Source organism: Amycolatopsis acidiphila (genome assembly GCF_021391495.1).
GTDB classification, from domain to species: Bacteria; Actinomycetota; Actinomycetes; order Mycobacteriales; family Pseudonocardiaceae; genus Amycolatopsis_E; species Amycolatopsis_E acidiphila.
On record NZ_CP090063.1, the window covers coordinates 3,278,072 to 3,334,667 of the forward strand.

The window sequence follows — 56,596 nt, forward strand, 5'->3', positions numbered from 1 at the left end:
TCCGCGGGCGGGCTGGTCGTCGGCCCTGGGGAGTGCCCGCACCTCGGGGCGCCGCTCGCACAGGGCCGCGTCGTCTGCGACGCGCTGGTGTGCCGGTGGCACGGGATGCCGGTCGGCGCGGGCGGCCGGTTCGGCTGGGAACCGTTGCCGGGTCACGACGACGGCGTGCTGGTGTGGGTGCGGCTCGACGGGCACGGCGGCGAGGAGCCGCTGCCGGAACCGGTTCTCGCGCCGCGCCCGGCGCCCTCGGCCGGCGTGGCCGCGGTGACCAGGCTCGTCGGGGTGTGCGAACCCGGGGACGTGCTCGCCAACCGGCTCGATCCCTGGCACGGCTCGTGGTTCCACCCGTACTCGTTCGCGCGGCTGAAGGTGCTCACCGCGCCCGCGGTGGACGCCGCCGACGAGGACGACAAGTTCGTGGTGGACGTGACTTTCCGGGTCGGCCCCGGGCTCGGCGTGCCGGTGCGCGCGGAGTTCGCCTGTCCCGAGCCGCGCACGGTGACCATGACGATCGTGGCGGGTGAAGGGCGCGGCAGCGTGGTGGAGACGCACGCGACCCCGCTGGGCCCGGGCCCGGACGGCAAGCCACGGACGGCCGTCCTGGAGGCGACGGTCGCGACCTCGGAGCGCACCGGGTTCGCCTTCGCCCGCAAGGCCGCGCCCGCGCTGCGCCCGCTGATGCGGCACGCGGCGGCCCGCCTGTGGCGCGACGACCTGGCGTACGCCGAGCGGCGTTACGCGCTGCGAGACTCGCGGTCGGAGGTCGGCCAGACGTAGGGAAGGTCGTCGGGCACGCCGGGGAACCACTTCTCGTAGTACTCGGGGTCCTTGCGCAGCAGCGAGGACTGGTGGCTGCGGTGGAAGTCCTGGTCGCCGTACCACTTCGGCATCTCGCCTGCCTCCAGCAGCGACACCTCGGTCCGCACGAGCGCGCGCCCCGTCGCCCGCCGCAGGTCCCCGGTCAGCTGCGCCGCGCAGGTGTCCGGCCGCCCCGCGGCCGTCCACGCCTCGCACATCTGCAGCCCGTAGCGGGTCAGCGCCTCCTCGTACCCGTGCCACATCTTCACCGCCGGATGGTGGCGCCAGCCGTAGCCGGGGACGGTCAGCGCGCGCAGCACCTGCAGTGCCTCGACCCGCTGCTTGCCCAGCCGGCGCGGGTCGAGCACGTGCGCGCTCGCGGCGAAGTCGGGATACGGCAGGAAGGTCTGCACGGGCGTCTCACTCCTCTCGGAACTGCCGGGCCAGCGCGCGGAAGACGCCGAGCCGGCCCCGGGTGGGCACGGTGGTGACGGGGTGCCCGGCGGTGTGCCACGCCCCGAGCAGGTGGTTGGCGGCCAGCCACCCGGTCGTCGCCGCCCGCTCCATCAGCGCGACCGGCAGGTCGACGCGGATGCCGTCGCCGGCCAGTACCAGGCCCGGCACCGGCGTCGCGACCGGCGGCCGCCGGAAGTAGCCGCCCGGCGCGAGCAGCGGGCAGTCGGCACGCCACTCCTCGCGGTCGCCCACGATCCGCGCCCGCCGGGTTTCCGGATAGACGGCGTGCAAACGCGACAGCAGCTGCTTTCCGGTCGTCTCCCGGTCCGTGGCCGCGTAGGCGTGCAGCTCGACGACGGAACCCCCGGTGTGGTGGGCCCACGCCGCGGCTTCCGCGTCGTAGCGTTCGAGCACGCTGACGTTGTCCAGCGGCGGCATCCCGCCTGTCGCGAGGAAGGCCGAACGCTCCGCCCGCACGGGCTCGTCCAGCCACAGCCTGCGCACCAGGAACGGCGGCGCGGACTGCTGTTCGGCGATCTGTTCCCGCCACGGCGGCGGTCCCAGCTCCGAGGAGGCGACCAGTTCGCGCAGCGCGGGAAGCTCCAGCGCCAGCACGACGGCGTCGACCTCGTACGAGCGGTCCGCGGTGTGCACGGCGAACCCCGGTTCGACCGCGGTGACCGGAGTGCCGGGATGGGTCGATACGCCCAGGCTCGTCAGCCGGTCGACGACCGGGGACCAGAGCGTGTGGAACGGTTCGCGTGGCACGTCGAACAGCAGGCCCTCGGCCGAGCCCAGGAAGTACAGGTGGAACATCACGGCCAGCTCGGCGGCGGAAAGCCGGTCGGGCGAGGCGAAGAAGCTCCGTGAGAACACGTCGAACGCCAGGTGCCGGGCCGCTTCGGGAAACCGGACCCTGGCGAGGAAGCCGGCCGCGGTCTCCTCGTCCAGCCGCGCGTAGGAATCCGGCACCGATACGTCCACAAGGGACAGTGCGGCCCGCAGGTTCACCTTGCGCAGCTCAGAAAGCGTGAACGTCGGGCTGCGCAGGGCGAAGCCGACGGCGTTCCACGGCGGGGTCCGCGGGATGCCGCGGAAGGTGTCGGTGCGCCCGTGCTCGTCCAGCAGCGGGTAGTCGGTCACCGCCACGAGCTCGACGCCGGCGCGGGCGAGCAGCGTGCGCAGGTTGTAGTACTGGCGGAAGAACGCGTGGAACCCGCGGCTCATGCCGACCGTGCTGCCGTCGGGCAGCTCGGTGGTCCAGCCGCCGACCCGGCCGCCCCAGTAGGTCTCGCGTTCGAACAGCTCGACCGCGACCCCGCGCTCGGCCAGGGCGGTGGCGGCCGTCAGCCCGGCGATCCCGCCGCCGACCACGGCGACGCGCGTCGGCTCCGGGACCCGCTCGTGCCCGCCGGGCGCGGCGAACCGGACGCGCCTGCGGTCGCGGCTCACGGCTTCTCCGCTCGGAAGGTGTGCACGATGCCGCGCTGCCAGCCGGTCATCGTGCTCGTCCGGACGTCGGCGAACCCGGTGCGCCGCAGCCGCGCGGCGAACTCGGTCGCGCCGTCGAAGTCCAGCACGCTGCGCCACAGGTACCGGTAGAGCCCGGCGTCGCCGGAGACCACACGGCCCATCGGGATGATCACCGACCAGCAGACCGCGTGCCAGGTCAGCCGCGCCCGGAGACTGTCGGCGACGCTGTAGTCGTGCACCACGAGCACCCCGCCGGGGCGCAGCAGGCCTAGCATCGCGGTGAGCGTCGCGGCGGGGTCGGGCAGGTTCCGGATCAGGTAGCCGGCGAAGATCGCGTCGAACGGGCCCGTCACGCCGGCCTCGGCGAGGTGCTCGACCCGGCTGTGCACGAAGCTCACCTTGTCCGGCCACTGCTTCCGCCGTGCCTCGGCCAGCATCCCGGCGGACGCGTCCACGCCGACGATCTCGGCGTCCGGCACGACGCCGAGCAACGCCGCTGTCGAGGCGCCGGTCCCGCAGCCGCCGTCGAGGACCCGCCGCGCGCCGGCCGGAACCGCCGCGGCGGAGCGGCGCAGGTGGTCGTGATAGCCCGGGTTGAGGCCCACGAGCCGGTCGTAGGCGCGGGCTCCGCGGTCGAACGCGGCCGAGAGGGTCATCCGGTGGTTTCCTTCCGGGTACGCAGCCAGCAGAGCAGGGTCAGGGTCACCAGGCTGAAGCCGAACAGGTAGTCCTCGATGGGGATGTCGAACGGGAACCGCAGGCCGGTCAGCTGGCCCGGGTCGTAGCGGACGATCGGGGCGGACAGCTTCGTCAGCCAGCCGTCCACCAGGATCTGGAAGGCCACCACGATGACCATCGAGATCCAGTAGCCGGGGCGGCGGAACAGGCCGGTGCGCAGCCACAGCAGCTCGACGGCGACCACCGCGGGCACCGACAGCACCGCGGGCAGCGTGTAGCCGATCACCGCTTCGCCTTCGGCAGCATCCGCTCGACGGTCTCGAAGGTCAGCAGCCCGCACAGCGGGACCACGACGAAGAACAGTGCCTCCTCCAGGGGGACGCCGAAGGGCAGCGTGACGCCGACGAGGTAGCGGGGGTTGTAGTTCCACACCCCGCCGGCGATCGCCAGCACGTCCCAGGCCAGGAACACCACCGCCGCCGGGAGGATCGCCTTCGCCAGCCGCGCGGGCCGGCGGTACACCCGCGAGCCGGTCAGCTCCAGTGGCAACGTCACGAGCAGGCACGCGGCCAGCAACAGCAGGTACTGCAGGTGGTCCATTCCCTCCGCCCTTCCGGTTTCAGTGGTGCGCCCGGGCCCACAGCGCGCGCGTGGCGGCGCTGCCGGCGAGGGCGAGCCGCTGGGGGTTGCCGACCCTCGCCCTGGCGCCGAACACGTTGTGCCCCTGGTCCTCGATGCGGTCGAGGATGCGAGCGTAGAGGCTGAACGCCGTGGCCACACACGGGCGCGAGACGGGGTCGAGCATCGCGATCCCCGGCCGGGCGCGCCGGTACACCGCCCGGGTGAACGCGATCTGGTCCGCGAGCGCGCGCCGCACCAGGGCGTCGGGCCGCCCCGCGCGGCGGCACCAGGCCAGCCGCCCGCGGTCCACGCCGTACGCCCGCAGCTCGTCCGCCGGCAGGTAGACGCGGCCCCGGTCGAGGTCCTCGGCGACGTCGCGCAGGAAGTTGGTCAGCTGGAACGCCTCGCCGAGCGCCGCCGCGTGGGGCGCGGCCTCGGCGCGCCCGACGACGGTGCCGAGCACCGGCAGCAGCTGCAGGCCGATCACCTCGGCCGAGCCGTGCACGTAGCGGCGCAGGCTGGTGCGGTCCGGGTAGCCGGTCACCGTGAGGTCCATCCGCATCGAGTCGAGGAACGCCCAGTACAGCTGCGGATCGATGCCGAACCGCCCGGTCGTGTCCACGACCGCGGCCAGCACCGGGTGCGCGGAGCGGCCCGTGCGCAGGCCCTCGGCCAGCTCGGTCCGGACCTGGTCGAGCCGGGCGGCGACGTCCGCGCCGGGCTCGGGGTCGTCGACGATGTCGTCGGTGTAGCGCGCGAAGCCGTAGAGCGCGTGGATCGCGGGGCGCTGGCGGGGGTGCAGCAGGCGGGTGGCCAGGAAGTACGTGCGCCCGTGCCGCGCGTTGAGCGTGCGGCACCGTGTGTACGCCTCGTGCAGGCGCGGGTCGGTGATCCGCGCCGCCGCGAGCTCTCGCCGGGTCAATGGCCGCTCCAGGAGTCCGATGTGTGCCCCATGGTCCTCCGGGTACCCCTGCTGACACGAAGTGACGCACAACCGTTGCAACCATAGCGAGGAGGAGCGCGATGAGCACGATCACCGAGTCCGTCGAGGTCCACGTCCCGGTGTCCACTGTGTACAACCAGCGGACCCAGCTCGAGTCGTTTCCCGAGTTCATGGAGGGTGTGCAGGAGATCCGCCAGCTCGACGACACGCACACGCACTGGCGGACGAGCATCGGCGGGGTGACCCGCGAGTTCGGCGCCACGATCACCGAGCAGCACCCCGAGGAGCGGGTGGCGTGGACCTCGGACTCCGGGCCCCGGCACGCCGGCGTGATCACCTTCCACCGGATCGACGACGGGGTCACGCGGGTGACCTCGCAGATGGACATCGACCCGGAGGGCTTCGCCGAGAACGTGGCGGACAAGGCGGGGCTCATCGCCCGCCGGGTGAAGGGCGACCTGCAGCGGTTCAAGGAGTTCATCGAACGGCGCGGCCAGGAGACCGGCGGCTGGCGAGGGGACGTCCAGCGCCCGGGCCGGTGACCCCGGCGGCGACTGGGTGACTCCGGCGGCCCGGGCGGTCGGCGCGCCCGGCTCGGGGCCGCGGGGTGGTGACTGGGTGGCTCGGGCAGCTTGCACGCGCGGCGCGGCGCGGCGCGGGACGGGCCGGTGGGTGGCTGGATGACTCGGGCGGTTGGCAGGCGTCGCGCTGGGCCGCGGGGTGGGGCTGGATGACTCGGGCGGTGGGCGCGGGACCGCCCGGTGGTGTCTGGATGACTCGGGCGGGCGGCACGCACGGCACCGGACCGCACGGTGGCGGGGATGCCGTGACACCGGCGGTCGCCACGCACGCCGCCGGACCGTACGGGGGCGAGAGGGCGTGGTCCGCGCCACGTCCTCCCGGCCGCACGGGAGCCCCACCCGCTCGGGTTTCGCCGCTCAATATTGCGCTCTATATTGCAAGTGAACCGTCGCAGCACCGAGGACGGGAAGGCGGACCGGATGACCGAGCAGGACGTGACCACGGCCCTCGAGGTTGCCAGGACCGCCGACGAGTGCACCCTCGCCGCCCGCGCCGCCGAATTCACCCAGCTGAGAGCCCTGATCGAGGGCAGTGCGCACCGCGAGGAGCTGGTCGCCATGTGGGGGCGGCTGCTGGTCACGGCCGTGCCCGAGGACATGGCGGCCGAGCTGATCGACCAGCTGTGGCGCCACGACGACAGCCGCTGGCTCATCGCGGTCGAGTACTTCCTCGACTACGCCCAGCGGCGCGACCCGGCCAGCCTGGGCCGGTTCGCGGCCGAGGTGACGTCCTGGCCGGGGGCAGGGCAGGCGGCGTTCGCGAGGGTGGTGCTCACGACGATCGCCTGCGCGCTGCCCGACGGGATCGTGCCCTCGACCTACCTGGTCGCCCGCGGGCTGCTCATCGAGGCCGCGCAGCTGTTCGGCAGCCCCGAGCTGGTCGATCCGCTGGCCGGCCTGGTGGCGCTCGGCTGGCGCCAGGGCGGCTTCCCGGCGGCGCGGCTGGCGTTCGACCTGGCCCGGCACGTCGAGCGGGAGCTGCCCGGGGCCGAGCCCCGCCGGCAGGCGATCATGGTGCTGGCGCTGGTGGCGGGCACCTACCGGGAGCCGGACGAGCCGGTGTTCGTCAGCCTGCGCGAGGGCATCCGCCGGCTCGGCGACGGCGACGATCCCGTGCTCCAGGCGAACGAGGCCGACAAGGCGACGGTCGTCGCCGCCCGGGTGGTGCGGCTCGCCGGGTACGGCGACCTGCGGGGGATCGAGGCCGAGCTGGACGCCCACGCGCCGGGTGCGCAAGAGCTGGTGCCGGTGCTGCTGGCGCTCGCGTTGGCCGTCGCGTCGCAGGTCCGCGACGAGGCGGCCGCCCGCAACTGATCGGCCGACGACCCCGCGGAGCACGGCCGCGAACGCTCCGCCGGATGCCCCCGCGCTGCGGCGAGCGGCTTGAACACCCCGACATGTCCCTGACGACTGATGCACTTCCGCTGTTCATGTCCGGTTCGCTCGCGACAGCGACGCTTCGGTGGTGACCTCCGAGAATCACCACCACGAGACCGCACCGGCCGCCGGCCCGACGCGGGTCCTGCCGTCGTGACCTGCTTCGGCATCGACACCGGCACCCCTTCGCTGGGCGAGGCGGATCAGCTGGCTCACGACCTCGGCGACCGGCTCCGGCTACCGCCGCAGGCCGTCGTCTGCACGCACCTGGTCCGGAACGACGACGCGCACGTCGCGCTCTCGGTGTGGGTGCCGCCGGGGTTCGACGGGCTGTGGAACGAGCTCACCCGGTTCGCGGAGAGCGGGACGGCCGGCGTCGCCTCGGGCACCGGGCGTTCCGGCCGCCCCGGCCTCGCCGCGGCGGCGGCCGACGCGGCGGTCGAGCACCTCTCGCGCACTGGCGGGCGTGCCGTGCTCTATCCCGGTTCGGCCGGGCTGACCGGCACGGTCCGAATCGGTGAGTTGCTCGCGCGCTCGGCGATCGCCCGGGTGAACGCGGTCGGCGGCGAACCGCCCTCGGCCGACGACCTGCTCGACACGCACGACCGCCTCCGGCCGGAATGGCGTGCCGGGGAACTGGTTCTCGCCGTCACATCCATCCACAGTGGACTGTTCGCGCCCGTCGAGACGCCCGCCCCGACGCCCTGCCGCGCCGATCACGCGTAGATCGCGCGCAGCCAGACCTCCAGCAGCACGTCCACCACACCGGACTCCTCGACCGTGGGCGCCTCCCCGGCGAACGTGGCGTGCAGCATCCGCTCGTTCATCAGGTTGAGGGCGGTCGCGACGTCCCGCGCCGGACGGCCCGGCGGCGCCGCGCCACGCTCGCGCTCGGCCTCGATGGCCGTCGCGGTGCGCTCCACCCAGTTGTCCATCACCTTCGACCACAGCTCGCGCACCTCGGCGTTGGTGGTGCGGGCGTCGGCACACGCGACGGTGACGGCGCGATGCTCACGGAAGGTCTCGTAGAAGGCGTTGATGCAGCCGCGCCACGCCTGCGCCGCGTCCCCCGCAGGGCGGGCGAGGACGTTCAGCGACGCGCGGTCGGCCTCCTCCACCACGCGGTCGAGCAGGGCGAGCAGCACCGCGTCCTTGGAGCGGAAGTAGAAGTAGAAGGTCGGCCGGGAGATGCCCGCGCCGCGCGCGAGGTCGTCGATCGAGACCTCCCGCCACGGCCGGCGCGTCAGCAGCCGCTCGGCGGTGGCGAGGATGGCCAGTTCCCGGTCGTCACCGGTGGGCCGGGCCGTGCGACGCCCACGGCTGGGCCTGTTCCCGGCTTCGGTCGTCATGCCGCCACCTTAGTCGCGTCGCTCACCTGCATCAACACTGTGTCGAGACTGTCGACGCACTGTTGACCACTGGACTTACCGCCGGTAAGTTACTGGCTCGGGCACCGTAGTCCTGGAGACGGGAGTGACATGACACGCGAGCACGTCGACGTCCTGATCGTCGGAGCCGGGCTGTCCGGCATCGGCGCCGCCTGCCACCTCCGTGACGAGGCGCCGGGCAAGACGTTCACGATCCTCGAGTCGCGGGCGGCGATCGGGGGCACCTGGGACCTGTTCCGCTACCCGGGCATCCGGTCCGACTCGGACATGTTCACCCTCGGCTACGACTTCCGGCCGTGGACCGACGCGAAGGCCATCGCCGACGGCGAGTCGATCCGCGCCTACATCCGCGAGACGGCGCGCGAGTACGCGATCGAGGACGAGATCCGCTTCCACCACAAGGTCGTGCGCGCCGAGTGGTCCAGCGAGGATGCACAGTGGACGGTCCACGCGCGACGGTCGGACACGGGGGAGACCGTCGAGATCACCTGCGGCTTCCTGTTCACCAACGCCGGTTACTACAACTACGAGGAGGGTTACACGCCGGAGTTCGAGGGCGTGGCGGCCTTCCGGGGCACGGTGATCCATCCGCAGCACTGGCCCGAGGACCTGGACCACACCGGCAAGCGGATCGTCGTCATCGGCAGCGGCGCCACGGCGGTGACGCTCGTGCCGGCGCTGGCGGAGCGGGCCGGGCACGTGACGATGCTGCAGCGCTCGCCCAGCTACGTGATCTCGCTGCCGGGCACCGACGCGCTCGCCGACAAGCTGCACAAGCTGCTGCCGACGAAGCTCGCCAACTCGATCGTGCGCTGGCAGCACGTGCTGATGTCCTCCCTGATGTTCCAGCTGAGCCGCAGCCGGCCGGCGCTGGTGAAGAAGCTGCTGCGCAAGGGCGTGCAGCGGCAGCTGCCGCCGGGCTACGACGTGGACAGGCACTTCAGCCCCGAGTACGACCCGTGGGACCAGCGGCTGTGCGTGGTGCCGGACGGGGATCTGTTCACCGCCGTGCGCAAGGGCAAGGCGTCGATCGTGACCGACCGGATCGCGACGTTCACCGAGCGGGGGATCCGGCTGGAGTCGGGCGAGGAGCTCGAGGCGGACATCGTCGTGACCGCGACCGGGCTGAACCTGCTGCCCGTCGGCGGGATCACGATCGACATCGACGGGCAGCAGGCCGATCTGAGCAAGACGGTGTCGTACAAGGGGATGATGCTCTCGGGGGTGCCGAACTTCGCGATGACGATCGGCTACACCAACGCGTCGTGGACCCTGAAGGCGGATCTGGTGGCGCGGTACGTGATCCGGGTGCTGCAGCACATGGACGCGCGGGGGTACGAGGTGTGCACGCCGACCGCGCCGCCGGGACCGCTGCCGAGCGTGCCGTTCATCGACCTCAAGTCGGGGTACGTGCTGCGCAGCATCGACAAGCTCCCGAAGCAGGGCGACGCCGCCCCGTGGCGGCTGTACCAGAACTACCCGCGTGACGTGCTCCTGCTCCGTCGCGGCCCGCTCGAGGACGAGGGCATCGTGTTCTCCCACGCGGCGGCGGTGAAGGCAGAAGTCTGACGGGCGGCCGGGTGTCGGGGAGTGGCGCGGGCGGTTCGCTGCTGTTTGACGGCCGAACCACCGAAGACATCAACCACGCCGCGGCACCCGCGGCCAACCACGCCGCCGCGTCCACCGCCTGACCGGTTCGCCGGTTTCCCCTGTCGCCACTGGTAACGATCGCGTTGCGGTTGCCCGATCGCGTCTCTGGAAATCCACAAAGGACGCTCGCGCTTTGCCCGGTTCACCCGGATCCGGCAGGAGGGTGTTCTCAGCCCGTCTGCCAGGGGCGCCCGGCCAGGAGGGCCAGGTGCAGGGCCACCAGCGCGTCCTCCAGGTCGAGCAGCCGCGTCCGTCCCGCGTGGACCGCCGAGCGGACCAGTTCGGTCGTGGCGCCGACCGCGGCGGCGAAGGCCTCGGGCGGGACGTCGGGCAGCGAGGGGTCCTGCACACGGGCGCGCCGGTGCCACAGCTCGTTCAGGTGTGCGTACTGCCGCTGCGCCTCGATCGCCCTGGTGATCGCCTGTGGCCCGGCGCTGGGCAACTCCAGGTAGAACACGCGCGCGAACTCCGGCTCGTCGGTGAGAAAGCGCAGGAACGCGCGGCACGCCACCCGCAGCGACTCCTCGGCAGACGTTTCCGCCGGCAGCGCACGGGTTTCCGCGGTGATGTGGCCGATCAGCAGGCGCCGCCCGAAGAGGGTCGCCTCCAGGAGGCAGTCGTCCTTGTCGGAGAAGTGCGCGTAGAAGGCCGCGCGGGACACCTTGGCCCGCTGGACGACATCGGCGATCGTCACCCGGAGGTAGCCGTTTTCCGCTGATGCCGCGATGATCGCGCGGATGAGCCGCTCGCGCTGCGCCGCGCGCACGGCGTCGGCGGGCAGGCTCGCCCGGCCCCGCGGCAGGCCCGGTTCCTGCTCGTGGGTCCGCGCCAGCGACCCCTCTTGCCTCATGGTCCCCTCGCTTCTAAAGTACCCGTTCGTACCTCTGAACACCGAAGAGTGACAGCAGTCCGGACTGAGCGTAACCGCTGCCGGCGACGGCACCAGCCCGGTTTTGCACGCCACACAGGTTCCCGAAGAAGCGAGCCACAGGAGGCGGCATGAAGGCAAGCAGCGAGGCTTTGCCACTGGCGAACCGGCCGGCGGAAAGATCCCCAGGTCACGGTGGCGCGAGTAGGCGCATTCGGGTGCAAGAGGGGGCGGTCGCATGACCGCCGGCGTGACCGACACGACGTACGCCCCCGGCGGCGGCAGCCCGCTGGGCCGGCTGCTGTGGCACCGCCAGCTCGAGCACTACCCCCGCGGCGCCCGGCGGTTCAGCTGTCTGGCGATCGCGGTGCTGGCGACCATCGTCCTGTACTACGAGCTCTACGTCGCCGGCGCGGTCTCGCCCGCGATCATGGCGCAGTACCACCTGAGCTTCTCCACCTACGTCTGGATCACCGCGATCGGCAACGTGTTCGGCGCGTTCGCCTCGCTCGTCGCGGGCCTTGCCGACCGGTGGGGCCGCGCGAACCTCGTCGTCTACGGTCTCGGCGTGACCGGCGTGCTGGTGCTGTTCGCACTGCCGAACTCGCCCAACGGCGGCGTCTTCGCGGTCGTGTTCACGCTCATCGCGTTCGTCGAGGGCATCATCCTCGTCGCCACCCCGGCCCTCGTCCGCGACTTCTCACCGCAGCTGGGCCGCGCCTCCGCCATGGGGTTCTGGACGCTCGGCCCGGTCGCGGGCAGCCTGGTGGTCGCCGAGGTCTCCAGCCACACGATCGACTCGCTGCCCAGGTGGCAGAGCCAGTTCACCATCTGCGGCATCGTCGGGCTGGTCATGTTCGTGATCGCGCTGTTCGGGCTGCGCGAGCTCTCGCCCAGCATCCGCGACCAGCTGATGGTGAGCATGAAGGACCGCGCGCTGATCGAGTCCCGGGCCCGCGGGATCGACGTCGAAGAAGGCCTGAAGCATCCGTGGCGGCAGATGCTGCACCTGGACATCATCGGCTCGGCGTTCGCCATCGCGGTGTTCCTCATCATCTACTACACCGCGGTCGGCTTCTTCACGATCTACTTCACGACGCTGTTCGGCTACTCCCTCGCCGACGCGAACGGGCTGGGCAACTGGTTCTGGGCGTTCGACGCCGTGGCGCTGATCCTCGTCGGGCTGCTGTCGGACCGGGTGCGGGTGCGCAAGCCGTTCATGGTGGTGGGCGCGATCGGCACCGTCGCGATGACCGCGGTCTTCGCCTCCCGCACCGGGCATCCGGACACCGGCTACTACACGTTCGTCTGGATCATCAGCCTGCTCGCGGTGTTCATGGCGATCGCATACGCGCCCTGGATGGCGAGCTTCACCGAGACCGTCGAGCGGCGCAACCCGGCGCTGACCGCGACCGGCCTCGCGGTGTGGGGCTGGATCACCCGGGTCGTGGTGGCCCTGTCGATCACCGTGCTGCCGTTCGTGATCAACTCGATGACCCCGCTCGTCGAGAACGGCGCGCAGGTCTCGGAGCTGAGCACGAAGTACGCGGCGCAGCTGCAGACCTTGCAGGCCATCGACCCGGCGACGCAGGCCGCGCTCGGTGCCAACCCGAACGACGCGGCCGCCGGTGCCAAGGCCGTCGGCGAGATCGCCGCCGCGCAGAGCGTGAGCCCGGCCGAAGCCGTCACCAAGCTGCGTGCCGTCGCCACCATCCCGCTCGCCGACCTGGCGTTCCTGTCCGCGCACGGGACCGAGGTCGCGCAGGCCGCGGAAGAGGCGCCCGGCCAGTGGCAGAACTGGTGGTGGGTCTGCATCGGCGGTGAGATCGTGTTCCTGCCCCTCATCCTGGTGATGGCGGGACGCTGGAGCCCGCGGCGGGCGCGGGAGGACATGATCGCGCACGAGGCGAAGGTCCAGCAGGAACTGGCCGCGATGCAGGAAGGAAAAGGATGAGCTTCACTCTCGCCACGATGCTCAGGGAGTCACGCCTGAGCGACCCGGACAAGGCGCTCTGCCATTTCGGCGACCTGTCGTTCAGCTACGCACAGGTCGACGAGCTGTCCGGGAGAGTCGCGGCGAGCCTGCTCGACGTCGGTCTGGTGCGCGGCGACAAGGTCGCCGTGCACCTGCCGAACCTGCCCCAGTTCCTGTTCGCCTACTTCGGCATCCTCAAGGCCGGGCTGGTGATGGTGCCGCTCAACCCGCTGCTGCGGGCGGCGGAGATCGCCTACCACCTCGCCGACTCCGACGCCAGGCTGCTGATCACCTTCGAGTCCTTCGCGACCGAGGCGGTCAAGGCGGCGTCCGAAGTGGACGGTGTCACGACGTACGTGGTGACCACCCCGGGTGCCGCGCAGCCCGCCGGCACCCGGCACTTCGACGAGCTCTACCGGTGCGCCGACACCGGGGACCTCGTGCCCACCAACGCGGACGACACGGCCGTGCTGCTCTACACGAGCGGCACGACCGGTCGTCCGAAGGGCGCCGAGCTGACGCATTTCCAGCTGTACATGAACTGCACGGTCAGCGGCGAGCTGTTCGGCTTCCGGGACGACGACATCGGCGTCGGCGTGCTGCCGCTGTTCCACGTCTTCGGGTTGTCCAGCGTGCTCAACGTCTGCGTGCGCTACGGCGGGACGATCGTGCTGCTGCCGCGGTTCGAGGCCGGGGCGGTGCTCGACGCGATCGAGCGCTACCGGTGCACGGTCTTCTCCGGCGTGCCGACGATGTACTTCGCACTGACGCAGGAGGACCACAAGGGCCGGGACCTCTCGTTGCTGCGGGTGGGCACGTCCGGCGGGGCGGCGATCCCGGGGGAGACGATCCGCGGCTTCGAGGAGAAGTTCGACGGCGTCGTGATCCTGGAGGGGTACGGGCTGTCGGAGACCGCGAGCACGGCGACGTTCAACATCAGCGCCGAAAAGCGCAAGGTGCTCTCGATCGGCAAGGCGATCTGGGGTGTGCAGGTGCGGGTCGTCGACGACGCGGATCGTCCGCTGCCGCCGGGCCCGGAGCACGTCGGGGAGATCGTGATCCGCGGACACAACGTGATGAAGGGCTACTACAAGCGCCCGGAGGCGACCGCGGAGGCGTTCCGCGGCGGCTGGTTCCACACCGGCGACCTCGGCTACGCCGACCCGGACGGTTATCTGTACATTGTGGACCGGAAGAAGGACCTGATCATCCGTGGCGGGTACAACGTGTACCCGCGGGAGATCGAGGAAATCCTCTACGCCCATCCCGCGATCGGTGAGGCCGCCGTGATCGGCAGGCCCGACGAGAAGCTGGGGGAGGAGGTCGTCGCCGTCGTCAGCACCACCACCGAGATCGCGGCCGAGGAGATCGTCGAGTACTGCCGCGAGCGGTTGGCGGCGTACAAGTACCCTCGCGAGGTCCGGGTGGTCGGTGAGCTGCCGAAGGGGCCGACCGGGAAGATCCTGAAGAAGGAGCTGCGATGACGCAGGTGGCGACCGTGCGCGGGCCCGTGGCGGGCACCGAGCTGGGCCGGACGTACATGCACGAGCACATCTTCACCCTCACCACGGACGTGCAGCAGAACTTCCCGCAGGAGTGGGGCGACGAGGACGCTCGCGTCGACGACGCCGTGGCGAAGCTGGGAGCTCTTGCCGCACAAGGGGTCCGGACGATCGTGGACCCGACGGTGATCGGACTGGGCCGGTACGTCCCGCGGATCCAGCGGGTCGCCGGGCGGGTGCCGGAGCTGAACATCGTGGTGGCGACGGGCATCTACACCTACGAGAGCGTGCCGTTCTACTTCTACCACCGCGGCCCGGCGATCGGGCGGCCCGATCCGATGGTGGACATGTTCGTCAAGGACATCACCGAGGGCATCGGCGCGACGGGGGTGCGGGCCGGGATGCTCAAGTGCGCGATCGACCACCAGGGCATGACCGGCGGGGTCGAGCGCGTCATGCAGGCGGTCGCGCAGGCGCATCACCGGACGGGCACGCCGGTCACCGTGCACACGCATCCGGGCTCGGAGACGGGCCTGGAGGTGAAACGCGTCCTGTGCGACGAGGAGGGCGTGGACCCGCGGCGGGTGGTGCTCGGGCACAGCGGCGACAGCACCGACTGCGACCACCTGAGCGCGCTCGCGGAGGCCGGTTTCGTGCTGGGCATGGACCGGTTCGGGATCAACACGGCGACCACCTTCGAGGCCAGGGCCGACACACTGGTCGAGATGTGCCGCCGGGGGTATGCGGAGAGCATGGTGCTGTCGCAGGACGCGTCGTGCTACATCGACTGGATCGACCCGGAGGTGATGCCGCTGCTGTCCCAGTGGCACTACCTCCACATCGGCGACGAGGTGCTGCCGTACGTGCGGGAGCACGGCGTCACGGAGAAGCAGATCGAGACGATGCTGGTCGAGGTGCCCCGCAGGGTCCTGGAGGGCAACGGGTAGGGGGCGGGCTGTGGTGCCGGCCTCCCGGCCGGCACCACCCGGAAACTCCCTCAGCTGCCCAGGAAGCTTCGCACCTGTGACAGCACGACCGCGTCCGTCAGGTAGCCGATGTGGGTCTCGCACGCGACATAGTTGTTCGTCGCCCCGCTGAGGGTCGTGCTGGTGTACGGGATGATGACCCCGTCGCACGGCGAGTACCACGTCGCGAACCTCGTCGGGCCCGGCGTCTCGTCACCCGAGGTGACCTGCGCGATGAACGACGAGCCCGGGTACATCTCCTGGCAGGACGGGTTGACCAGGCACGCCCCGGCGGAGGTGGTGCCGTGGTTGGCGCCCGCGAGCGAGGCCACGTGGCTCACCGAGGCCGCCCCGCCCAACTGCTTGACGTACCAGTCGGTGACCAGCCCGCCCATCGAGTGGTTGACGATGTCGACCTTCGCCGAGCCGGTCCGCTGCCGCACCTGGTCGACGTAGGACGCGAGCCCGGCCGCGCTCGTCCGGTTGGACTGGGCCCAGTTGTACTGATAGGCGTACAGCTCGTTGCTGCTGTACCCGGCCGCGGTGAACAGTGCCTCCGCGGTCGTCCAGTTGGACGCGCTTCCGGCGTAACCGTGGACGAAGACGACCGGGGTGTGGGTGGCGGCCTGCGCGGAGCCGGCGCCGACGAAAGTCAGCGCGCCGAGGCACAGCGCGAGCAGGGCGCCCAGAACGCGACGCATGGAACCTCCTCGTTGAGGGATCAGGGGATTTCCCAGTGTCGGGGGCGAGGCTGAGCGGGCACATCCGTGAAACGGCCTGCGTTCACCCCGGGGCGCGAGGTACCGCCGAATGCGCGCCGGGCGTTCGGCAGCAATGCGTAACCCGCGAGGCCGACTGGCCGACCGGGCACACCGGTGCGGCGGAAATAACCCCCGGCCGGGAGTGTGACGGGCGAAAACGTGCCGTCTCGTTGACCAGGGGCCAGGGGTTCTCTAGCTTCGGCAGAATGCCGGATTGCGTGAGCTTCGACCTGGTCCTCGAGCATCCGCGCCGCGCCGTGTGGCAGGTGATCTCCGCGCCCGAGCTCTACCCGCGGTTCTTCCGTGGCGTCGGCTCGTGCGAACGGGCCGGCGTGGCGGGCCGGCTCGCCCGGTACCGGATGCGGGTCAGCCTGTGCGGGCAGCCGGTCGAGCACGAGATGCGGGTGCTGCTCAGCCGCCGCGACGAGCAGTTCGTGCTGGACAGCGAGCAGGACACGGCGGGCCGTGTCTCGGTGCGGCTGGCCGACGCCGAGGGCGGGCACACGCTGGTCAAGTGCATCTTCTTCCTGCCGCCCCGCGGTTCGAAGCTGAGTGCGAACGACCTCAAGCACTGGGTGCGCGACGGGCTGGCGCGGATCGGCAGGCATCTGTCCGGCCTGCCGGAGCCGCTGCCCGACGAGCGCCCGCCGTCGCACCTGCAGATCGCGAACACGCTGGTCTCGGCCGGCATCCTGACCACCGCGCGGCCCGACCGGCTGATGCGCCAGCTGCACGCGGCCTCGAAGTGGGGCGCGACGCTGGCCGGTGGCTACACCGCCGCCGCGCTGCGCTCGCCGAAGGCACTCGCGGTGATCGACGACGACGGCCCGCGCTGGACCTTCGCGGAGCTGTCCCGGCGGACGAACCGGCTGGCGGGGATCCTGCGCAAGATGGGCGCCGGGCCGGACGGGCGGGTCGCGGTGCTCGCGCGCAACTCCGGCGCGCTGGTGCAGATCCTGCTCGCCTGCGGGAAGCTCGGCGTCGACGCGGTGCTGCTCAACACCGGGCTCGCGGAGCCGCAGGTGCTCGACGGCGTGCACCGCCAGCACGTGCGGATCGTCGTCGCCGACCCCGAGTTCACCCCGCTGCTGACCAACCTGTCGCCGACCACCTCGTGGGTCGGCACCGACGCGATCGACGCGCTGATCGACCACGCCCCTGACGTCCGGATGGACCCGCCGTCCTCGCCTGGCAGGCTCGTGGTGCTCACCTCGGGCACGACCGGCACCCCGAAGGGCGCGCGGCGCCCGACCCCGAAGGGCCTGTCCGCGGCGGTCGCGCTGCTCTCCCGCATCCCGCTGCACTCGCTGGACCGCATCCTCGTCGCGACCCCGCTGTTCCACACCTGGGGCCTGGCGGCGATGCAGGTCGGCATGCCGTTGTGCGCGACGCTCGTGCTGCAGCGGCGCTTCGACGCCGAGGAGTGCCTGCGGGCGGTGGAGGAGTCGCGCTGCACGGCGATGTTCGTGGTGCCGGTGATGCTGCAGCGGATCATGGCGCTGCCGCCCGAGGTCCGGGCTCGCTACGACACCTCCAGCCTGCGCATCGTGGTCAGCAGCGGCTCGGCGCTGCCCGGCGCGCTGGTCACCGGCTTCCTGGACGCGTTCGGCGACATCCTCTACAACTTCTACGGCTCGACGGAGGTCTCGGCCGCGGCCATCGCCACTCCCGCGGACCTGCGGGCCGCCCCCACGACTGCGGGGCACCCACCGCTGGGCTCGCGGCTGGCGATCCTCGGCCCGTCGGGGGAGCCGCTGCCGCCGGGCGAGGTCGGCTGGATCCACGTGGGCAACGAGCTGCTGTTCGACGGCTACACCGACGGCAGCGGCCGCGAGGTCCGGCACAACCTGATGGACACCGGCGACCGCGGCTACCTCGACGCCGACGGGCGGCTGTTCGTGTCCGGCCGCAGCGACGACATGATCATCTCGGGCGGCGAGAACGTGTTCCCGCGCCCGGTCGAGGAGGCGCTCGCGACCCTGCCCGGGGTGGCGGACGCCGCGGTGCTCGGCGTGCCCGACGCCGAGTACGGGCAGCGCCTGGTCGCCTACATCGTGGCGTACCCGCGCTCGGGGCTCGACGAGGACGTCGTACGCGAGTTCCTGCGCCACCGGGTCGCGCGGTTCGCCCTCCCGCGCGAGGTCGTCTTCGTCACCGAGCTGCCGCGCACCCAGACCGGAAAGGTGCTCAAGCGGGTGCTGCTCGAGGACGGCTGGCTGGCCAACACCCGGGCGCGCTAGCTCAGTCCTTCCGGAACACCAGCAGCTCGGTGCGCCCGCCCGACATCGGCTCGAAATGGCTGCCGACCAGCGACAACCCGCGGCGGGCGAGCAGGTCGACGGTCCAGCTGCGCGAGGTCATCGTGTAGATCCCGGCGTTGCTCTCGATCCAGGCCCGGGTGGTCTCCTCGTCGAGGCAGTCCTCGGTGACGATGTCGAACGCGGCGACGCCGCCGGGGCGCAGGACCCGCGCCATCTCCTGCAGGTAGCCGGCCGTGGTGACGAGCGGGACGTAGACGAACAGCTTGTGCGAGTGCACCAGGTCGACCGAGCCGGTCGCGGTCTCGCGCAGGGTGTGCCCGTCGGTGGCGCGCAGCACGGCGCCGGGCAGGGTGCGCAGGTGCGGGAGCCAGTCGTCGGCGGTCTCGTAGATCTCGTAGGCCTCCGGTTCCAGCGCCGCGATCACCTTGCGGGCGTACCGGCCGCTGCCGGCGCCGATCTCGCACACCCGCGCCGCCTTGTCGCCGAGGTCCGCCAGGCGGAGCATGGCCGCCGCCGTCGCGGCGGTCGCGCCTGGCTCGGCGCTGTAGCGGTCGAGGTAGTCCTCGACGGACAGGCCCTCCCGCCGTGCCTCCGCGAGGACGCGGCGGGCGGGCAGGAACGGGCGGATGCCGGGGTCGTCGCTGTGCCCGCGGACCAGCTGCACCCCGAGCGGTCGCAGCGCGCGGTTGACGCCGTCGCGCACGAGCGTGGTCATGGACATCTCTCTGCTCCGATCACCGGGTACGTTCCGGTGGTCGTGCCGGGGGCCCGTGGCGTTTCAGGAAACAGCGGTTTTCACAGCAAGAATTCACCCTGCCCGCAAGGAGATCCGGAGAAATCGGACGCAAGTGGACGTTCGTCGCCGGCAGCCGGGTTGCCCGAACGGTCTCGACACTGGTATCGAGAGTGCACGGTTCGTCACCACCGGGAACCACCGCGGGGCCACGGGTGTCCCAACTGACTGGTGGCGCGTGAACGGTGACGACCGTGGATGGGGGCAGGGCATGACCAACCCGCTGGTGGCGCAGGCGAAGGACTCGACGACCGGGATCTCGGGGATCTCGATCCTCGAGGACGGCCAGGCGCTGAAGCAGGGCATCGAGAGCGGTGACTGGGCTTCGACCGTCATGGGGGTGGCGGGGACGGCGATGGACGCGCTGGCGTTCGTGGCGGATCCGTTCGGGTCGATCCTGGCGGCGGGTGTCGGGTGGCTGATGGAGCACGTGGGCCCGTTGAAGGAGGCGCTGGACAAGCTGGCGGGCAGTCCTGACCAGATCACGGCGCATTCGGAGACGTGGAAGAACATCGCGTCGGAGCTGGGGCAGGTCGCGACCGATCTGGGGAATCAGGTAGAGGCCGACGTCCAGTCCTGGACGGGTCCCGGTGCGGACTCCTACCGGCGGCAGGCCGATGACATGGTCAAGATCCTGCAGGGTGCGGGGCAGGCGTGTGAGGGCGCGTCCAGTGGGGTGAAGACCGCGGGCGAGGTGGTCGCGGCGGTGCGTCAGCTGGTGCGGGACACCATCGCCCAGGTCGTCGGGCACATGATCTCGTGGGCGTTGCAAGTGCTGTTCACCCTGGGGATCGGGTTGACGTGGGTTGTGCCGCAGGTGGTGAACCTGGTCGCGAAGACGGCGAAGGACATCGCGAGCCTGGTCAAGAACCTGACCAAGGCGTTGGGTGACCTGGGGAAGCTGCTGGGCAAGGCGGGGGATCTGTTCAAGGACGCGGCGAAGGGGATGAAGGGTCTCAAGCCCGGTCCGAAGGCCGCCCCGGGCAAGGTCGACACGTTGCCTTCGGGTGCGAAGAACGTCGACCCGGTCGGTGACAAGACCATCCCGTCCGGCGCGAGCGGCAAGGGTGGCGGCGACGCCGGCAAGATCGATCCGCCACCGAAGCTGAACGACGGCGACACCGCCCCGTCCGGGGCCAAGGACACCGGCGGCGGCGACGCCTCACCCCCACCGAAGACGGGTGACGGCGCCGGCGCACCCAAGAGCGACGACGTGCCGCCGCCGAAGCTGGACGACAGCGGGGGCACGCCCAAGGGCTCGCCGGACTCCACGAAACCGTCGTCGAGCAAGCCGGACAACCCGCGGGACACCGCGGTCGGGCCGGACCAGCGCAAATGCCTGACCGACCCGGTCGACATCGCGACCGGCGAGGTGATCCTGCAGCAGACCGACCTGCGCCTGCCGGACCTGCTGCTCGAACGCGTGCACGTCTCGTCCTACCGCGCCGGCCGCTGGTTCGGGCCGTCCTGGGCGTCCACCGTGGACCAGCGGCTGGAGCTCGACGGGGCCGAGGTCGGCTACGTCGGTCCCGACGGGGTGATCCTGGTCTACCCGCTGCCCGCCCCCGGCGAGCCGGTGCTGCCGGTGGAGGGCGCGCGCTGGCCGCTGGCCCGCCACGCCGACGGCACCTTCACGATCGACCAGCCACTCCAGGGCCGGACGCTGCACTTCTCGGCCACCGGCTCGTTGCGCGCCGTCGAGGGCGCAGACGGCGAGCGCGCCGAACTGTTCCACGACGAGGCCGGCGCGCCCGTCCTGCTCACCCACTCCAGCGGCGTCCGGGTGGGCTTCCGGACCGACGGCGGCAGGCTGACCCAGTTGCGCGTGCTCGGCGGCGGCGTCCCGGACGTGGTCGTGCTCGACTACCGCTACGACGACCTCGGCCGGCTGACCGGGGTCGTGAACTCCTCCGGTATCCCGCTGCGGTTCGACTACGACCCGCACGGCAGGCTGACCGGCTGGCAGGACCGCAACGGGGTCTGGTACCGCTACGTGTACGACCCGGCGGGCCGGTGCATCCGCACGGTGGGCGCGGAAGGCTTCCTCGACGGCGTCTTCGACTACGACCGCGAGCGGCTGGTCACCCGGTTCACCGACTCCCTCGGCCACGTCAGCGAGTTCCAGCTGAACGCGGCGGGCCAGACGGTGCGCGAGACGGACGCGCTCGGCGGGGTGACCGTCTTCGAGTGGGACCGCTACGACCGGCTGCTCTCCCGCACCGACCCGCTGGGCCGGGTCACCCGCTACCTCCACGACGCCGATGGCACGCCGCTGCAGATCGTCCGCCCGGACGGCAGTGTCCTCTCGCTCGAGCACGCCGACGGGGTGCTGGCGTCGGTGACGGTGCACGGAGTGACCAGGGTCTGGCGCCGGTTCTACGAGCCCGGCGCGGCCCCCGACCCGATCGACGAGCCGGTCGGCGTCGCCACGGCGGCGGACCTGGAGCCCGCGCCGCGGGACCCGGCGGCGGTGCCGGACCCGGCCGACCGCGACCAGTTCGGCCGGCCGCGGTCGGCGCCCGAGGCCGGTGGCGGCCGGGTGCTCCTGGGCTGGACGGTGGACGGGCTGCCGGCGTCGCGGACCCGGTCCCGGTCCGCACGCGAGATCTGGCGCTACGACGGCGAGGGCAACGAGGTCGAGCACGTCGACGAGCTGGGGCGGGTGACCCGGCGGGAGTACGGCCCGTTCGACCTCGTCACCGCCGTGGTCGACCCCGCCGGGGCGCGGACGCGGTACGGCTACGACACGGAACTGCGGCTGGTGTCGGTGACCGACCCGGTCGGTCGCAGGTGGACGTTCCGCTACGACCCGGTCGGCAGGCTGGTCGGGCAGACCGACTTCGACGGCCGGACGTGGGCCTACGGTTACGACGCCGCCGGTCAGCTGGTGCGCTCCACCGGCCCGGACGGCGGCGTGACCGAGAACCGCTACGACGTGCTCGGCAACCTCGTCGAGGTCCGCACTCAGCACGGCAGCACGAGCTATGCCTACGACCCGGTGGGCGAGGTGGTGCGCGTCTCGTCCGCCGAGTCCGTGGTCGAGTTCGACCGCGACGAGTACGGGCGCGTGGTCCGGGAGGCGATCGACGGCCGCGCGGTGACCTTCGCCTACGACGAGCAGCGGCGCACGATCCGGCGGCGGACCCCGTCCGGGGCCGAGAGCGAGTGGTCGTTCGACGAGCGGGAGCGCCCGGTTTCGCTCGTCACCGCGGGGCACACCGTGCGCTACCGGCTCGATGCCGACGGCCGGGCCGTGGCCCGGGACGTCGACGGCGTCAGCGTGCTGGAGCAGTCCTTCGGCCCTCGCGGGCTGCTCGCCGCGCAGCGGCTCTCGGCCGCCGCCGCACCCCTGCGGGGCCGTGGGTTCGAGTACCAGGCCGACGGCAGGCTCGCCGGGGTGCGCGACGATCAGGCGGGGCACCTGCGGCTCGTCCGCGACGTGACCGGACGCGTCGTCACCGCGTCCACCCCCGCGGGGCAGGAGGAGCTGCGGTACGACCCGGCGGGCAACCTGACCGCGTGGTCCGGCGGCACCGGGCCGGCCGTCGAATACGACGCACTGGGGCGCCGGACGCGCCGGCGGGAGTCCTATCCGGACGGTGTGCGGGTGTGGGAGTACGAGTGGACCGGTGACCTGCTCACCGGGCTGCGCACCCCGGACGGGTGGCGCTGGCGTTACCGCTACGACCCGCTGGGCAGGCGGATCGCGAAGGAGTGCCTGCTGCCGGACGGCTCGGTGGCGGAGTCGGTCCGCTTCGTCTGGGACGGCACGGTGCTCGTCGAGCAGGAGCACCTCGGCCGGGACGGCGTGCGCCGCAGCACCACGTGGGAGCGGCGCCCCGGCGGTCACGAGCCCGTCACGCAGCTCGAACGTGGTCCCGGCGCCGAGCGCTTCCACTCGGTGGTCACCGACGCGCTCGGCACTCCCACCGACCTCGTGGACGAGACCGGCGGACTCGCCTGGAGCGGGCGCCGCACGGTCTGGGGCGCTGCCCTGCCCTCGCCCGGCGCACGGGCCACCACCCCGCTGCGCTTTCCCGGCCAGTACGCGGACGAGGAGTCCGGTCTGCACTACAACGTCTTCCGCTACTACGACCCGGCGACCGCGCGGTACCTCAGCCAGGACCCGCTGGGCATGGCGGCCGGGCCGAACCCGACCGCCTACGTGGCCGACCCGTTCGCCGAGTTCGACGCACTCGGGCTGATGGGCTGCTCGGACAAGACGACCCCGTCGTCGGGCAAGGGCGCGCCGTCCGGGAACCCGCCGGCGAAGCACAATGCGGGCAACTCCGGCGGCAGCGCGAACACCCCGGGCACGAGCGGCAAGGGCAAGCGCAAGCGCGACGACGACGGCGACGACACGAAGCCCAAGAAGTCCAAGAAGGACCCGCGCGCACCCTGGGACCGGCCGGAGAAGTTCGAGCGGCCCACGGACAACAACCTCAAGGCACAGAAGAAGGACCCGGCGAACCCGGGGTTCGGCGGCGGGCAGGACGTGCACGCGCGGCACGTGGTCTCGTTCCAGACGATGCGCGACAACCTGAAGTCCTGGGTGGACAAGAACTACCCGCCGGGCCACCCGGACCGGGACGCGATGATCCAGAAGTACGACGGCGAGCTGGTCAAGATGAACAGCAAGATCGAGAACCTGCCGCTCGGGCCGGGCAAGCCGAACACCGCGATCGGCAGCACGGTGAACAACTTCCCGAACATCCAGTCCAGGATCGACGGGACCTACACGCCGGGCAAGGGTGAGGGGCCTGCCTTCCAGCACACCCCGAGCGAGGCGTTCGACCAGTCGTCCGGGTACATCAAGGACATCAAGGGGGAGTTCGCCGACCCGATCATGAAGGCCGCGGACAACATCACCGATCCCGCGGAGCGCAAGGAGTTCCTCGACGACGTGCGGTTCTCCGCCGACTTCGACTGGCCCGGCGGCAACTCCGACGAGTTCAAGACCTGGCAGAACGTGCACGGGGAGATCGAGGACCTCGGCGCGAACCCCGGCCGGTACGGCCCCGCGGAGGTCGACGAGATCATCGGCCGGTTCAACAACCTCGAGAGCCCGAGCGGGACCCACGACTCGAAGGCGGACTTCTCGTCGCGGCCCAGATGACGGGCAGGGTGAGGGGCGGTGCGAACCCCGCGCCGCCCCTGACCCGTCTCCGTCAGACCCCGGCGGGTTCCGCTGCGTTCCGGACCGTCGCCTGGCGGGTGCGGGGGCCGAAGACCCCCAGCACGATCGCGCCGACCAGCCACGTGCCGGCGATGAAGAAGAACACGCTCTGGTAGCCGCTGCCGGTGTACAGCGCCGCGACGATCAGCGGGCCCGCCGCGTTCGACAGGCGGCCGAGGCCGTAGGACACCCCGGTGCCCAGGGAGCGGCCGCGCGTGTCGAACAGCTCCGGGGAGTAGGCGTACCCGAGTGCGGTGTAGCCGCGCTCGAACAGGTTCACCAGGAAGCCGAACACCACGATCAGGATCGGGTTGAACGTCAGCCCGTACAGCAGCCCGCACAGTGCGATGACCGTGCCGAAGGCGACCAGGCACCACTTGCGCTCGAAGCGGTCGGTGACCAGGGCCGCCAGGTAGGACCCCAGCGGGGCGCCGACGGTGCTCAGCGCGACGTAGAAGACCGACTTCTCGACACTGAAGCCCTCCTTGGCCAGCAGCGTGGGCGCCCAGGTCGAGTATCCGAAGAACCCGATCGTCTGCGTCACCCACACGACGGTGAGCAACAGCGTGGGGAACAGGTACTTCTTCTGCAGCAGCATCCGCAGCGGGGCCTTGCCCGCCGGGGCCTCCTCGACGGGCGGCGCCGGCTCGGGCAGCGGCCCCTTCTCCGCGACGACCCGCGCTTCGATCTCCCGCAGCACCGCGTCGGCCTCGGCGTGCTCGCCCCGGCTCTCGTGCCAGCGCGGCGACTCCTTCAGCTGCCGGGTGAACAGCACGAGCAGGATGCCCAGCGCACCCCACAGGTAGACCAGCCGCCAGGTCCAGTCGTTGATGTCGACCACCAGGCTCGCGATGAGGTTCGTGACGGGGGTGCCGCAGATGCCGATCACGATCGCGTAGGCCTGGTACTTGCCGCGGCTCGCGGCGGGGTACAGCTCGTTGACGTAGATGACCGCGACGACGGTCATCGCCGAGAGGCCGGCGGAGGTCAGCACGCGGAACACGCCCAGCGACACGACGTCCCACGAGAACACCGCCGCGAGCGAGAAGACGCCGAACCACACGGTGGTCAGCATCAGGGCTCGTTTGCGGCCCCAGCGGTCGGCGATCGTGCTCGCGACGATCGACCCGACGAACATGCCGACGAACGACAGCGAGGTCACGTACGCGACCTGGTTGACCGTCACGCCCCACAGCTTGATCAGCTTGGGCGAGGTGGTGGCGAAGCTGTTGATGTCCGCGAACTCGAAGAAGTAGGCGAACGAGACGGCCAGCAGGGTGACCTTGTGGAACCGGGAGATCGGCAGCCGGTTGAGCCGGTTGAGCGCGTTGGCGTGCTGCATCGCATGCCCTTCGTGGGAAGTGGTGGGGTCGTTCAGGCGGCTTCGCCGGGCCAGTACAGGCGCATGGGGTTGTCGACGAGCAGCTTGTGCTGCTGCTCGGCGGTCACCGCCACCTGGGGCACGTGGTCGACCAGGAGGCCGTCGTCGGGCATGTGGCTCTTGAGGTTCGGATGCGGCCAGTCGGTGCCCCACAGCACGCGGTCGGGGAACTCCGTGACCACGCGCCGGGCGAAGGGCACGACGTCGGTGTAGGCGTGCCGCTCGCCGTCGAGGGCCGGCGGCCCGCTCACGGTGAGGCGCTCGGGACAGGTCACCTTCACCCAGACGTCGTTGCCTTCGACGAAGCGCAGGAACCGGGCGAACTCGGGCCCCTCCACCGGCTTCGTCACGTCCGGCCGTCCCATGTGGTCGATCACCAGCGGCGCGGGCAGCGAACCGAAGAAGCCCTCCAGCTCCGGCAGGTCGGCGCTTTCGAAATAGAGCACGATGTGCCAGCCGAGCGGGGCGATCTTTTCCGCGATCGTGCTCAGGTCCTCCTTCGGCGAGGCGTCGACGAGCCGCCGCACGAAGTTGAACCGCACGCCCCGCACGCCCGCCGCGTCGAGCTCACGCAGCTCGCGCTCGCCGATGTCGGGACGAACGGTCGCGACGCCGCGGGCCCGGCCTCCGGACGCGCGGACGGCGTCGACCATCGCGGAGTTGTCCGCGCCGTGGCAGGTGGCCTGCACGATGACGTTGCGCGCGACCCCCAGGTGGTCGCGCAGCGCGAACAACTGGTCCCGGCTCGCGTCGCAGGGCGTGTACTTGCGCTCCGGCGCGAACGGGAACCGCGCCTGCGGGCCGAAGACGTGACAATGGACGTCGACGGTGCCGGGCGGGAGCCGGAACGCCGGCTTCGACGGGCTCGGGTACCAGTCCAGCCAGCCGGGCGTCTTGGCGGAGACGGTGGTCATGGGTTCCTTCGGGATCGGGGCTCAGCGGCCCTGGCTCGTGAGCAGGGTGTCGAGGCGGGGGTAGACGGCGCGGGCGTTGTGCTCCCGGATCGCGGCCCACTCGTCCGCGGACAGCTTCGAGGCCTCCGCGTAGCGGCGGGTGTCGTCGAAGTAGTGGCCGGTGCGCGGGTCGACGCTGCGGACCGCGCCGATCATCTCGGACGCGAAGAGGATGTTGCGGGCCGGGATGACGTCGAAGAGCAGGTCGGAGCCGGGCTGGTGGTAGACGCAGGTGTCGAAGAAGACGTTGTTGAGCACGTGCTCCTCCAGCTCGGGCTTGCCCAGCGCCATCGCGAGGCCGCGGAAGCGGCCCCAGTGGTAGGGCACCGCGCCGCCGCCGTGCGGGATGACCAGCCGCAGGGTCGGGAAGTCGGTGAACAGGTCGCCCTGGACGAGCTGCATGAACGCCGTGGTGTCGGCGTTGAGGTAGTGCGCGCCGGTCGTGTGGAACGCGGGGTTCACGCTCGTGCTGACGTGCACCATCGCCGGCACGTCGTACTCCACCATCTTCTCGTAGACCGGGTACCACGAGCGGTCGGTGAGCGGGGGTGCGGTCCAGTGGCCGCCGGAGGGGTCGGGGTTGAGGTTCAGCGCGACGGCGCCGTACTCCTCGACGCAGCGGGTGAGCTCGGGGACGCACGTGGCGGGGTCGACGCCGGGGGACTGCGGGAGCATCGCGGCCGGGGCGAACCGCTCCGGGTAGAGCCGGCTGACGCGGTGGCACAGCTCGTTGCAGATGCTCGCCCACTCCGACGAGGTGGCGAAGTCGCCGACGTGGTGGGCCATGAACGACGCGCGGGGGGAGAAGATCGTCAGGTCGATGCCGCGTTCGTCCATCAGCCGCAGCTGGTTCGTCTCGATCGTCTCGCGCAGCTCGTCGTCACTGATCCGCAGGTCGGCGCGGGCGGGGGCAGCGGCGGGGTCGGACAGGGCGGCGATCTGCTGCTTGCGCCAGGCCTCGAGCGCGGGTGGGGCGGTGGTGTAGTGGCCGTGGCAGTCGATGATCAAAGCTGGTCCTCTTCGCGACGCGGGTGGGCAGGTCGGGTCCGATGCCGCCTGGTCGTGCCGGGCCGCATCGTCGCTCTCCGTGAGCCGTCTGGTGTCACCCTAATCGTCGATGAAATTGTTGACAATATCTACGACGAACCGTCTTGATCGTGGACGGTCGGCCTGGCCGGTGCCAGGGCGGGGTGCGTCGGTGGAGCGTCCGCCGTCGGGCGCCGGTTCGCTGAACCGAAGCCGCCGCTCAGTCGCCGAGCCCGGCGGCCAGCGCCGCGTCGGCGCCCGCTCTCGTACCGGGCCGCGCCGAATGGGCGCGACGGTGCCGCTCAGCGACACCACGGCGGCACCCGCCCGGCCGGCGACGAGGTACTTCCCAGCTGTGCGGCCGGTCGTCTCGACGGTGACCCCGCCGGTCACCTGCCGCAGCAGCCCGAGCTGGTCGAGCAGCGCGCCCAGGTCCCCGGCGTCGCGGACGGTCACGACCGAGTCCAGGATCCGTCAGGGGTCCACTTCGGACGACGGCCAGGACAGCCGGACGGCCTGGGGCCGTGCGGAGATCGCCGGCCCGGACGAACCAGCCGGCCGAGTTGCCGGACACCCCCGGATGTCGGCGGCGGGCGACTCCGCCACCCGCAGGCGGGCCGGGACACCGGCCAGCACGGCGCGGTGCGCCCCGGCGGCGGCCGGGTCGTCGGGAAGTGCCACGGACAGCGGGCTCACAGGCGCTCCAGGAGGAGTTCGGCGCCGCGGTCGGCGAGCTCGACCGCGAACATGGGGTCTTCGACAGCGGTCTTGACCGGGACGTCCGGTTCGGCCAGCCCGTTGGCGATGTCGGCGAGGTGCAGCCACTCGGCCTGGTAGCCGTTGACCGGGTACTGCCAGACCCGCACGCCGTCCGGGGCGCGCAGGGCGGAGCCGAGCGTCCCGGTGCTCAGCCGACGCGGAAGCGGGCGACGGCCTGCTCGTCCCAGGCCAGGCCGCTGCCGGGACGGTCGGCGGCGGTGACGTGGCCGCCGGCGACGGTGACGGGGTCGATGAGGATGGGATCGGCCCAGTCGACGTACTCCAGCCAGTGTGCCGTCGGGGTCGCGGCGAGCAGGTGCGCGGAGACCTCGGGGTAGAGGTGGCACGACATCGGGACCCCGGCCGCGTCCGCGAGCGCGGCGGCGGCCTGCCATCCGGTGACCCCGCCGATCCGGTCCGCGTCGGGCATGACGAAGTCACTCGCACCGGCGGCGAGCGCGCGGGCCATCGCCCGCGGGCCGGTGAAGTTCTCGCCGAGCTGCACCGGGGTCTCCAGCGTGGCGGCGAGCTCGGCGGCACCGGTGTGGTCGTCGTGCCGGATCGGTTCCTCCAGCCACGACAGGCCTTCGCCGTCGAGCATGCGGCACCGCTGCCGGGCCTCGTCGAGGCGAAGCGCCTGGTTGAAGTCCGCCATCAACGCGGTGCCGGCGGGCAGCGCCGCCCGCACGGCGCGCACGGCGGCGAGGTCGGCCGCCGCATCCGGGCGGCCCAGCCGCATCTTGACGCCGGCGAAGCCCTCGGCCAGTTCGACCGCTTCGTCGGCGGCCTCGGCCGGGTCCAGCAGACCGAGCCCGTTGCTGTTGTAGGCCGGGAGCGCGCGCGGCTCGGCGCCGAGCAGCCGGGCGAGGGGCTGTTCCGCCGCGACCGCGAGCGCGTCCCAGCACGCCATGTCGAGGGCCGCGAGCACGCCGGACACCAGCCCGCGGACGCCGAGCAGCCGGTGGTGCCCCGCCATCGTCCGCCGCACCGCCGCGGGCGCGGCCGGACTGTCCGCCAGGAGCGCGGTCGCCTCGGCGACCAGCGGCAGCATCGCGTGCCCGGCGGCTTCGCGGTAGCAGAACAGGTAGCCGCGCCCGGTCACGCCCTCGTGCGTGGTGAGGTCGAGCAGCAGCAGGGGCGCCTCGGTGATCCGGCTGGCGCTGGTGCCCAGCGGGCGGCGCATCGGCACGCGCACGAGCCGCGCGCCGATCCCGCGGACGGTCGGCACGGTCATTTCCGGCCTTCGGCGTGCACCGCCAGCAGGTCGGCGATGGCGCGGTTGGCCGGGGTGGGCACTCCGAGCGCGCGGCCGCGGTCGACCACGTCGCCGCTGAGCCAGGGCACTTCGAGCCGGTTGCCGCGTTCGAGGTCGTGGTGCATCGAGGAGGTCATCGTGTCGGGCACGGTGTCGACGAACGCGAGCCGGTCGTCGGCGTAGTCCTCGGGCAGCGGCACGCCCTGCGCGCGGGCCACCCGCACGACCTCGTCCATGACATCGCGCAGGAACGCGCGGCTGCGGTCAATGGCGCGGATGGGGCCGATCGGGGAGCGGGTGAGGCTGGTGGTGCCCGACAACCCGACGAGGAACACGAACTTCTCCCAGATCGTCCGCTCGATCCGGTCGCTGACCTCGGCGTCGATCTTGCCGTCCGCGCAGGCTTCGCGGAACCGGGCGGTGCGGGCGGACTGGCTGCCGTCGTACTCGCCGAACACGAGTTTCTGCATGTTGCCGGAGTGGCGGATGACGCCGGGCTCGGCGATCGTGGCCGCGATGTAGCAGACCCCGCCGAGCACGTGCTCCGGCCCGAGCACCCGGCGCAGGATGTCGTCCTTGACCACGCCGTTCTGGAAGGACACCACGGCGGTGTCCGCGCGCAGCAGCGGCCGGATCTGCCCGGCCGCCGCCTCGGTGTCCCACAGCTTCACGCCGAACAGCACCAGGTCCACCGGATCGAGCGTGCCGGGATCGTCGGTGGCCTCGACCTCGGGCAGGTGCACGTCGCCCATCGGGCTCTCGACACGCAACCCGTTCGCCCGCAGCGCAGCCAGCTGGGCGCCGCGCGCGACGAACGCCACGTCGTGCCCGCCTTCGGCCAGGCGTGCCCCGAAGTAGCCGCCGACACCGCCCGTGCCCATCACCGCGATCCGCATACCGCCTCCATAGTTGAACGTCCATACAACAATATGGACCGCTGATTCCCCTGTCCATACCGGAGGAAGTGTGTTTTGCCGGAGAGACGCCATAGAATTCGGGCATGGGACGCACTAGGGGCTTCGACGTCGGCGAGGCGCTCGACGCCGCTCTCCGCACGTTCTGGCAGCAGGGTTTCGACGCGACCTCGATGCAGGACCTGTGCCAGGCGATGCAGGTGCGGCCCGGCAGTGTGTACGCGGCCTTCGGCGCGAAGCGTGAGCTGTTCGCCGCGGCCCTGCGCCGCTACGCCGAGACGGTCACGGCGGAGGCGGTCGGCCGCATCACCGCCGCGCCGACGGGCATGCAGGGGCTGCGGGACTACTTCGCCCACCTGATCGACGCCATGGTCGACGGCGACCGGCGGTGGGGGTGCCTGATCACGAACTCGGTGGTCGAGTTCGCGACGCGGGACCCGGACCTGGCCGGGTTGATGAGCCTGCACCTGGCGAACCTGCGTGCCGCCTTCGCCGCGGCGCTGACCCGCGCCCGCGCCGAGGGCGAGCTGCGCCCCGGCGCCGGCCCGGAGTCGGCCGAGCTGCTGGTCGCCGTCGTGCAGGGGATGAACGTGCTCGCGAAGAGCCGCCCCGGCCGCGCCGCACTGGAGTCCGTCGCGGCGTCGGCACTGGCGGGGCTGGTTCCCTGAGGGCGCCGCGCTCGGCCCGGAGGAAGACTTGGCGGCGGCGGGGTGGTTCTCACCGAGTCCCTTACCGGTTCAGGACCACTCGTGGTGGTGCTCGAGCCACCAGCGCGCGATGTCCAGGCGGCGCAGGAACGAGACGCCGTCCTTCTGCCCGATGTACTCGACGAAGTCCCGCACCGCGCTGGCGCGGTTGGCCTGGCCGCTCCACCGCGGGTGCAGCCCGACGGTCAGCATCCGCGGGCCCAGCCCGTGGTCGACCTCGTCGCAGAGGTAGTCCACGCCCAGCCGGAGGCTCTCGAAGAACTGCGCCGGCGAGCCGTAGGTCGGGTTGAGCAGGTAACGCGTGTCGTTGTAGACCTTCGAATACGGCACGATCAGCAGGTCCTGCCCGCCGGCCGTGGTGAAGTAGGGCAACTCGTCGTTGCACGGGTCGGAGTCGTAGAGGAAGCCGCCCTCCTCGACCAGCAGCTCCAGGGTGTGCTCGCTGGGGAACGAGCGCAGATACCAGCCGAGTGGCCGCTCGCCGGTGGTGCGCGTCAGCGACTCGATCGCCAGGCGCAGGTGCTCGCGCTCCTCCTCGACGCTCATCCGGTTGTACTCCAGCCAGCGGTAACCGTGCCCGACCACGTCGTGCCCTCGGTCGCGGATCCAGGCCGCGACCTGCGGGTTGCGTTCGAGCGCGACCGCGCACGCGCCGACGGTCACGGGCACGTCGTAGCGGTCGAACAAGCGCGCGAGCCGCCAGATGCCGACCCGGCTGCCGAACTCGTAGTGCGTCTCGCTGCCCAGGTCCCGGACGGAGGCGTCGGTCTCGTAGTCGTACTCGCCCCAGCCGTCGTTGCGGCCGTCCCCGTCAGGCAGCGAGTACTCGGCCCCCTCCTCGTAGTTGATCACGATGTTGACCACCAGCTTCTCGCCGCCCGGCCAGCGCACCTGCGGCGGGTGCCGGCCGTAGCCGACGAAGTCCCGCGGTCGCCGGACCGTGCTGTCAGCGGACATCCTGTGCGTTCCCCTCTCCTACCCGGCCGTCCGGTGACCGTACTGCGAGACGATGCGCACGCTCGCGCCCGCTCCGGCGGCGCTGGTCACCGGGTGGTCGGCGCGGCGGTCATCGTGTCCAGGCGCATCGTCTTGAGGACGGCGAGGTTCGCCACGAACAGGCCCGGCAGCAGGACGCCGAGCACGCGCTGGTCCGACATCCACAACCCGGCCGCCGCACCGCCGAACACGAGCGCCGCCGTGAGTGCGTAGGCGACCGGGCCGCGGCGGCCACCCCCACTGGGCTCGCCGCGTCGCCAGAACGAACCCGCCGCAGGTGGCGTGCTTGTTCGCCGCCGCACCGCGGCGGTAGTGGCCGGGGGCGGGCGGTCGTTCCGGCTGCGCCTGCTGGAACACCCCGCGCTGCTGCCGCTCGTCGCGACGCGGCCCGCGCGCGGGCAGGTGGCGTTGCGCAGCGTCGAGTCCGTGCTGGAGATCTTGACCGGCAAGGGCTTCACGGCGCCGGACGCGCTGGCGGTTTCAACGCCATGACGACCTTCGTGCTGGGGCACGTGCTCGCCGAAGCCCTGCGAACCGGACCCCGGCACGAGGAACGGTTCGAGCGCGCGCCGGCAGCGTTGCTGGACGGGCTGGCCGCGACCGCCGGTGGCCGCACGGCGGAGACGCCGGCCGCACCGCGACCGTTGTGAGCTATCCACAGTGGACAGCGAACTTCCTGTTCATCCCCGGCTACTGCCCTGCACGGTGGCAGCGGCGGGCCGCGGCTCGCCTGGTGCCGGAAGCCGGTGGCGGCGCGGTAATGTCCGCACGGATACCCACCGTATGAAGGAGACCGGGTCGATGACTGCCGCCCGCCTGCCGAAGATCGCGCTGGAAGAGGCCTACGAGCATCCGGACAAGGTGGCGCGCCTGCTGGCCGACGAGGCCGCGCTGGCGGACGTGTCGGACAACGGCGGGGTCACCCCGGAGTTCTACCGCCCGGTGCAGGAAAAGCTGGGAGAGTTCGGCGAGGTCCGGCTGGGCAGCATGGCCGCGGCCGGCATCCGGCACACGATCCTATCCCTGACCGCGCCCGGCGTGCAGAGCGTCGCCGACCCGGCGGCGGCCACCGCGGAGGCGCGGCGCCAGAACGACTTCTTGGCCGAGCAGGTCGCCAGGCGGCCGGACCGGTACTCGGGGTTCGCGGCGATCGCCTTGCAGGAGCCGGAAAACGCCGCTGCCGAGCTGCGCCGCGCGATCACCGGGCTGGGCTTCAAGGGGGTGCTCGTCAACGGCTACACCAATATCGGGGACAGCGAGCACGGCGGCTACCTCGACGAGCCGCGGTACCACCCGTTCTGGGAGACCCTCGCCGAGCTCGACGTGCCGCTGTACCTGCACCCGCGCCCGTCGCTGCCGGGCGGGCTGGGCCTCTACGCCGGGCATCCCGAGATGAAGGGCGCGACCTGGGGCTTCGGCACCGAGACGGCCTCGCACACCGTGCGGCTGCTGCTGAGCGGCCACTTCGACCGGTTTCCCACCACGAAGCTGATCCTCGGGCATCTGGGCGAAGGGCTGCCCGCGCTGCTGTGGCGGACACAGCACATGTTCGAGGACAACCCGTTCGGCAGGCGGCTCGGCAAGTCGCTGCCCGAGTACGTCGCGGACAACATCTGGATCACCACGAGCGGCAACTTCTCCGACCACGCGCTCGTCAACGCGGTGCTCACCGTCGGCGCGGACCACATCCTGTTCTCCGTGGACTACCCGTACTCGGAGAACGCCGGTGCGGCCGACTGGATCGAGCGCGCGCCGATCAGCGAGCTCGACCGCCGCAAGATCGCGCACGGCAACGCCCGCGCGTTGTTCGGTGTCGACCTCGGCTGACCTCCCGGACGCCACCGACGGGCCGCACCGCGAGCCGGCCACTACCGTGGACGGTGTGGCGAGCGTCGCCCGCCCGACGCCGTTGGTCACCGCCATTGATGGTCACCAACTATTACTATGTTGGGTGGAGCAAGGCCGGCGAAGGAGAAGCGGGATGCAGTTCGGAGTGTTCTCGGTGAGTGACATCACCCGGGACCCGGTGTCGGGACGGACGCCGAGCGAGGCGGAGCGGATCGACGCGATCGTGCGGATCGCGCAGAAGACCGAGGAGGCCGGGCTGGACGTGTTCGCCATCGGCGAGCACCACAACCCGCCGTTCTTCTCGTCCTCGCCCACGACCCTGCTCTCGTTCATCGCCGCGAGGACCGAGAAGCTGATCGTGACCACGTCCACGACGCTGATCACGACGAACGACCCGGTGCGCATCGCGGAGGAGTACGCGATGCTGCAGCACCTGTCGAAGGGGCGCACGGACCTGATGCTCGGGCGGGGCAACACGGCCCCGGTGTACCCGTGGTTCGGCCAGGACATCCGCCAGGGCCTGCCGCTGGCACTGGAGAACTACAACCTGCTGCACCGGCTGTGGCGCGAGGACGTCGTGGACTGGGAGGGCCGGTTCCGCACCCCGCTGCAGGGCTTCACCTCGATCCCGCGGCCGCTGGACGACGTGCCGCCGTTCGTGTGGCACGGCTCCATCCGCACGCCCGAGATCGCCGAGCAGGCCGCTTACTACGGCGACGGCTTCTTCGCCAACAACATCTTCTGGCCGAAGGAGCACTACATGCGGCTGATCCAGTTCTACCGGCAGCGCTACGCCCACTACGGCCACGGCACCGAGAAGCAGGCCATCGTGGGCCTGGGCGGGCAGGCGTACCTCGCCCGGCGGTCGCAGGACGCCGTGCGCGAGTTCCGCCCCTACTTCGACGAAGCCCCCGTGTACGGGCACGGTCCGTCGATGGAGGACTTCATGAAGATGACCCCGTTGTCGGTGGGCAGCCCGCAGGAGGTCATCGACAAGACCCTGACCTTCCGGGAGCACTTCGGCGACTACCAGCGTCAGCTGTTCCTGATGGACCACGCCGGTCTGCCGCTGAAGACCGTGCTGAACCAGCTGGACCTGCTCGGCGAGGAGGTCGTGCCCACGCTGCGCCGGGAACTGGCCGCCAAGCGCGACCCGGAGGTGCCGGACGCGCCCACCCACGCCACGCTCGTCACGGCGAAGTACGGCGACCGAGCGCCGCGACAGCCGCGCCCGAACGCCAACCGCGGCGACAACGTGACGGGCTCGTCGCCGTACCAGGACACCGACACCAAGGATGCGAACGCGTGAACGCCAACGGGAGCGGGCCGCTGAGCCTCGTCGTCGTCACGGCCGGCACCGGTGACCCCTCCTCGACCCGGATGCTGGCCGACCGGACCGCGCAACGCGTCAGCGGGCTGGCGGGCCGGCGCGGGCACGAGGTCCGCGTCCGGGTCGTCGACCTGCGCCGGCTCGCCACGGAGATCACCACCGCGCTGGTCTCGCAGCTGACCGGACCGAACCTGCAGGACGCGATCGCCGCGCTCGCCGGGGCCGACGGCATCGTCGCCGCCACGCCGGTCTACAAGGCCGGCGCCAGCGGGCTGTTCACCTCGTTCTTCCAGGTGCTCGACAACGACCTGCTGATCGCCAAACCGGTCGTGCTCACCGCGACCGCCGGCACCGCGCGGCACGCACTCGTCGTCGACGACCAGTTACGGTCGCTGTTCGCGTACCTGCGCGCCGCCGCGGTGCCGACCTCGCTGTTCGCCGCTCCCGAGGACTGGGCCGACCCGGCCTTCGACAAGCGCATCGAGCGGGCCGCGTTCGAGCTCGTGCTCTTCATGGAAAGCGGCTTCGCCCGGCAGATCAAGGACGAGTCCTGGCACAGCTACCAGCACGAGTTCGGCAGCGCCGGCGGCACCGAGACCGGCATCGACCTCGACACCGATCTGATGCGCCTGGCCGCGGGTGGAGGGGAACCGGCGAAATGACCGAATTGTCCTTCGGGTTTTCGCTGGTGCCGACGCTCGACATCGGTGAACATCGTGAGCTGGCCGTCGCCGCGGAGGGGAACGGCCTGCGGCTGCTCGGCATCCAAGATCACCCGTACGTGCCCGACTACCTGGACACCTTCGTGCTCGCGGCCGCACTCCTGTCCGCCACCAACCGGATCAGCGTGTTCCCCGACGTCGCGAACCTTCCCCTGCGCCCGCCGGCGATGCTGGCGAAGACCGCGGCGGCGCTCGACCTCGTGTCCGGGGGCAGGTTCGAGCTGGCCCTCGGTGCGGGCGGCTACTGGGACGCCATCGCCCGGATGGGCGTCGAGCGCCGCTCGCGCGCGGAGGCGAACGCCGCGCTCGAGGAGGCGATCTCGATCCTGCGCGCGATCTGGGGGACCGGGCGCGGCCGGATCCACCAGCGGGGCGCGCACTACACGGTGGACGGGCTGGAGCCCGGCCCGGCGCCCGCGCACCCGATCGAGATCTGGACGGGGGCGCAGGGCCCGAAGGCGCTCGCGCTCACCGGGCGGATCGCCGATGGGTGGGCGGCGCCGATCCCCTCGTACCTGCCCTACGAGCGGTGGCCGGCGGCGAACGCGGCCCTTGACGAGGCGGCGATCGCGGCCGGACGGCAGCCGGGCGACATCCGGCGGATCGCCCAGATCGCCGGCGAGATCACCGACGAGCCGGGCGACGTCCGGGCCGAGCGCGGGGCGGAGCCGGTGCGCGGCACCGTGGAGCAGTGGGCGGCACTCCTGTCGCGGGTCGCGATGGAGCTGCCGTTCACCAGCTTCGTGTTCTGGCCGGAACACCAGACCCTGGAGCAGGTCGTCCGGTTCGGCCGCGAGGTGGCGCCACTCGTGCGCGAGACGGTGGCCGGGCACCGGGCCTGACGGCCGGTCCGGTCAGGAGATCCGCCGGCCGCGCTGATGCTTCGTGATGTCGATGAGCGCGGACTTGAAGAGGGCGTACTGCTGCCTGCCGAGCCGCCGCGCGTGCCGCTCCTGCAGCGCGGTCATGATCCTGTCGGCGGCCCGCAGCTGCGCGAGGCCGCGCTCGGTGGGACAGACCAGCTTCGCCCGGCGGTCGGCCGGGTCCGGCCGGCGGCGGACGTACCCGAGCTCCTCGAGCTCGTCGACCAGCTTGCCGATCACCTGCTTGTGCTGCCCGGACAGCTGGGACAGCTCCGTCGCGCGCACGCCACCGGTGTCGAGGTAGGCCAGCACGGCGCCGTGGCGGGGATGCAGATCGCCGAACCCCTCGGCGGCGAGCTTCGCGAAGAGCTCGTCCTGCACCGCGAACAGCAGCCGGCCGGCGAGCACACCCAGGTCCGGGTCCGTCTCGTTCTTCTCGGCCCGCGTGACCACCCGCCCGCCTCCTCACTGCGTCCATGACACCCCGGACTTCCCATCCTAGCCGGTGATCCTTGCCCGGAGAGCGACCGTGGGCGTGCCGCCTGTCTACTTTGGACACCGCCCACCTCGACGAGTGCGATGAACCTGTCACGATCGGGGCCGGTTGCGGTACGTTGTCCGTTGTGTCTGAGCCACAGCCGGTGCTGACCCGGCTGACCGCGTCCGCGATCTTCCTCGTGCTGACGGTCCGCGAAGGCGGCGAGGACGTCGTGCGCGACCTGCTCGCCGACGTGGGCGGCCTCAGCCGCTCGGTGGGGTTCCGGGCGCTCGACGGCGGGCTCGCCTGCGTGACCGGCATCGGGGCGGAGCTGTTCGACCGGCTCTTCCTCGCACCCCGCCCGGCCGAGCTGCACCCCTTCCGGGTGATCGAGGGCCCCGTGCACACCGCCGTCGCGACGCCCGGTGACCTGCTGTTCCACATCCGCGCGGCCACCATGGACCTGTGTTTCGAGCTGGCCGACCAGCTGATCACCCGGCTGGCCGGGGCGGCCGAGGTCGTGGACGAGGTGCACGGGTTCAAGTACTTCGACGAGCGCGACCTGCTCGGCTTCGTCGACGGCACGGAGAACCCGACCGGCCGCGCGGCGGACGACGCGGTGTTCATCGGGGCGGAGGACCCGGTCTTCGCGGGCGGCAGCTACGTGATCGTGCAGAAGTACCTGCACGACCTCGCGGCGTGGAACGCCGTGAGCGTCGAGGACCAGGAGCGGGTCGTCGGGCGGACGAAGCTGTCCGACATCGAGCTGCCCGACGAGACCAAACCGGCCGATTCGCACGTCGCGCTGACCACGATCGTCGACGCCAACGGCGACGAGCGGCAGATCGTGCGCGACAACATGCCGTTCGGGCGCCTCGCCGACGGCGAGCGCGGCACCTACTTCATCGGCTACGCGGCGAGCCCGTCGGTGATCGAGCAGATGCTGGAGAACATGTTCGTCGGGAACCCGCCCGGCAACACCGACCGCATCCTCGACTTCTCCACGGCGGTGACCGGGTGCCTGTTCTTCGTGCCGAGCCAGGACTTCCTGGACGACCCGCCGCCCGCGGTCGCGCCCGCCGCCGCCCCGCCCGCCGCCGCCCCGCAAGACCAGTCGCTGCGCATCGGCAGCCTCAAGGAGCAGAGGAAACGCCTGACGCCATGAACAACCTGCATCGCGACCTCGCCCCCGTCTCCGCCAGTGCGTGGACGGACCTGGAAGCCGAAGCCCGCCGCACCTTCTCCGAGCACGTCGCCGGCCGCCGCGTCGTCGACGTGACCGGCCCGGACGGCATCGCGCTGGCCGCCGTCGGCACCGGGCACCTGCGTGAGCTCGACTCCCCGGACCAGGGCGTGCGCGTCCGGCGCCGGGAGGTCGCGACCGTCGTCGAGCTGCGGGTGCCGTTCACCGTCAGCCGCGAGGCCGTCGACGCGGTCGAGCGAGGCGCGAAGGACGCCGACTGGCAGCCGGTGAAAGACGCCGCGAAGAAGCTCGCGTTCACCGAGGACAGGATCATCGCCGAAGGCCTGCCCGCGGCCGGCATCACCGGGATCCGGGCCGCGGCGGGTACCACGATGGCCATGCCGCCGATCGCCACGGACCAGCCGACCGCCGTCGCGCAGGCGATGAGCGCGCTGCGGCTGGACGGGGTCAACGGCGACTACGCCCTGCTCCTGTCCGCCGAGGCCTACACCGCGCTCGACGAGACGACCGAGCACGGGTATCCGATCCGCCGGCACGTGGCCGGTGTGCTCGGCGAGGGCGGCCAGATCATCTGGGCGCCCGCCCTGCCGTCCGCCCTGCTGGTCTCCACCCGGGGCGGCGACTACGAGCTGCATCTGGGCCAGGACGTGTCGATCGGCTACCAGTCGCACGACGACACCGGCGTGGAGCTGTACCTGGAGGAGTCGCTGACCTTCCTGGTCAACACGCCCGAGGCCGCGGTCGCCTTCAGCTGACGGCGCCCCACGGCGCGAGGATCCCGATGACCGTGTACCAGGTGGTGCCGATGTAGACCTGCGGCGACGACGGCGGCGTCCGTGACGGGCCCGATGCGCCGCACCATGCCGGCCCCGCCCTCGGGCGGCTGCACCGGGGAGTCCTGCTGAGACACCCGGGACGGTGTGAGCGAGGCCGATCCGGAGCCGATCTCCTCGTTGCTGGCGGAGGCATTGCTGCTGCAGCACGTCATCGACGTGCGCGCGCCGGCGGACCTCGACGTGGTCGCGGATCCCGTGTGGCTACCACTTTCCCCAGGCTACGGCTGATTTCTCCCGTCAGCCGCGCGGAAACCCATGCACTCTCCCACGGCGGCAGAGCCGAAAACGCCTCCCTTGAGGTGCTTGTGCGGCCGCTCATAACGTGACGGTCACCTCGCCGTGACAAGAGCCGGGTGTTCCCGCAGCGGAACGTCCGCGGAAGGAGTGCCATGGCCTGCTACGCGGAAGTCGTCGCGCACAGCCGTTCCCTGCTTTTCGTTCCGGGGCACCGGCCCGACCGCTTCGACAAGGCAGCGCAGAGCGGTGCCGACGCGATAGTGCTGGATCTGGAGGACGCGGTCGGGCCCGAGGTCAAACCGGCCGCCCGCGAGAACGTCGACCGGTGGCTGTCCAGCGGCGGGCACGGGGTAGTGCGCATCAACGGGGACGGCACGCCTTGGCACGCCGACGATGTCGCGATGCTCGGCGGCCATCAGGACGTCGTGGTCATGGTCCCCAAGGTGAACGTCCCGCACCAGGTGGCGGACACCTTGGCTCAGCTGGCGGCGGGCTCCCGGGCGATCCCTCTGGTGGAGACCGCCGCCGGCGTCCTGGCCGCGGAGAAGCTGTGCGCGGTTCCCGGTGTCCTGCGGGCGGTCTTCGGCAACGCGGACCTGGGCACCGAAATCGGCGTCGACCCGGACGAGCGGGCCGCCTTCGCCTACCCTCGGTCGCGGCTCGTGATGGCCTGCGCGGCACTCCGGCTGCCGCCACCGATCGACGGCGTGACCGTGCGGTTGCGCAGCCTCGAGGCGATCACGGAGGACGCGCGGCACGCCAAGGCCATGGGCTTCACCGGAAAGCTCTGCCTGCACCCGTCACAGGTCCCGGTGGTCAACGAGATCCTGTCGCCCAGCGACGGTCAGCTGGCCTGGGCCCGCGAGGTGCTGAGCGCCGCCGAAGACGGGTCCATCTGCCAGCTGCGCGGGCAGGTGGTGGGCACGCCGATGCTCGAACGCGCCCGCCGTCTGCTCAAGTTCGCCTCCTGACAGCAATCCGGCACATCGAACGATGGGAGATCCGTGGACATCAGGCGTCATCTCGACCGCATCGAGGTGAAATGGCTCTACGAACAGGCCGCGCAGGTCTACACGTACCAGGGCGAGATCGACGAGAAGATGCTCACCCGGGCCTTCGAGGCGCTGTGCGTGCGGCATCCCCTGCTGCGTGCTCGTATCGGCCACGACGAGAACGGTTACTTCCTCGAAGCGACCGACGATCACATGCCGCAACTGCACGCGTGGCGGGGCGATGTCGGCAACCTGCGTGCAGAGCTCGGGGAGCTGCGCGACCCGGCCGAAGGCGTGGCGCGGCTGAACCTGGTCACCGACGACGCAGGTGGTGCGATCGCCCTGCAGACCTACCTGTTCGTCGTGGACGGGCAGAGCTGGCTGGCGTTGTTCTCCGAGCTCTGGTCCCTGTACACGGACCTGGCCGGGGGTGCCACGCTGACCGACGAACCGTACGGCACACTTCCGACCCCTCCGTCCACAGTGCTCGAACGAATGGGCATTCCCTGTCCTTACCGGGGTTCTCCTTCGCCGATGAAACCGGTCATCCAGGTCGACCGCCGGCTGGACGCGGACGTGACGGACAAGCTCCTCACCGTCGCGCACCGGGTGGGCACCACGGTGCACGGGCTCATCTGCGGCGGCCTGCTGGTCGTGCACCGGCGGCAGGACCCGGCCCGCGGTGAGGCACGGATGGTGTGCCTGTCCGCGGTGGACCTACGGCACCGGCTCGCCCTGCCGGTCGGGAAGACGGACACGACCCGGCTCATCGGCTGGCATCAGACCGAACTGGACGTGCGGGGCGACGAGGATCCCGTGCCGCTGGGCCGCCGGGTACGCGACGAGCTCACCGAGGCGATCACCTCGGGCGAGCTCCCGCTGCTGCGGCCGTCCCCGGAGGTCGCCGGCACACTCGACCCGCGGCTCTCCTCGGTGGTCACCACCAACATGGGCGTCATCCCGCCGATGACCTTCCCGCCCGAGCTCACGGTGACCGGAACCTCGAGGATCTACCCGAGCACCGCGCTGTTGTCGCCCTGGCACGGGTTCTTCACCTTCCAGGGCGAGATGACCGTCATGTCCGTCTATCCGGCCGACAGCTTCACGACGGCGGAAGCGGAACACCTCACGGGCGGGATCATCGCAATCCTCGAAGACATCGCTGCGACGGCCTGAGGGCCGGTCGGGTTAGGAACGGACATGTGTGGAATCGCAGGCTGGGTCTCGTTCTCGAGAGACCTGACCCTCCATCGGGACACCGTGCGGGCCATGGGCGCGACCATGGCCCGCCGCGGTCCCGACGACGACGGTGTGTGGCTGAGCCGGCAGGCGGCACTCGCGCACCGGCGTCTGTCCATCATCGACCTCGACCGCGGCAGGCAGCCGATGTCGGTGCGGACTCCCGGCGGTGAGGTCGTCATCGTCTACATCGGGGAGACGTACAACTTCCTCGAGCTGCGCGCCCTGCTGGAGAGCCACGGGCACCGGTTCACCACCGACAGCGACACCGAGGTGGTGTTGCGCGGCTACCTCCAGTGGGGCCCGGACGTGGTGCACCAGCTCAACGGCATGTACGGCTTCGCGATCTGGGACGAGCGGAACGCCACCCTGCTGATGACCCGCGATCGCATGGGCATCAAGCCGTTCTACTACTACCCGACCGCCGACGGGGTCCTGTTCGGCTCCGAGCCGAAGGCCATCCTGGCCAACTCGCTGGCGGACAGGGTGGTCGACGCGGCCGGACTCCGGGAGCTGGTCTCGATGACGAAGGCTCCCGGCTGGGCGCTGTGGCACGGGATGCACGAGATCGAACCCGGCACCCTAGTCCTCGTCGACGCCGAAGGCGTCCGTACCCGGACCTATTGGAAGCTCGAGACGCACGAGCACGAACACGACCGGGAAGAGTCGGTGGCGCACGTCGGCGAGCTGCTGTCGGACATCGTGCGGCGGCAGCTGATCGCGGATGTCCCCCGGTGCGTGCTGCTGTCGGGAGGACTGGATTCGAGCGCGATCACCGGCCTCGCGGCGGACTGTCTCGGCCGTGCGGGAGAACGGGTGCGCACGTTCTCGGTCAACTATCTCGGTCACGAGGAACGGTTCCAGCCCGATCCACTGCGGGACACCGTGGACGCGCCCTACATCCGCGATGTCGTGGACATGCTGGGCCCGCTGCACCAGGAGATCCTGCTCGACACGCGCGACGTCTCCGATCCGGAACTGCGGCGAGCCGTGATCACCGCACGGGACATGCCGGGCCTGCTCGGCGACCTCGACCCCTCGCTGTACCTGTTGTCCAAGGCCATCAAGGCCGAGTCGACGGTCGCCCTGTCCGGTGAGTCGGCGGACGAGCTGTTCGGCGGCTACCGCTGGTTCCACGAGGACGAGGCGCGCTGGGCGGAGATGTTCCCCTGGCGTGCGTTCGCCGGTTCCCTCACCGCCGACCGCCACGGTGTCTTCCGGCAGGACGTGCTCGACGTGCTGGCGCTGCCCGGCTACATCGCCGACCAGTACGCCACCGCGGTCGCCGGCGTCGAGCACCTGCCCGGTGAGACCGGGCTGGAACGGCGGATGCGCACCGTCTCACATCTCAACCTGACCCGTTACCTGCGCATGGTGCTGGACCGCAAGGACCGGATGTCGATGGCGGCCGGGCTCGAGGTCCGGGTGCCCTTCTGCGACCACCGGCTGGTGGACTACGTCTACAACGCGCCGTGGCGGTTGAAGAGCTTCGACGGCAGGGAGAAGAGCCTGTTGCGGCACGCGACCAAGCAGGTGCTGCCGGACTCGGTCGTGAACCGCAGGAAGAACCCCTATCCGTCCACTCAGGACCCGCAGTACGCCGCCGCGCTGCAGCAGCAGGCGAAGGAGCTGCTGGCCGAGCCCGGCAGCGCGGTGTTCGACCTGATCGACCACGGCTGGCTCAGCGCAGCCGTCGAGCACGACGCGGAGACCCTGCCCAGGCGCACGAGGGCCGGCCTCGACCAGGTGCTCGACCTGCACCACTGGCTGGACCTCTACCGTCCGGAGGTGCGGCTGGCCGGGTGAGGGCTCACCACCGGGTCCCAGCCGGTCTCCGCCGGCTGGGACACCTCCAGCAGGGACCCGTCCTCACCCTCCTGGTCGAGCAGCCACGGGGCGAGCTCGGCCGCCGCCTCGAAGGCGAACCCCGCCCGGTAGACGGTGTGCTCGTCGAACCGGCGCCCGGCGATCTGCAAGCCGGCGGGCAACCGGTGCTCGCCGAAACCACACGGCAGGGTCAGCGCCGGATGACCGGTCAGGTTGAACGGGCAGGTGTTGTAGGAGGCGTCCACCCCCACGTCGGCGCGTGAGTCGGCCTGGGTGGGGTCCCCGTCAGGCAGCCGTACCGGCCCCGCCGGCGTCGTCGGCGTCACGAGAAGGTCGACGTCGGCGAGGGCCCGCTCGACCTGCCGGCGCAGTTCGAGCCGGAGATTCCGGGCGTACCCGAGATGCGCCCCACCGTAGGTCTCCTGCAGGTGCGCCACCGCGAGCAGCCGGGTGCGCAGTGCGAACGGCAGCTGGCGCATCCCGTCGTGGTAGTGCACGGCGGCCGCCGCCTCGGCGTGCACGTCCACACGCGACAGATCTCCCGGGGTGTGACCCGACGAACGAGCCCTGGCGGCCATGGCGAAGCTGGTCAGGACCCGGACGAGGACCGACCCGGCGGACCACAGCGGAATCGAGATCGGGACGAGCACGGCCCCCGCTCCCGCGAGGACCTCGCGTGCTCGCTCGAAGGCTTCGAGCGTGGCCGGGGTGCAGCGGTGCGGGTCCACCGATTCGGTGACGACGCCGATCCGCAGCCCCTCGGCGCCGCGTTCCGCGGCGCCCCGGTAGTCGCCCGGCGACCGGTCGGGGTCGGTGTGCGGATCCCGCCAGTCGCCGCCGGCGATGGTCTCGAGCAGCAGCGCGTTGTCGGCGACGGTCGTGGTCATGGGGCCGATGTGGTCGAGGCTGTGTTCCAGGTGCGTGAGCCCGTGTGCCGGCACGAGCCCGTAGGTCGGCTTCATCCCCACGATGCCGCACCAGGCGGCCGGGATGCGGATGCTGCCGCCCTGGTCGGCGCCCAGCGCCAGATCGACGAGTCCGCCCGCGACCGCCGCCCCCGAGCCGGAGGACGAGCCGCCCGCGGAGAAGCGCACGTCGTGGGGGTTGCGGACGGCGCCGAACCCGGATCCGGCCCCCAGCCCCATCGACATGTCCGCCATGTTGGTCTTCGCGACGATCCGAGCGCCCGCCTCCAGTACGCGTTCGACCACCACCGCGTCCTCGGTGGGCACCGGGCACGGGAGCCGGTGCCCACCGCCGGTCGTCGGGATCCCCGCCACCGCGATGCAGTCCTTGATCCCGAGGGTCATGCCGGCCAGCGGGCCGGTGCGGGCACCGGCGACCTCGCACCAGCGGATGATCGCGCGGAAGGGGTCCTGTCGTCCGGAGGCGGGCGGCCCGCCGGGAGCCCGGTGGGTGTGCCGCAGCGCGACCGTGGGCTCGGGAAACTCCCCGAGCCGGTCGAACGTGGCGAGGTGATCGGCGACGGCGTCGCGATACGCCTCCACCTCCTCGCCCGACAGCCTCAGGCGCAACTGTTCCGCGTACCGCGCGACCTCGTCACATCCGGGCGGGTCGCTTCGCCGCGCTTCGAGCTCCATGCCGTCCTTCCTAGGCGTAGCAGGCGATTCCGCCGTCGTTGCGTGGATCGGCGGCGGCCGCGAAACCGCCTTCGCCGGCCAGCGTGATCAGCTGCACCCGGCCGAACGAGGCGAGGTAGTTCGCGGGCTTCTGCACGATCGGCATCCCGCGGTCCTGCAGCGCCCGGATGGTGCGCTGCGAGATCCGGCCCTCCGCGAAGACGGGCCTGCCTTCGGAGTGCAGTCGCGGTGCGGCGACCGCTTCCGACGGCGACATGCCGAAGTCGATGACATTGCTGAGCGCCTGCGTGACGGCGCTGGGAATCGAGTACCCGCCCGGAGAACCGACGACCATGGCGGGCTTGCCGTCCTTGAACAGGATCGTCGGCGCCGCGGCGTTGGCCCGGGAGCGACCGGGGACGAGCGAGTTGACCCGGCCCGGTTCGGGGTCCATCAGGCAGGTGCAGCCGTTCCAGGTGAAGCCCGTGCCGGGGATGACGACTCCCGACGGGATGCTCAGCGTCTGCGTGAGGGAGACGCAGTTGCCCTCGTCGTCGGCGACGGACAGGTGGGTGGTGCCGCCGGGCTCGTGCAGGACCTTGAGGTCCGGCAGCTCGCCACGACGCAGGTGGCCGGCGATCTCGTCGGTGTACGCGTCCGACAGCAGCCACTCGAGGGGCACCTCCTGGTACTTGGGGTCGGCGAGGTACCGGAAACGGATCACCCCCGCCCAGGCCAGCGCCGCGCCGACGAGGAAGGCGTGCTCGGGGCCGTTGTGCTCCAGCTTGGCGAGGTCGAACCGTTCGAGCACCTTCAGGATGTGCAGGATCAGCAGTCCGCCGTTGGGCAGCGACGCCGACTCCACCTGGAAGCCGCGGTAGCCGCCGGTCAGCGGCTGCTCGATGTCCACCTCGTAGTTCGCGAGGTCCTCGGCGGTGACGAACGCGCCGTTCAGCTCGAAGTCGCGGACGATGAGGTCCGCCAGGTCACCGGTGTAGAAGTCCTCCGCGCCCCGGTCGGCCAGCTGCCGGAGGGTCTTCGCGTGGTCGGGGTTGCGGAAGGGCTCACCGGCCTGCTTGAGCGTGCCGTCCGGCCGGATCCACAGCTCCTTCGCCGCGTCGGACCAGCAGTAGTGTTCTTCGACGGGAGGCATCCCGGGGAAGACGAAGCTGCGGGAGACGCCGGCGACCTGTTCGCTGATCGGATAGCCCTGATCGCTGGCTTCGACGCTGGGCTCGATGAGGTCGGCCCAGGGCAGGGAGCCATACGTCCGGTGGAGCTCGCCCAGCCCGGCCACCGTGCCCGGCGTCATGATCGCCGTGTACCCCATGAGGTTCTTGTGCCCCTCGACGAGCGCCACGTGCCACATGTCGGTGTAGCCCTTGATGTCCTCGGCCCACATTTCGGGGAACATCCGGGAACCGACCCGCGCCGAGAAGCCGAAGTGCTTGCTGGTGCGGGTTTTCGCGTGGTACGTCGTCGCGAGACCCCAGCCGCCGAGGCCGCACATGAACGGACTGAAGACCGTCTGGGCGAAGGCGGTGGCCACCGCCGCGTCGAACGCGTTGCCGCCCCGGCGCAGCACGTCCGCGCCGATCTCGGCCGCTCGCGGCTCCGGGGAAACCACCACACCGTGCCTGGACCCGTCCATTCCCAACTCCTCACTCGTACATCCGGTCCTGTCAGGACGATCCGCCGGCGGCGTGACGAGCCGGACGGGCCTTCGCGGAAAAGGGGGATTCTGCGAACGCTTCGGTTCCGGGCGGATCGGCCGGCATCCGGATCGCGGGAAGCGAGGCAGCTCAACTGTTACTCACGCACACTAAGTGTCCGAGCTTTTGACGTCAAGACTGTCGCGACGGGGCTGGCGGAGAAGGTCGCGATCACGGAAATCTCCTGGCACAGCGAGATCTCTACCTCGAATGGGTGATGTGTTTCGCTGAGTGGGTTCGCTATTTTGATTCAAATGTCCAATCTTTAGGACTGTCCGCGCATGACCCATCGGTCTGCCGTCGACTCCGGATTTCGCTGCCCGCCCGGCTGACCGCCGGATGTGCCTGCAGCCTGCGCGTTTCTTGACGAGAGGACATCAGCGGTGAGTGTTCTGGATCCACAACACGAGACGTCGGGAACGTCGACGGCGGCGAACATCGCCGCGCGGTTCGAGCGGTTGCCCTTCACCGGCTATCAGAAGCGGCTCGCCGCGGTACTGGCGACCTGCTTCATGATCGACGGAATCGACCTGAACATGCTGTCCTTCCTGCTGGCGCCGATCAGCGCCGACCTGGGCCTGAGCAAGGGCGCCGCGGCGTGGGCGGCGAGCGCGGGCTTCATCGGCATGGGGGTCGGGGCGACCTGCGCCGGCCTGCTCGCGGACCGGTTCGGGCGCCGGCTGGTCCTGGTGAACAGCATGCTGTTGTGGGGGACGGCGAGCCTGCTCACCGCGTTCGCCTGGAACCTGTCCTCGTTCATGGCCTTCCGCATCCTCACGGGCATCGGCCTCGGCGCGGAACTGCCGGTCGCCTTCGCCCTGCTCGCGGAGTTCATGCCGGCGGCGCGGCGGGCACGGCTGACCGGCTGGGTCCAGGTCGCGGGATCGACCGGGCTCGTCGCGTTCAACGCGCTGTCCCTGCTCGCCGTCGCCGTCGCCGGGGCGGTCGCCGGCTGGCGGGCGATGTTCGTCGTCATGTTCGTCACCGCGTTGTTCGCCCTCTACGTACGACGGCAGGTGCCGGAGTCGCCCCGGTGGTACGCCGCGCAGGGCAGGCACGACCGGGCCGAAGCGGTGATGGCAGAGCTCGAGGACAAGGTAGAGCGGGCCTCCGGCGGCCCGCTGCCCGAGCCCGTGCCGGTCGCGGCCGCCCAGCCGCGACAGGCGGCCGGCAACCTGGTGCACGAGCTGTTCTCCCGCGGCTACGCCAGGCGCACGCTGCTCGCCTGGTCGATGTGGCTCGTGATCATGCTGGCCTTCTACGGAATCACCACCTGGACCGGCAAGCTCCTGGTGGACCGCGGGATGAGCGTGTCCAAGTCGATCCTCGTCGGCCTGCTCATCTCGGCCGCCGGCATTCCCGCCGCCTGGCTGACCGGATACGCCATGGACCGCATCGGCCGGAAGGCGGTCCTCACCGCGGCCCTCGCCCTCGTGGCGGTCGCCGCGTTCGCCTACGGCCACGCGTCGACGTTCGCCCTCGTGGTGCTCGCCGGCGCGATCATGCAGTTCGCGCTGGTCGGCGTGGCGACCTCGCTGTACGCCTACACGCCCGAACTGTTCCCGACGCGGACCCGCGGCACCGGTATGGGCACTGCCTCCACCGCCGGCCGGATCTCCGCCATCGTCGGCCCCCTGCTCGTTCCCGTGACGTTGCTCGCCTGGGGCTACACCGGCACCTTCCTGGCCTTCGCGTGCTGTTTCGTGGTGAGCGCGCTGCTGGTGCTCGTGTTCGGCCCGGAGAGCAGGGGCCGGGTGCTGGAAGAGGTTTCCGGCTAGGCCCAGGGCGGCCGCCGGCGACCGGGGCGAAAAGAACACCGCGCCCGATCGGTGGCCGGCGGCCGGCCCCGGCTCCTACTCTTCAGCGCCTCTTCCAGCTACGACGGCCGTCCCATCGACGTGACAGAAAGCAGAGGTAGTCAGGTGAAGCTCGAGGGCATCGAAATCGTCCGCGCGTCGGTCTCCTTGCGCGACCCGATCCGGACCTCCTTCGGCAGCCTCGACCAGCGGGACCTCGTCCTGCTGCGTGCGGTGACCGCCGAGGCGGAGGGCTGGGGCGAATGCGTGGCGTTCAAGACCCCGCTCTACTCCTCGGAATACGCGGACGCCGCGGCCACCGTGCTCGAGCGCTTTCTCATTCCCCAGGTGCTGGCGCGCCCGGACATCTCGGCCGAGACCGTCGCCGAGGTGCTGCACCCCATCCGGGGGCACCGGATGGCGAAGGCGGCGTTGGAGGCCGCGATCCTCGACGCGCAACTGCGCGAATGGGGCGTCTCCTTCGCCCGCTATCTCGGCGTCACCCGCGACCGGGTGCCCGCGGGGGTGTCCATCGGCATCCGGAAGTCCATCGCGGACCTGATCGACGTGGTCGGCGGCTTCCTCGACGAGGGCTACCGGCGGATCAAGATCAAGATCGCGCCCGGCTGGGACCTGGAACCGGTGCGGGCGCTGCGCGAGCGGTTCGGCGCGGACCTGCCGCTGCAGGTGGACGCCAATGCCGCCTACACCCTCGCCGACGCCGCACACCTGGCCCAGCTCGACGAGTTCGGCCTGCAGCTCATGGAGCAGCCCCTGGGGGAGGAGCAGCTGCGCCAGCACGCCGAGCTGGCACGCCTGGTCAGCACCCCGATCGCGCTGGACGAGTCGGTCGTCTCGGCGGAATGCGCGGCGGACGCGATCGCCATGCGTGCCTGCCGGATCGTCAACATCAAGCCCGGCCGCGTCGGCGGGTACCTGGAAGGGCGCCGGATCCACGACCTGTGCCGCGCCAACGGCCTGGCCGTGTGGTGCGGGGGCATGGCGGAGACCGGGATCGGCAGGGCGGCCAACGTGGCGCTCGCCGCGCTGCCCGGCTTCATGCCCGGCGACAACTCGGCCTCCGGTCGCTACTTCGAGCAGGATCTGACCGAGCCCTTCACGCTCGACGACGGTCATCTCACGGTTCCCTCGGGGCCGGGCATCGGCGTGACGCCCCTTCCCGACGTGCTCAAATCCATCACGAGCAGTACGACCTGGCTGCCGGCCTGACGGTCGCGCTCGTCCGAGGGGGTGGAAATCGAGGCATGACGACGACTCTCGGGGCCGGATACGTTCGGTCGGGTGATGGGGAAGTGAGCAGCACCTGGTCTGCCGGGCCGGAGACCGGGCTCGGGCTGCCGCGCTCCGCCGCGGCGCGTACGTCTCCGGTGCTCGCCTTCTGCTGCCTGAGCCAGCTGATGATCGCGCTGGACGTGTCGGTCGTGAACGTCGGCCTGCCCGCGATCAGGGCGGACCTCGGGTTCTCGGACGCCGGGCTGCCGTGGGTGGTCAACGCCTACACGATCGTCCTCGCCGGGTTCCTGCTGCTCGGTGGCCGGGCCGCGGACCTGGTGGCGCACCGGACCCTGCTCACCGTCGGCTTCGTCGTCTTCTCGGGCGCCTCGCTGGCGGCCGGGCTGGCACCGAACGCGCCGGCTCTCGTCGCGGCACGAGGCCTGCAGGGCGTGGGCGACGCCATCCTGGCACCGGCCACACTTTCCCTGCTGACCAGCGCGTTCATCCAGCCGCGGGCCCGCGCCCGTGCGCTCGGGGCCTGGGCGGCGGCCAGCAGCTGCGGGGGAACCCTGGGCATGCTGACGGGCGGGCTGCTCACGCAGTTCGCCGGCTGGCAGTGGATGTTCCTCTGCAACGTGCCCGTCGGCGTGGCCGCGGTCTTCGCCGCCCGGCGGCTGCTCCCGCGCGCCCCCCGGGCCGGGGGCAGGGGGCGCCTCGACGTCCTGGGCGCCGTCACGGCCTCGGCGGGCCTGACCTCGCTCGTCTACGGCATCGTGCACACCGAGGCGCACGGCTGGCTTTCGCCGGGCACCCTCGGCCCGCTGGGCGCCGGTGCCGCGCTGTTCGCGCTCTTCCTGCTGACCGAGCACCGGTTCGCGGCCGAGCCGATCATGCCCTTGCGGGTCTTCCGGCACCGGCCGCTGGTGCTCGCGAACCTCGTGGTGTTCCTGCTGGGCTTCACCATGGTGTCCACGTGGTACTTCGTCACCCTCCAGCTGCAGCGGGTCCTGGCCTACAGTCCCGTCGAAGCGGGACTGGCCTTCGTGCCGATGACGGTGTTGCTCGTGGTGTGCTCGCGGCTGGCCGGCCCCCTCCTGCTGCGCCTGGGCGCGGGCTGGGTGCTGGCCGCCGGAATGCTGCTGGCCGGGGCGGGCGCGATGCTGTTCTCGCGGGTGCCGGCGGGTGCGGACTACGTCTCCGACGTGCTGGCTCCGATGCTGGTCACGGCCAGTGGGTTCGGGCTGGCCTTCGTCGCCGTGACCGCGGCGGCGACGGAGAGCACCGCGGAGACCGGGCTGGCGGCCGGGCTGGTCAACACCACCCGGCAGGTCGGCGCGGCGCTCGGGCTCGCCCTGCTCGTCGTGGTGTCGGCCGGGGCGACCGACTCCATCCGGGACGTGGTCCCGCCGCTCGAGGCGACCGCGGCCGGTCTGCGCCACGCACTGGTCGGCGACGGTGCCGCGGCAGTCGCCGGCGCACTTCTCGCCTGCTTCCTCGTGCCGTACTCATCGCCCCGTGGGCGGCCGCGGCCACCTCCGGGTGATCAGGATCGACCGCCGTGATCCGCCCAGGAGACCGCCCGGGCGCTTACGATCGGACCAACAGATGCTTCTACCGAAGGGGTGGCCGTGCGAGCCATGTCGATCCCGTTCCGTCGGCAGGTGTGAGCGGTGCCGTCCAACGGCGACGCGCCGGTCACAGCCTACGACCGCCTCGCGTCCAGCATCCGGAAGCAGATCCTGTCGGGCGAGTTGCGCCCCGGCCACCGGCTGCCGACCGAGCTCGCGCTCTCGACGCACTACCAGGTCAGCCGCAACACCGCCCGGGAAGCCATCCGGGCGCTGGCCGGTCAGGGACTGCTGGTGGTCAAACGCGGCGTCGCGGGCGGGACCTTCGTCGCGTCGCCGACGACCGCGCAGGTGAGCGAGTCGCTGATGTCCGGGCTCGCGTTGCTCACCGACAGCGCGGACCTGAGTGTGTCCGTGCTGATGGAGATCCGGGAAATGCTCGAGGTCCCCGCCGCGGAGCTGGCCGCCCGAAATCGCACCGACGAGGAGCTCGGTGCCATTCACGAATCATTGTTCGATCCCGGGCGGATAGATCCGACGCGGGTTTTCGTGAACAACCGCGACTTTCACACCGGAGTTCTGCGGGCCACCCACAACCCACTGCTCGAAGTGCTGGCAGAACCGGTGTTCCGGGTGCTGAAGGAACGTTTTCTGCGGGAACGCGCGTCGGCGGACTTCTGGGTGCGCGTCGACGCCGAACACCGCGAGATCGTGGGCTACCTCGACGACCGGGACCAGGCGGGCGCCCGCGAGGCGAGCCGTGCCCACCTGCGTTATCTGCGCTCGGTCTACGAGAAGATCGACCGGATCCAGGGTTGACCCGCTAAACCTCGGAGGTTTAGTCTTCTCCTACCGCCACTTCACTTCCGCATTCCGCGGAAGAATGTCATCGACTTTTCTGTCCTCGTCCTGATTGGAGCTTGCCGCATGACTGTGAAACCCGGCTGGCAGGGTCGGTTCTTCGAGGATTTCGAAATCGATGACGTGTACCGGCATCCATTGGGGCGCACGGTCACCCAGACCGACAACACCTGGTTCACGCTGCTGACGATGAACACGAACGAGGCGCATTTCAACGCCGAGGTCGGGCGTGCGTCCGAGTTCGGCGAGCCCCTGGTGGTCTCGACGCTGACCATCGCGATCGCGATCGGGCAAAGCGTCACCGACACCACCCAGAACGCCTTCGCGAACCTCGGGCTCGACAAGCTCAAGCTCACTCACCCGGTCTACGCGGGCGACACCTTGTGGTCGGAGTCGATCGTGGTCGCCAAGCGGGAGTCGGGCAGCCGGCCGCACGCCGGGATCGTCACGGTCAAGACCCGCACGCTCAACCAGCACGGCGACGAGGTCCTGTCCTTCCTGCGTACCTTCTACGTGCACCGCCGGAGCTCGCCACTGGCCGGGTCCACCTTTCCCGAGGCGAAGAAACCGCTCGTGGTGCTGGATTCGGAGCGGTGATCATGAAACCACTGGAGGACGTGCGCGTCGTCGCGCTGGAACAGTACGGGGCCGGCCCGTTCGGTTCGCTGCACCTGGCGCACCTGGGCGCCGACGTGATCAAGATCGAGGATCCCGTCGCGGGTGGCGACATCGGCCGCTACGTGCCCCCGTTCGCCGAAGGCGAGGACTCCCTGTTCTTCGAGTCCTTCAACCGGAACAAGCGCAGCGTCAGCCTGGACGTCGGCAACCCCGAGGGCCGGGCGGTGCTGGAGGATCTCGTGCGCAACGCGGACGCGGTGTACTCGAACCTTCGAGGCGACGTGCCGGCGAAGCTCGGTATCCGGTACGAGGACCTCAAGGACGTGAACCCGCGGATCGTGTGCTGCTCGCTGTCGGGGTTCGGGATGACCGGTCCGCGCGCGGCCGAACCCGGCTACGACTACGTGCTGCAGGGGCTGGCAGGCTGGATGACGCTGACCGGCGACCCCGACGGTCCCCCCGAGAAGACCGGACTGTCGCTTGTGGACTACTCCGGTGGGTTCGTGGCGGCGATCTCCCTGCTGGCCGGGGTACACGCCGCCCGCCGGGACGGGGTCGGCATGGACTGCGACGTGAGCCTCTACGACACGGCGATCAGCCTGCTCACCTATCCCGCGGCCTGGCATCTCACGGCTGGTTACGAGCCGCGGCGCAGCAAGCGCTCGGCGCATCCCTCGCTCGTGCCGTTCCAGGCGTTCGCCGCCAAGGACGGCTGGCTGGTTCTGGGCTGTGCCAAGGAAAAGTTCTGGCAGCGACTCACGGTCGTGCTCGGCAGGCCCGAGCTGGCCGAGGATCCGCGCTTCGCCACCTTCGCCGACCGCCACCGCAATCGCGACCAGGTGCAGGACATCCTGGACGAGATCCTGTCCCGGCGGACGGTCGAGGAGTGGCTCGGCGAACTGCGTTCGGCGTCCGTGCCGTGTGCGCCGGTGAACGAGGTCGGCGAGGCGTTGCGGGACGAGCACACTCTCGCCCGGAACCTGATCGTCGAAACGGAACACCCCCGGTTCGGCAAGGTCCGCCAGGTGGCCTCCCCGGTGCGCGCGGGGGACGAGGCTCCGCACAGCCGGCGGGCACCCCAGCGGGGGGAGCACACCCTGCCCGTTCTCCGCGGCCTGCTCGGATACGACGACGAGCGGATGCGCCGGCTCGCCGAGGCGGGCGCCTTCGGCATGGACTCCGAGGCCGTGACGCGATCCTGACCCCGCACCGGGACCGGGCTCCCGGTCCCGGTCGCGCTGTCAGGAGACGCGCGGGCGGTGGCCGGGTTCCTGGTGTGGCACCTCCTGCCGGCCGGCCGGGACGACGGGCGGCGGCAGCTGGCCGGCCTCGTACTGGGCGAGGTTGTACGCGCCGTTCGTGTCGGGGAGGGCGGGCGGGGTCTTGCGGGCGTCGTTGAAGCGGAACACCGACGTGAGGTCGCCGACGGTGTGGCGGCGCCAGTCCGTGATGTTGGTTTCGGCGACCCCCGTGATCCGCTCCAGGAGGCGCAGCTGCGAGGTGTGGTCGAACAGTTCCGAGCTGACCCAGCCGCCGGTGGTCCACGGGGATACGACGATGCAGGGGACCCGGTAGCCCAGCCCTGTGGGCAGGCCACCGCCCTGGACGCCGCTCGGGGAGGTACCCGTGACGAACTCGCCCGGGGTGCCGGGCGGCGGGGTGGCCGGCAGGACGTGGTCGAACAGCCCGTCGTTCTCGTCGTAGGACAGGATGAACACCGTCTTGGCCCACACCGCCGGGTTGGCCGCGATGGCGTCGATCTTGCCCGCGACGAACGTGGCGCCCGCGGCGGGCAGGTTGGCTGGGTGCTCGTCCATCGCGCTGGGCGGCAGGAGCCAGCTGACCGTCGGCAGCTGGTCGTTGAGCGCGTCGTACTCGAACTGGCCCAGCGGCGAGGCCTTCATGGCCTGCTCGTACAACGGCGAACCGGGCTGGGCGTCGGCGTACTGCTTCAGCGCACTGAACGGCGGGAGCCCAGTCGCACCGCCGGGCGAGTGGTAGACCTTCCAGCTGACACCGGCCTCGGTGAGTCGCTCGGGGTAGGTCTTGAAGGAGAAGTGGCCGTCCGGGACCTTGCCGGTCTCCAGCGAGGGCCCGCCGAACTGCCCGTCGGCGTCGATCGTCCCGCTGAGCCACATGTACCGGTTGGGCCAGGTCGGGCCCAGCACCGAGCAGTGGTACGCGTCGCAGATCGTGAAGGCGTCCGCGAGGGCGTACTGGAAGGGGATGTCGTCGCGGGTGAAGTAGCCCATCGTGTAGGAGCCGTTGATGGAGCCGTCGGCGGCGAGGTGGGCCGGCAGCCAGTTGTCCATCCTGCCGTTGTTCCACGCCTGGTGCTGCACGGTCCAGGCATGGCTGGTGGACGGGATCGCCTGTGCCGCACTGATCCTGGTGTTGAGCCGGTAGGGGAGCAGGTAACCGTCCTGATTGGACGGATCGGGCTGGTGGAACACCGGGCGCCCGCCCGGCAGGCGCAGTGCATGCGGGTCGTCGAACCCGCGCACCCCGGACAACGTGCCGAAGTAGTGGTCGAAGCTGCGGTTCTCCTGCATCAGCATCACGACGTGCTTGATGTCGCTCAGCCGGGCGTGCGCGGGCGGGGTGGCTGCGAGCGCTTTGCGCATTCGGCGGCAGCACGCTCGCCGCGGCGGCGACCCCGCCGACGGTGGCGGCGGCGCCGAGCAGTCTGCGCCGCGTCAGGCCTGTCGGCTGGTCCTGGGGGTCCGGGGTACCGGTCATCCCGCCAGGCTCACCGACCGTGTTGATCGCGAGGTGGACGGAACGATGGCCGGCGTCTGAACTTCGGCTGAAGCGCTTCGGCGTCTTCCCCGGCCGGTAGGCGATCATGTCACGGCGGGATCAACCGGGCCTCCCGCAGAACCGGGAAATTTGCCGTTCCCGCGAACGTGCACTACGTTCGAAGTCTGATAACGAACAGATCACGAGGATTCCGTTTTCATGAGGCTCAAAATCGCGGCCGCCGTGGCGACCGGGGCCCTGCTCGCCGCCGGCGGGCTGCTGGCCTTCCACCACGGCGCGGCGCCGGATTCCGGTGACAGACTGGCATTCGGCACTTCCGCTCCGTCGCCGGTGACCACCACCACACAGCCGGTGCCGCCTTCGAGCAGCAGTGCGCCGCCGAAAACGACGCCGCCGGTGGCCGGCAGCCCGAAAACGAGCAAACCGACCACGGCTACCAGCACGAAAAAGGCCGGCCCCCCGCCGAAACAAGCCGTGCCCAACGCCGTGGGCACCATCACCTTCTACGCCGCCGAGGACAACGACCCGCCCGGTAGCCGCGAGATCGCGTTCCCCGAGGTCCTGCACGGCCGGGCCGGCGGCACCGGGACGTTCGCCGACCCGCTGACGTTCGCCGCGGCGGACGGGGTCTT

At 71.1% G+C, this 56,596-nt stretch carries 55 protein-coding genes (2 of these 55 cut by a window edge); 30 read left to right on the top strand and 25 right to left on the bottom strand.

The genetic code is table 11. From position 1 onward, the window contains the following. A protein-coding gene (locus LWP59_RS15910) for a DUF5914 domain-containing protein (RefSeq protein WP_144640369.1) crosses the window boundary here: on the top strand, positions 1-777 show its 3' portion. 234 nt of this gene lie to the left of the window's left edge; the window shows 777 of its 1,011 coding nt (coding positions 235-1,011); the start codon falls outside the window, past its left edge; it ends in the stop codon at positions 775-777. Here the strand turns inward: LWP59_RS15910 and LWP59_RS15915 are convergent. The 6 genes from LWP59_RS15915 to LWP59_RS15940 are packed head-to-tail and all read right to left on the bottom strand — an operon-like array spanning position 735 to position 4,948. Next, entirely contained in the window at positions 735-1,211 is a 477-nt protein-coding gene (locus tag LWP59_RS15915; RefSeq protein ID WP_144640366.1) for an MSMEG_6728 family protein, read from the bottom strand. The two genes, LWP59_RS15910 and LWP59_RS15915, sit on opposite strands and share 43 nt — an antisense overlap. Before the next feature lie 7 nt (positions 1,212-1,218). Beyond that, entirely contained in the window at positions 1,219-2,706 is a 1,488-nt protein-coding gene (locus tag LWP59_RS15920; RefSeq protein WP_144640364.1) for an FAD-dependent oxidoreductase, read from the bottom strand. Continuing rightward, complete coding sequence (locus LWP59_RS15925; protein WP_144640361.1) at positions 2,703-3,383, bottom strand: class I SAM-dependent methyltransferase; 681 nt, start codon at positions 3,381-3,383, stop codon at positions 2,703-2,705. Before LWP59_RS15925 ends, LWP59_RS15920 begins: the two co-directional genes overlap by 4 nt. Continuing rightward, positions 3,380-3,691 carry a lycopene cyclase domain-containing protein gene (locus LWP59_RS15930; RefSeq protein WP_222425585.1) on the bottom strand — a complete coding sequence of 104 codons (312 nt, stop codon included), beginning with the start codon at positions 3,689-3,691 and terminating at the stop codon, positions 3,380-3,382. The genes LWP59_RS15925 and LWP59_RS15930 overlap by 4 nt, the downstream gene beginning before the upstream one ends. Continuing rightward, positions 3,688-4,005, bottom strand: a complete 318-nt coding sequence (locus tag LWP59_RS15935; protein WP_144640358.1) for a lycopene cyclase domain-containing protein — start codon at positions 4,003-4,005, stop codon at positions 3,688-3,690. The genes LWP59_RS15930 and LWP59_RS15935 overlap by 4 nt, the downstream gene beginning before the upstream one ends. A 19-nt stretch (positions 4,006-4,024) precedes the next feature. Further along, entirely contained in the window at positions 4,025-4,948 is a 924-nt protein-coding gene (locus LWP59_RS15940; RefSeq protein ID WP_144640355.1) for a phytoene/squalene synthase family protein, read from the bottom strand. Positions 4,949-5,049: 101 nt separating this feature from the next. On the opposite strand from LWP59_RS15940, the gene LWP59_RS15945 reads away from it, so the two are divergent. The 3 genes from LWP59_RS15945 to LWP59_RS15955 all read left to right on the top strand — a co-directional run bounded on the left by LWP59_RS15945 (position 5,050) and on the right by LWP59_RS15955 (position 7,653). Beyond that, positions 5,050-5,511, top strand: coding sequence for an SRPBCC family protein (locus tag LWP59_RS15945; protein ID WP_144640353.1), 462 nt, complete (start codon positions 5,050-5,052; stop codon positions 5,509-5,511). Between the two features lie 420 nt (positions 5,512-5,931). Then, positions 5,932-6,864, top strand: coding sequence for a hypothetical protein (locus LWP59_RS15950; protein ID WP_144640350.1), 933 nt, complete (start codon positions 5,932-5,934; stop codon positions 6,862-6,864). Between the two features lie 216 nt (positions 6,865-7,080). After that, the gene (locus LWP59_RS15955; RefSeq protein ID WP_144640347.1) at positions 7,081-7,653 is read left to right on the top strand and encodes a hypothetical protein; all 573 of its coding nucleotides are present in this window, start codon (positions 7,081-7,083) and stop codon (positions 7,651-7,653) included. Here the strand turns inward: LWP59_RS15955 and LWP59_RS15960 are convergent. Then, on the bottom strand, positions 7,644-8,276 hold the full coding sequence (locus LWP59_RS15960; RefSeq protein ID WP_144640344.1) for a TetR/AcrR family transcriptional regulator: 633 nt from the start codon (positions 8,274-8,276) through the stop codon (positions 7,644-7,646). The two genes, LWP59_RS15955 and LWP59_RS15960, sit on opposite strands and share 10 nt — an antisense overlap. 129 nt (positions 8,277-8,405) lie before the next feature. On the opposite strand from LWP59_RS15960, the gene LWP59_RS15965 reads away from it, so the two are divergent. Continuing rightward, a complete protein-coding gene (locus LWP59_RS15965; RefSeq protein ID WP_144640340.1) occupies positions 8,406-9,884 on the top strand; it encodes a flavin-containing monooxygenase in 1,479 nt (492 codons plus the stop codon). 250 nt (positions 9,885-10,134) lie between these two features. On the opposite strand, the gene LWP59_RS15970 is transcribed toward LWP59_RS15965, so the two are convergent. Further along, positions 10,135-10,815 carry a TetR/AcrR family transcriptional regulator gene (locus LWP59_RS15970; protein WP_186383305.1) on the bottom strand — a complete coding sequence of 227 codons (681 nt, stop codon included), beginning with the start codon at positions 10,813-10,815 and terminating at the stop codon, positions 10,135-10,137. A 256-nt stretch (positions 10,816-11,071) separates the two neighbouring features. On the opposite strand from LWP59_RS15970, the gene LWP59_RS15975 reads away from it, so the two are divergent. The 3 genes from LWP59_RS15975 to LWP59_RS15985 are packed head-to-tail and all read left to right on the top strand — an operon-like array spanning position 11,072 to position 15,257. Next, positions 11,072-12,787 (top strand): MFS transporter, encoded by a 1,716-nt coding sequence (locus LWP59_RS15975; protein WP_144640334.1) that lies wholly within the window; start codon positions 11,072-11,074, stop codon positions 12,785-12,787. Continuing rightward, positions 12,784-14,292 carry a long-chain-fatty-acid--CoA ligase gene (locus LWP59_RS15980; protein WP_144640331.1) on the top strand — a complete coding sequence of 503 codons (1,509 nt, stop codon included), beginning with the start codon at positions 12,784-12,786 and terminating at the stop codon, positions 14,290-14,292. Before LWP59_RS15975 ends, LWP59_RS15980 begins: the two co-directional genes overlap by 4 nt. Beyond that, positions 14,289-15,257 carry a phosphotriesterase family protein gene (locus LWP59_RS15985; protein ID WP_144640328.1) on the top strand — a complete coding sequence of 323 codons (969 nt, stop codon included), beginning with the start codon at positions 14,289-14,291 and terminating at the stop codon, positions 15,255-15,257. Before LWP59_RS15980 ends, LWP59_RS15985 begins: the two co-directional genes overlap by 4 nt. Positions 15,258-15,307: 50 nt before the next feature. Here LWP59_RS15985 and LWP59_RS15990 read toward each other — a convergent pair whose 3' ends face one another. After that, complete coding sequence (locus LWP59_RS15990) at positions 15,308-15,976, bottom strand: esterase/lipase family protein (RefSeq protein ID WP_144640325.1); 669 nt, start codon at positions 15,974-15,976, stop codon at positions 15,308-15,310. A 278-nt stretch (positions 15,977-16,254) separates the two neighbouring features. On the opposite strand from LWP59_RS15990, the gene LWP59_RS15995 reads away from it, so the two are divergent. After that, entirely contained in the window at positions 16,255-18,276 is a 2,022-nt protein-coding gene (locus LWP59_RS15995) for an AMP-binding protein (RefSeq protein WP_407653104.1), read from the top strand. A 1-nt stretch (position 18,277) separates the two neighbouring features. Here LWP59_RS15995 and LWP59_RS16000 read toward each other — a convergent pair whose 3' ends face one another. After that, complete coding sequence (locus LWP59_RS16000) at positions 18,278-19,012, bottom strand: class I SAM-dependent methyltransferase (RefSeq protein ID WP_229857459.1); 735 nt, start codon at positions 19,010-19,012, stop codon at positions 18,278-18,280. Between the two features lie 289 nt (positions 19,013-19,301). Here LWP59_RS16000 and LWP59_RS16005 point away from each other — a divergent pair, with 289 nt between their 5' ends. Next, complete coding sequence (locus tag LWP59_RS16005; RefSeq protein ID WP_144640317.1) at positions 19,302-24,206, top strand: RHS repeat-associated core domain-containing protein; 4,905 nt, start codon at positions 19,302-19,304, stop codon at positions 24,204-24,206. A 52-nt stretch (positions 24,207-24,258) separates the two neighbouring features. Here the strand turns inward: LWP59_RS16005 and LWP59_RS16010 are convergent, their stop codons facing one another. From LWP59_RS16010 to LWP59_RS16045, 8 genes are all read right to left on the bottom strand, one after another. After that, complete coding sequence (locus LWP59_RS16010; protein ID WP_144640314.1) at positions 24,259-25,608, bottom strand: MFS transporter; 1,350 nt, start codon at positions 25,606-25,608, stop codon at positions 24,259-24,261. A 32-nt stretch (positions 25,609-25,640) separates the two neighbouring features. Then, positions 25,641-26,561 (bottom strand): amidohydrolase family protein, encoded by a 921-nt coding sequence (locus LWP59_RS16015; RefSeq protein ID WP_144640311.1) that lies wholly within the window; start codon positions 26,559-26,561, stop codon positions 25,641-25,643. Between the two features lie 21 nt (positions 26,562-26,582). Beyond that, positions 26,583-27,608 (bottom strand): amidohydrolase family protein, encoded by a 1,026-nt coding sequence (locus LWP59_RS16020; RefSeq protein WP_191334799.1) that lies wholly within the window; start codon positions 27,606-27,608, stop codon positions 26,583-26,585. Positions 27,609-27,707: 99 nt separating this feature from the next. Then, entirely contained in the window at positions 27,708-28,082 is a 375-nt protein-coding gene (locus LWP59_RS16025; RefSeq protein WP_144644126.1) for a hypothetical protein, read from the bottom strand. Positions 28,083-28,100: 18 nt separating this feature from the next. Further along, positions 28,101-28,322, bottom strand: coding sequence for a hypothetical protein (locus LWP59_RS16030; protein WP_144644128.1), 222 nt, complete (start codon positions 28,320-28,322; stop codon positions 28,101-28,103). Continuing rightward, positions 28,319-28,492: a hypothetical protein gene (locus LWP59_RS16035; RefSeq protein WP_186383555.1), complete on the bottom strand. Its 174-nt coding sequence runs from the start codon at positions 28,490-28,492 to the stop codon at positions 28,319-28,321. The genes LWP59_RS16030 and LWP59_RS16035 overlap by 4 nt, the downstream gene beginning before the upstream one ends. 41 nt (positions 28,493-28,533) lie before the next feature. Continuing rightward, positions 28,534-29,619: an enolase C-terminal domain-like protein gene (locus tag LWP59_RS16040; protein ID WP_144644130.1), complete on the bottom strand. Its 1,086-nt coding sequence runs from the start codon at positions 29,617-29,619 to the stop codon at positions 28,534-28,536. Continuing rightward, positions 29,616-30,536: a ketopantoate reductase family protein gene (locus LWP59_RS16045; RefSeq protein ID WP_144644132.1), complete on the bottom strand. Its 921-nt coding sequence runs from the start codon at positions 30,534-30,536 to the stop codon at positions 29,616-29,618. Before LWP59_RS16045 ends, LWP59_RS16040 begins: the two co-directional genes overlap by 4 nt. Before the next feature lie 104 nt (positions 30,537-30,640). Here LWP59_RS16045 and LWP59_RS16050 point away from each other — a divergent pair, with 104 nt between their 5' ends. Then, positions 30,641-31,222: a TetR/AcrR family transcriptional regulator gene (locus LWP59_RS16050; protein WP_144644134.1), complete on the top strand. Its 582-nt coding sequence runs from the start codon at positions 30,641-30,643 to the stop codon at positions 31,220-31,222. A gap of 69 nt (positions 31,223-31,291) precedes the next feature. Here LWP59_RS16050 and LWP59_RS16055 read toward each other — a convergent pair whose 3' ends face one another. Further along, entirely contained in the window at positions 31,292-32,218 is a 927-nt protein-coding gene (locus LWP59_RS16055; RefSeq protein WP_144644136.1) for a polysaccharide deacetylase family protein, read from the bottom strand. Between the two features lie 86 nt (positions 32,219-32,304). After that, positions 32,305-32,559 (bottom strand): hypothetical protein, encoded by a 255-nt coding sequence (locus tag LWP59_RS16060; RefSeq protein ID WP_144644138.1) that lies wholly within the window; start codon positions 32,557-32,559, stop codon positions 32,305-32,307. A 10-nt stretch (positions 32,560-32,569) separates the two neighbouring features. Between LWP59_RS16060 and LWP59_RS16065 the strand changes: the two genes are divergently transcribed. The 6 genes from LWP59_RS16065 (at position 32,570) to LWP59_RS16090 (ending at position 36,999) form a co-directional block, all read left to right on the top strand. Beyond that, the gene (locus LWP59_RS16065; RefSeq protein ID WP_186383556.1) at positions 32,570-32,749 is read left to right on the top strand and encodes a TetR/AcrR family transcriptional regulator C-terminal domain-containing protein; all 180 of its coding nucleotides are present in this window, start codon (positions 32,570-32,572) and stop codon (positions 32,747-32,749) included. Then, positions 32,746-32,907, top strand: coding sequence for a hypothetical protein (locus LWP59_RS16070; protein ID WP_186383557.1), 162 nt, complete (start codon positions 32,746-32,748; stop codon positions 32,905-32,907). The genes LWP59_RS16065 and LWP59_RS16070 overlap by 4 nt, the downstream gene beginning before the upstream one ends. 151 nt (positions 32,908-33,058) lie before the next feature. Then, positions 33,059-34,084 carry an amidohydrolase family protein gene (locus tag LWP59_RS16075; protein ID WP_186383558.1) on the top strand — a complete coding sequence of 342 codons (1,026 nt, stop codon included), beginning with the start codon at positions 33,059-33,061 and terminating at the stop codon, positions 34,082-34,084. Between the two features lie 154 nt (positions 34,085-34,238). Next, complete coding sequence (locus LWP59_RS16080) at positions 34,239-35,414, top strand: LLM class flavin-dependent oxidoreductase (RefSeq protein ID WP_144644144.1); 1,176 nt, start codon at positions 34,239-34,241, stop codon at positions 35,412-35,414. Further along, positions 35,411-36,097, top strand: coding sequence for a CE1759 family FMN reductase (locus LWP59_RS16085; RefSeq protein WP_229857461.1), 687 nt, complete (start codon positions 35,411-35,413; stop codon positions 36,095-36,097). The genes LWP59_RS16080 and LWP59_RS16085 overlap by 4 nt, the downstream gene beginning before the upstream one ends. After that, positions 36,094-36,999: an LLM class flavin-dependent oxidoreductase gene (locus LWP59_RS16090; RefSeq protein WP_144644146.1), complete on the top strand. Its 906-nt coding sequence runs from the start codon at positions 36,094-36,096 to the stop codon at positions 36,997-36,999. The genes LWP59_RS16085 and LWP59_RS16090 overlap by 4 nt, the downstream gene beginning before the upstream one ends. Before the next feature lie 12 nt (positions 37,000-37,011). Here the strand turns inward: LWP59_RS16090 and LWP59_RS16095 are convergent, their stop codons facing one another. After that, a complete protein-coding gene (locus LWP59_RS16095) occupies positions 37,012-37,473 on the bottom strand; it encodes a MarR family winged helix-turn-helix transcriptional regulator (protein ID WP_144644148.1) in 462 nt (153 codons plus the stop codon). 170 nt (positions 37,474-37,643) lie between these two features. Between LWP59_RS16095 and LWP59_RS16100 the strand changes: the two genes are divergently transcribed. The 6 genes from LWP59_RS16100 to asnB all read left to right on the top strand — a co-directional run bounded on the left by LWP59_RS16100 (position 37,644) and on the right by asnB (position 43,812). Then, positions 37,644-38,663, top strand: coding sequence for a Dyp-type peroxidase (locus LWP59_RS16100; protein ID WP_144644150.1), 1,020 nt, complete (start codon positions 37,644-37,646; stop codon positions 38,661-38,663). Further along, positions 38,660-39,457: a family 1 encapsulin nanocompartment shell protein gene (locus LWP59_RS16105; protein WP_144644152.1), complete on the top strand. Its 798-nt coding sequence runs from the start codon at positions 38,660-38,662 to the stop codon at positions 39,455-39,457. The genes LWP59_RS16100 and LWP59_RS16105 overlap by 4 nt, the downstream gene beginning before the upstream one ends. A gap of 165 nt (positions 39,458-39,622) precedes the next feature. Continuing rightward, entirely contained in the window at positions 39,623-39,766 is a 144-nt protein-coding gene (locus tag LWP59_RS16110) for a hypothetical protein (RefSeq protein WP_186383559.1), read from the top strand. Between the two features lie 161 nt (positions 39,767-39,927). Further along, complete coding sequence (locus LWP59_RS16115) at positions 39,928-40,746, top strand: HpcH/HpaI aldolase/citrate lyase family protein (RefSeq protein ID WP_144644154.1); 819 nt, start codon at positions 39,928-39,930, stop codon at positions 40,744-40,746. A gap of 33 nt (positions 40,747-40,779) precedes the next feature. Then, positions 40,780-41,943 (top strand): phthiocerol/phthiodiolone dimycocerosyl transferase family protein, encoded by a 1,164-nt coding sequence (locus LWP59_RS16120; RefSeq protein ID WP_144644156.1) that lies wholly within the window; start codon positions 40,780-40,782, stop codon positions 41,941-41,943. Positions 41,944-41,967: 24 nt separating this feature from the next. Next, positions 41,968-43,812, top strand: coding sequence for an asparagine synthase (glutamine-hydrolyzing) (gene asnB, locus LWP59_RS16125; protein WP_144644159.1), 1,845 nt, complete (start codon positions 41,968-41,970; stop codon positions 43,810-43,812). On the opposite strand, the gene LWP59_RS16130 is transcribed toward asnB, so the two are convergent. Both LWP59_RS16130 and ggt read right to left on the bottom strand, forming a co-directional pair. Continuing rightward, on the bottom strand, positions 43,782-45,434 hold the full coding sequence (locus LWP59_RS16130; RefSeq protein ID WP_144644161.1) for an amidase family protein: 1,653 nt from the start codon (positions 45,432-45,434) through the stop codon (positions 43,782-43,784). The genes asnB and LWP59_RS16130 overlap by 31 nt on opposite strands. A 10-nt stretch (positions 45,435-45,444) precedes the next feature. After that, complete coding sequence (gene ggt / locus LWP59_RS16135; protein WP_144644163.1) at positions 45,445-47,064, bottom strand: gamma-glutamyltransferase; 1,620 nt, start codon at positions 47,062-47,064, stop codon at positions 45,445-45,447. A 444-nt stretch (positions 47,065-47,508) separates the two neighbouring features. Between ggt and LWP59_RS16140 the strand changes: the two genes are divergently transcribed. From LWP59_RS16140 to LWP59_RS16165, 6 genes are all read left to right on the top strand, one after another. Then, a complete protein-coding gene (locus LWP59_RS16140) occupies positions 47,509-48,903 on the top strand; it encodes an MFS transporter (protein ID WP_144644165.1) in 1,395 nt (464 codons plus the stop codon). Between the two features lie 144 nt (positions 48,904-49,047). Beyond that, positions 49,048-50,151, top strand: a complete 1,104-nt coding sequence (gene menC, locus LWP59_RS16145; RefSeq protein WP_144644167.1) for an o-succinylbenzoate synthase — start codon at positions 49,048-49,050, stop codon at positions 50,149-50,151. Positions 50,152-50,234: 83 nt separating this feature from the next. Continuing rightward, a complete protein-coding gene (locus tag LWP59_RS16150) occupies positions 50,235-51,719 on the top strand; it encodes an MFS transporter (protein WP_186383560.1) in 1,485 nt (494 codons plus the stop codon). Positions 51,720-51,827: 108 nt separating this feature from the next. Continuing rightward, positions 51,828-52,544, top strand: coding sequence for a FadR/GntR family transcriptional regulator (locus LWP59_RS16155; protein WP_144644171.1), 717 nt, complete (start codon positions 51,828-51,830; stop codon positions 52,542-52,544). 108 nt (positions 52,545-52,652) lie between these two features. Beyond that, positions 52,653-53,183, top strand: coding sequence for a MaoC family dehydratase (locus LWP59_RS16160; RefSeq protein WP_144644173.1), 531 nt, complete (start codon positions 52,653-52,655; stop codon positions 53,181-53,183). A 2-nt stretch (positions 53,184-53,185) separates the two neighbouring features. Continuing rightward, a complete protein-coding gene (locus tag LWP59_RS16165) occupies positions 53,186-54,406 on the top strand; it encodes a CaiB/BaiF CoA transferase family protein (RefSeq protein ID WP_144644175.1) in 1,221 nt (406 codons plus the stop codon). Between the two features lie 39 nt (positions 54,407-54,445). On the opposite strand, the gene LWP59_RS16170 is transcribed toward LWP59_RS16165, so the two are convergent. Together LWP59_RS16170 and LWP59_RS16175 are read right to left on the bottom strand one after the other, a co-directional pair. Next, complete coding sequence (locus tag LWP59_RS16170) at positions 54,446-55,828, bottom strand: alkaline phosphatase family protein (RefSeq protein WP_229857463.1); 1,383 nt, start codon at positions 55,826-55,828, stop codon at positions 54,446-54,448. A gap of 315 nt (positions 55,829-56,143) precedes the next feature. Further along, on the bottom strand, positions 56,144-56,458 hold the full coding sequence (locus LWP59_RS16175) for a hypothetical protein (protein WP_144646200.1): 315 nt from the start codon (positions 56,456-56,458) through the stop codon (positions 56,144-56,146). Between LWP59_RS16175 and LWP59_RS16180 the strand changes: the two genes are divergently transcribed. Then, positions 56,439-56,596, top strand: the 5' portion of a protein-coding gene (locus tag LWP59_RS16180; protein ID WP_144646198.1) for an RlpA-like double-psi beta-barrel domain-containing protein. The gene runs 244 nt beyond the window's last position; the window shows 158 of its 402 coding nt (coding positions 1-158); its start codon is at positions 56,439-56,441; its stop codon lies beyond the right edge, outside the window. The genes LWP59_RS16175 and LWP59_RS16180 overlap by 20 nt on opposite strands.

What these genes read in the sequence shown, in the direction of transcription:
- LWP59_RS15925 (WP_144640361.1), bottom strand. Translation starts at nt 3,383, where the DNA reads ATGACCCTCTCGGCCGCGTTCGACCGCGGAGCCCGCGCCTACGACCGG.
- LWP59_RS15935 (WP_144640358.1), bottom strand. Translation starts at nt 4,005, where the DNA reads ATGGACCACCTGCAGTACCTGCTGTTGCTGGCCGCGTGCCTGCTCGTG.
- LWP59_RS15945 (WP_144640353.1), top strand. Translation starts at nt 5,050, where the DNA reads ATGAGCACGATCACCGAGTCCGTCGAGGTCCACGTCCCGGTGTCCACT.
- LWP59_RS15960 (WP_144640344.1), bottom strand. Translation starts at nt 8,276, where the DNA reads ATGACGACCGAAGCCGGGAACAGGCCCAGCCGTGGGCGTCGCACGGCC.
- LWP59_RS15965 (WP_144640340.1), top strand. Translation starts at nt 8,406, where the DNA reads ATGACACGCGAGCACGTCGACGTCCTGATCGTCGGAGCCGGGCTGTCC.
- LWP59_RS15970 (WP_186383305.1), bottom strand. Translation starts at nt 10,815, where the DNA reads ATGAGGCAAGAGGGGTCGCTGGCGCGGACCCACGAGCAGGAACCGGGC.
- LWP59_RS15975 (WP_144640334.1), top strand. Translation starts at nt 11,072, where the DNA reads ATGACCGCCGGCGTGACCGACACGACGTACGCCCCCGGCGGCGGCAGC.
- LWP59_RS15980 (WP_144640331.1), top strand. Translation starts at nt 12,784, where the DNA reads ATGAGCTTCACTCTCGCCACGATGCTCAGGGAGTCACGCCTGAGCGAC.
- LWP59_RS15985 (WP_144640328.1), top strand. Translation starts at nt 14,289, where the DNA reads ATGACGCAGGTGGCGACCGTGCGCGGGCCCGTGGCGGGCACCGAGCTG.
- LWP59_RS15990 (WP_144640325.1), bottom strand. Translation starts at nt 15,976, where the DNA reads ATGCGTCGCGTTCTGGGCGCCCTGCTCGCGCTGTGCCTCGGCGCGCTG.
- LWP59_RS16000 (WP_229857459.1), bottom strand. Translation starts at nt 19,012, where the DNA reads ATGACCACGCTCGTGCGCGACGGCGTCAACCGCGCGCTGCGACCGCTC.
- LWP59_RS16005 (WP_144640317.1), top strand. Translation starts at nt 19,302, where the DNA reads ATGACCAACCCGCTGGTGGCGCAGGCGAAGGACTCGACGACCGGGATC.
- LWP59_RS16010 (WP_144640314.1), bottom strand. Translation starts at nt 25,608, where the DNA reads ATGCAGCACGCCAACGCGCTCAACCGGCTCAACCGGCTGCCGATCTCC.
- LWP59_RS16015 (WP_144640311.1), bottom strand. Translation starts at nt 26,561, where the DNA reads ATGACCACCGTCTCCGCCAAGACGCCCGGCTGGCTGGACTGGTACCCG.
- LWP59_RS16040 (WP_144644130.1), bottom strand. Translation starts at nt 29,619, where the DNA reads ATGACCGTGCCGACCGTCCGCGGGATCGGCGCGCGGCTCGTGCGCGTG.
- LWP59_RS16045 (WP_144644132.1), bottom strand. Translation starts at nt 30,536, where the DNA reads ATGCGGATCGCGGTGATGGGCACGGGCGGTGTCGGCGGCTACTTCGGG.
- LWP59_RS16050 (WP_144644134.1), top strand. Translation starts at nt 30,641, where the DNA reads ATGGGACGCACTAGGGGCTTCGACGTCGGCGAGGCGCTCGACGCCGCT.
- LWP59_RS16055 (WP_144644136.1), bottom strand. Translation starts at nt 32,218, where the DNA reads ATGTCCGCTGACAGCACGGTCCGGCGACCGCGGGACTTCGTCGGCTAC.
- LWP59_RS16070 (WP_186383557.1), top strand. Translation starts at nt 32,746, where the DNA reads ATGACGACCTTCGTGCTGGGGCACGTGCTCGCCGAAGCCCTGCGAACC.
- LWP59_RS16075 (WP_186383558.1), top strand. Translation starts at nt 33,059, where the DNA reads ATGACTGCCGCCCGCCTGCCGAAGATCGCGCTGGAAGAGGCCTACGAG.
- LWP59_RS16080 (WP_144644144.1), top strand. Translation starts at nt 34,239, where the DNA reads ATGCAGTTCGGAGTGTTCTCGGTGAGTGACATCACCCGGGACCCGGTG.
- LWP59_RS16090 (WP_144644146.1), top strand. Translation starts at nt 36,094, where the DNA reads ATGACCGAATTGTCCTTCGGGTTTTCGCTGGTGCCGACGCTCGACATC.
- LWP59_RS16105 (WP_144644152.1), top strand. Translation starts at nt 38,660, where the DNA reads ATGAACAACCTGCATCGCGACCTCGCCCCCGTCTCCGCCAGTGCGTGG.
- LWP59_RS16115 (WP_144644154.1), top strand. Translation starts at nt 39,928, where the DNA reads ATGGCCTGCTACGCGGAAGTCGTCGCGCACAGCCGTTCCCTGCTTTTC.
- asnB (WP_144644159.1), top strand. Translation starts at nt 41,968, where the DNA reads ATGTGTGGAATCGCAGGCTGGGTCTCGTTCTCGAGAGACCTGACCCTC.
- LWP59_RS16130 (WP_144644161.1), bottom strand. Translation starts at nt 45,434, where the DNA reads ATGGAGCTCGAAGCGCGGCGAAGCGACCCGCCCGGATGTGACGAGGTC.
- ggt (WP_144644163.1), bottom strand. Translation starts at nt 47,064, where the DNA reads ATGGACGGGTCCAGGCACGGTGTGGTGGTTTCCCCGGAGCCGCGAGCG.
- LWP59_RS16160 (WP_144644173.1), top strand. Translation starts at nt 52,653, where the DNA reads ATGACTGTGAAACCCGGCTGGCAGGGTCGGTTCTTCGAGGATTTCGAA.
- LWP59_RS16165 (WP_144644175.1), top strand. Translation starts at nt 53,186, where the DNA reads ATGAAACCACTGGAGGACGTGCGCGTCGTCGCGCTGGAACAGTACGGG.
- LWP59_RS16170 (WP_229857463.1), bottom strand. Translation starts at nt 55,828, where the DNA reads ATGCGCAAAGCGCTCGCAGCCACCCCGCCCGCGCACGCCCGGCTGAGC.